At 73.0% G+C, this 57,223-nt stretch carries 52 protein-coding genes, 1 tRNA gene and 2 pseudogenes (1 of these 55 running past the window's edge); 16 read left to right on the top strand and 39 right to left on the bottom strand.

Features of this window, described 5'->3' with window-relative positions:
• From KJS59_RS07435 to KJS59_RS07370, 14 genes are all read right to left on the bottom strand, one after another.
• Window positions 1–2,418, bottom strand: the 5' portion of a protein-coding gene (locus KJS59_RS07435) for a DNA methyltransferase (protein WP_213451559.1). It extends 1,101 nt beyond the left edge of the window; only the first 2,418 of its 3,519 coding nucleotides appear in the window; it begins with the start codon at window positions 2,416–2,418; its stop codon lies off the left edge, out of view.
• Window positions 2,411–3,016 (bottom strand): dCTP deaminase, encoded by a 606-nt coding sequence (gene dcd / locus KJS59_RS07430; RefSeq protein ID WP_213451629.1) that lies wholly within the window; start codon window positions 3,014–3,016, stop codon window positions 2,411–2,413. Before dcd ends, KJS59_RS07435 begins: the two co-directional genes overlap by 8 nt.
• Before the next feature lie 156 nt (window positions 3,017–3,172).
• Window positions 3,173–4,417, bottom strand: a complete 1,245-nt coding sequence (dnaN, locus tag KJS59_RS07425; RefSeq protein WP_213451558.1) for a DNA polymerase III subunit beta — start codon at window positions 4,415–4,417, stop codon at window positions 3,173–3,175.
• Complete coding sequence (locus KJS59_RS07420) at window positions 4,414–5,208, bottom strand: pentapeptide repeat-containing protein (RefSeq protein ID WP_213451557.1); 795 nt, start codon at window positions 5,206–5,208, stop codon at window positions 4,414–4,416. Before KJS59_RS07420 ends, dnaN begins: the two co-directional genes overlap by 4 nt.
• Window positions 5,205–5,807 (bottom strand): RusA family crossover junction endodeoxyribonuclease, encoded by a 603-nt coding sequence (locus KJS59_RS07415; RefSeq protein WP_213451556.1) that lies wholly within the window; start codon window positions 5,805–5,807, stop codon window positions 5,205–5,207. Before KJS59_RS07415 ends, KJS59_RS07420 begins: the two co-directional genes overlap by 4 nt.
• Window positions 5,804–6,625, bottom strand: coding sequence for an exonuclease domain-containing protein (locus tag KJS59_RS07410; protein WP_213451555.1), 822 nt, complete (start codon window positions 6,623–6,625; stop codon window positions 5,804–5,806). The genes KJS59_RS07415 and KJS59_RS07410 overlap by 4 nt, the downstream gene beginning before the upstream one ends.
• Window positions 6,622–7,254 (bottom strand): DUF6197 family protein, encoded by a 633-nt coding sequence (locus tag KJS59_RS07405; RefSeq protein WP_213451554.1) that lies wholly within the window; start codon window positions 7,252–7,254, stop codon window positions 6,622–6,624. Before KJS59_RS07405 ends, KJS59_RS07410 begins: the two co-directional genes overlap by 4 nt.
• A gap of 1 nt (window position 7,255) precedes the next feature.
• The gene (locus tag KJS59_RS07400; protein ID WP_213451553.1) at window positions 7,256–8,422 is read right to left on the bottom strand and encodes a recombination directionality factor; all 1,167 of its coding nucleotides are present in this window, start codon (window positions 8,420–8,422) and stop codon (window positions 7,256–7,258) included.
• A gap of 12 nt (window positions 8,423–8,434) precedes the next feature.
• Window positions 8,435–9,652 (bottom strand): hypothetical protein, encoded by a 1,218-nt coding sequence (locus KJS59_RS07395; RefSeq protein WP_213451552.1) that lies wholly within the window; start codon window positions 9,650–9,652, stop codon window positions 8,435–8,437.
• Complete coding sequence (locus KJS59_RS07390; protein ID WP_213451551.1) at window positions 9,649–9,834, bottom strand: hypothetical protein; 186 nt, start codon at window positions 9,832–9,834, stop codon at window positions 9,649–9,651. Before KJS59_RS07390 ends, KJS59_RS07395 begins: the two co-directional genes overlap by 4 nt.
• Window positions 9,831–10,103, bottom strand: a complete 273-nt coding sequence (locus KJS59_RS07385) for a hypothetical protein (RefSeq protein WP_213451550.1) — start codon at window positions 10,101–10,103, stop codon at window positions 9,831–9,833. Before KJS59_RS07385 ends, KJS59_RS07390 begins: the two co-directional genes overlap by 4 nt.
• Complete coding sequence (locus KJS59_RS07380) at window positions 10,100–10,276, bottom strand: hypothetical protein (protein ID WP_213451549.1); 177 nt, start codon at window positions 10,274–10,276, stop codon at window positions 10,100–10,102. Before KJS59_RS07380 ends, KJS59_RS07385 begins: the two co-directional genes overlap by 4 nt.
• The gene (locus KJS59_RS07375; RefSeq protein ID WP_213451548.1) at window positions 10,273–10,665 is read right to left on the bottom strand and encodes a hypothetical protein; all 393 of its coding nucleotides are present in this window, start codon (window positions 10,663–10,665) and stop codon (window positions 10,273–10,275) included. The genes KJS59_RS07380 and KJS59_RS07375 overlap by 4 nt, the downstream gene beginning before the upstream one ends.
• 157 nt (window positions 10,666–10,822) lie before the next feature.
• Window positions 10,823–11,116, bottom strand: a complete 294-nt coding sequence (locus KJS59_RS07370; protein WP_213451547.1) for a helix-turn-helix domain-containing protein — start codon at window positions 11,114–11,116, stop codon at window positions 10,823–10,825.
• A gap of 219 nt (window positions 11,117–11,335) precedes the next feature.
• Here KJS59_RS07370 and KJS59_RS07365 point away from each other — a divergent pair, with 219 nt between their 5' ends.
• From KJS59_RS07365 to KJS59_RS07355, 3 genes are all read left to right on the top strand, one after another.
• Complete coding sequence (locus tag KJS59_RS07365; protein ID WP_213451546.1) at window positions 11,336–11,761, top strand: helix-turn-helix domain-containing protein; 426 nt, start codon at window positions 11,336–11,338, stop codon at window positions 11,759–11,761.
• Window positions 11,762–11,924: 163 nt separating this feature from the next.
• Window positions 11,925–12,476, top strand: coding sequence for a hypothetical protein (locus KJS59_RS07360; protein ID WP_213451545.1), 552 nt, complete (start codon window positions 11,925–11,927; stop codon window positions 12,474–12,476).
• A 3-nt stretch (window positions 12,477–12,479) separates the two neighbouring features.
• Entirely contained in the window at window positions 12,480–13,991 is a 1,512-nt protein-coding gene (locus KJS59_RS07355; RefSeq protein ID WP_213451544.1) for a tyrosine-type recombinase/integrase, read from the top strand.
• 71 nt (window positions 13,992–14,062) lie between these two features.
• On the opposite strand, the gene KJS59_RS07350 is transcribed toward KJS59_RS07355, so the two are convergent.
• Window positions 14,063–14,135: transfer RNA gene (locus tag KJS59_RS07350), tRNA-Thr, on the bottom strand.
• A 122-nt stretch (window positions 14,136–14,257) separates the two neighbouring features.
• On the opposite strand from KJS59_RS07350, the gene KJS59_RS07345 reads away from it, so the two are divergent.
• On the top strand, window positions 14,258–15,961 hold the full coding sequence (locus KJS59_RS07345; RefSeq protein ID WP_213451543.1) for a metallophosphoesterase: 1,704 nt from the start codon (window positions 14,258–14,260) through the stop codon (window positions 15,959–15,961).
• Here the strand turns inward: KJS59_RS07345 and KJS59_RS07340 are convergent.
• The 6 genes from KJS59_RS07340 to tmk form a co-directional block, all read right to left on the bottom strand.
• Window positions 15,948–16,802, bottom strand: a complete 855-nt coding sequence (locus KJS59_RS07340; protein WP_213451542.1) for a PSP1 domain-containing protein — start codon at window positions 16,800–16,802, stop codon at window positions 15,948–15,950. The genes KJS59_RS07345 and KJS59_RS07340 overlap by 14 nt on opposite strands.
• Before the next feature lie 446 nt (window positions 16,803–17,248).
• On the bottom strand, window positions 17,249–18,031 hold the full coding sequence (locus KJS59_RS07335) for a hypothetical protein (protein ID WP_213451541.1): 783 nt from the start codon (window positions 18,029–18,031) through the stop codon (window positions 17,249–17,251).
• A complete protein-coding gene (locus tag KJS59_RS07330) occupies window positions 18,032–18,337 on the bottom strand; it encodes a hypothetical protein (protein ID WP_213451540.1) in 306 nt (101 codons plus the stop codon).
• A 67-nt stretch (window positions 18,338–18,404) separates the two neighbouring features.
• Window positions 18,405–18,731, bottom strand: a complete 327-nt coding sequence (locus tag KJS59_RS07325) for a YbaB/EbfC family nucleoid-associated protein (RefSeq protein ID WP_213451539.1) — start codon at window positions 18,729–18,731, stop codon at window positions 18,405–18,407.
• A gap of 86 nt (window positions 18,732–18,817) precedes the next feature.
• Window positions 18,818–20,026, bottom strand: coding sequence for a DNA polymerase III subunit delta' (locus tag KJS59_RS07320; RefSeq protein WP_213451538.1), 1,209 nt, complete (start codon window positions 20,024–20,026; stop codon window positions 18,818–18,820).
• A complete protein-coding gene (tmk, locus tag KJS59_RS07315; RefSeq protein ID WP_283775752.1) occupies window positions 20,026–22,203 on the bottom strand; it encodes a dTMP kinase in 2,178 nt (725 codons plus the stop codon). Before tmk ends, KJS59_RS07320 begins: the two co-directional genes overlap by 1 nt.
• Window positions 22,204–22,447: 244 nt before the next feature.
• On the opposite strand from tmk, the gene KJS59_RS07310 reads away from it, so the two are divergent.
• Complete coding sequence (locus tag KJS59_RS07310) at window positions 22,448–23,653, top strand: amino acid deaminase/aldolase (RefSeq protein WP_213451536.1); 1,206 nt, start codon at window positions 22,448–22,450, stop codon at window positions 23,651–23,653.
• Here KJS59_RS07310 and KJS59_RS07305 read toward each other — a convergent pair.
• The gene (locus KJS59_RS07305) at window positions 23,623–24,282 is read right to left on the bottom strand and encodes a TetR family transcriptional regulator (protein WP_213451535.1); all 660 of its coding nucleotides are present in this window, start codon (window positions 24,280–24,282) and stop codon (window positions 23,623–23,625) included. The genes KJS59_RS07310 and KJS59_RS07305 overlap by 31 nt on opposite strands.
• 176 nt (window positions 24,283–24,458) lie before the next feature.
• Between KJS59_RS07305 and KJS59_RS07300 the strand changes: the two genes are divergently transcribed.
• Complete coding sequence (locus KJS59_RS07300; protein WP_213451534.1) at window positions 24,459–25,751, top strand: D-arabinono-1,4-lactone oxidase; 1,293 nt, start codon at window positions 24,459–24,461, stop codon at window positions 25,749–25,751.
• Here KJS59_RS07300 and KJS59_RS07295 read toward each other — a convergent pair.
• From KJS59_RS07295 to KJS59_RS07265, 7 genes are all read right to left on the bottom strand, one after another.
• Window positions 25,727–26,569, bottom strand: coding sequence for a sulfotransferase family protein (locus tag KJS59_RS07295; protein WP_213451533.1), 843 nt, complete (start codon window positions 26,567–26,569; stop codon window positions 25,727–25,729). The two genes, KJS59_RS07300 and KJS59_RS07295, sit on opposite strands and share 25 nt — an antisense overlap.
• Before the next feature lie 69 nt (window positions 26,570–26,638).
• The gene (topA, locus tag KJS59_RS07290; RefSeq protein ID WP_213451532.1) at window positions 26,639–29,416 is read right to left on the bottom strand and encodes a type I DNA topoisomerase; all 2,778 of its coding nucleotides are present in this window, start codon (window positions 29,414–29,416) and stop codon (window positions 26,639–26,641) included.
• Between the two features lie 267 nt (window positions 29,417–29,683).
• Complete coding sequence (locus KJS59_RS30970) at window positions 29,684–30,577, bottom strand: hypothetical protein (protein WP_249713946.1); 894 nt, start codon at window positions 30,575–30,577, stop codon at window positions 29,684–29,686.
• A complete protein-coding gene (locus KJS59_RS07280; RefSeq protein WP_376771140.1) occupies window positions 30,568–31,092 on the bottom strand; it encodes a hypothetical protein in 525 nt (174 codons plus the stop codon). The genes KJS59_RS30970 and KJS59_RS07280 overlap by 10 nt, the downstream gene beginning before the upstream one ends.
• Window positions 31,093–31,214: 122 nt before the next feature.
• Complete coding sequence (locus KJS59_RS07275; protein WP_213451531.1) at window positions 31,215–33,557, bottom strand: sodium-translocating pyrophosphatase; 2,343 nt, start codon at window positions 33,555–33,557, stop codon at window positions 31,215–31,217.
• Between the two features lie 272 nt (window positions 33,558–33,829).
• A complete protein-coding gene (locus KJS59_RS07270) occupies window positions 33,830–34,267 on the bottom strand; it encodes an ATP-binding protein (RefSeq protein WP_213451530.1) in 438 nt (145 codons plus the stop codon).
• A gap of 10 nt (window positions 34,268–34,277) precedes the next feature.
• Window positions 34,278–34,637, bottom strand: coding sequence for an STAS domain-containing protein (locus KJS59_RS07265; protein ID WP_213451529.1), 360 nt, complete (start codon window positions 34,635–34,637; stop codon window positions 34,278–34,280).
• A 556-nt stretch (window positions 34,638–35,193) separates the two neighbouring features.
• Between KJS59_RS07265 and KJS59_RS07260 the strand changes: the two are divergent.
• Window positions 35,194–37,527: pseudogene (locus tag KJS59_RS07260) on the top strand (DEAD/DEAH box helicase); the annotation flags it as partial.
• 339 nt (window positions 37,528–37,866) lie between these two features.
• On the opposite strand, the pseudogene KJS59_RS30965 reads toward KJS59_RS07260, so the two are convergent.
• The 7 genes and pseudogenes from KJS59_RS30965 to ssd all read right to left on the bottom strand — a co-directional run.
• A pseudogene (locus KJS59_RS30965) lies at window positions 37,867–38,091 on the bottom strand (Rv3654c family TadE-like protein); the annotation flags it as partial.
• A gap of 481 nt (window positions 38,092–38,572) precedes the next feature.
• A complete protein-coding gene (locus KJS59_RS07250) occupies window positions 38,573–38,941 on the bottom strand; it encodes a TadE family protein (protein ID WP_283775750.1) in 369 nt (122 codons plus the stop codon).
• Window positions 38,938–39,114, bottom strand: coding sequence for a DUF4244 domain-containing protein (locus KJS59_RS07245; RefSeq protein ID WP_213451528.1), 177 nt, complete (start codon window positions 39,112–39,114; stop codon window positions 38,938–38,940). Before KJS59_RS07245 ends, KJS59_RS07250 begins: the two co-directional genes overlap by 4 nt.
• Before the next feature lie 37 nt (window positions 39,115–39,151).
• Window positions 39,152–39,787, bottom strand: coding sequence for a type II secretion system F family protein (locus KJS59_RS07240; RefSeq protein ID WP_249713954.1), 636 nt, complete (start codon window positions 39,785–39,787; stop codon window positions 39,152–39,154).
• A gap of 77 nt (window positions 39,788–39,864) precedes the next feature.
• A complete protein-coding gene (locus tag KJS59_RS07235; RefSeq protein ID WP_249713945.1) occupies window positions 39,865–40,506 on the bottom strand; it encodes a hypothetical protein in 642 nt (213 codons plus the stop codon).
• Window positions 40,503–41,705 carry a TadA family conjugal transfer-associated ATPase gene (locus tag KJS59_RS07230; RefSeq protein ID WP_213451526.1) on the bottom strand — a complete coding sequence of 401 codons (1,203 nt, stop codon included), beginning with the start codon at window positions 41,703–41,705 and terminating at the stop codon, window positions 40,503–40,505. Before KJS59_RS07230 ends, KJS59_RS07235 begins: the two co-directional genes overlap by 4 nt.
• Window positions 41,702–42,817, bottom strand: a complete 1,116-nt coding sequence (gene ssd / locus KJS59_RS07225) for a septum site-determining protein Ssd (RefSeq protein ID WP_213451525.1) — start codon at window positions 42,815–42,817, stop codon at window positions 41,702–41,704. The genes KJS59_RS07230 and ssd overlap by 4 nt, the downstream gene beginning before the upstream one ends.
• A gap of 255 nt (window positions 42,818–43,072) precedes the next feature.
• Between ssd and KJS59_RS07220 the strand changes: the two genes are divergently transcribed.
• The 6 genes from KJS59_RS07220 to acs all read left to right on the top strand — a co-directional run bounded on the left by KJS59_RS07220 (window position 43,073) and on the right by acs (window position 49,287).
• Entirely contained in the window at window positions 43,073–43,618 is a 546-nt protein-coding gene (locus tag KJS59_RS07220; RefSeq protein WP_213451524.1) for a dihydrofolate reductase family protein, read from the top strand.
• A 77-nt stretch (window positions 43,619–43,695) separates the two neighbouring features.
• The gene (locus KJS59_RS07215; protein ID WP_213451523.1) at window positions 43,696–44,046 is read left to right on the top strand and encodes a VOC family protein; all 351 of its coding nucleotides are present in this window, start codon (window positions 43,696–43,698) and stop codon (window positions 44,044–44,046) included.
• 78 nt (window positions 44,047–44,124) lie between these two features.
• On the top strand, window positions 44,125–44,526 hold the full coding sequence (locus tag KJS59_RS07210) for a hypothetical protein (protein WP_213451522.1): 402 nt from the start codon (window positions 44,125–44,127) through the stop codon (window positions 44,524–44,526).
• 517 nt (window positions 44,527–45,043) lie between these two features.
• Entirely contained in the window at window positions 45,044–45,853 is an 810-nt protein-coding gene (locus KJS59_RS07205) for an HAD family hydrolase (protein ID WP_213451521.1), read from the top strand.
• Between the two features lie 339 nt (window positions 45,854–46,192).
• A complete protein-coding gene (locus KJS59_RS30960) occupies window positions 46,193–47,062 on the top strand; it encodes a Fic family protein (protein ID WP_249713944.1) in 870 nt (289 codons plus the stop codon).
• Between the two features lie 260 nt (window positions 47,063–47,322).
• Window positions 47,323–49,287, top strand: a complete 1,965-nt coding sequence (gene acs / locus KJS59_RS07190; protein WP_213451520.1) for an acetate--CoA ligase — start codon at window positions 47,323–47,325, stop codon at window positions 49,285–49,287.
• Window positions 49,288–49,366: 79 nt separating this feature from the next.
• Here the strand turns inward: acs and KJS59_RS07185 are convergent, their stop codons facing one another.
• Window positions 49,367–50,530: a C45 family autoproteolytic acyltransferase/hydolase gene (locus KJS59_RS07185; RefSeq protein ID WP_213451519.1), complete on the bottom strand. Its 1,164-nt coding sequence runs from the start codon at window positions 50,528–50,530 to the stop codon at window positions 49,367–49,369.
• A gap of 91 nt (window positions 50,531–50,621) precedes the next feature.
• On the opposite strand from KJS59_RS07185, the gene KJS59_RS07180 reads away from it, so the two are divergent.
• Complete coding sequence (locus tag KJS59_RS07180; protein ID WP_213451518.1) at window positions 50,622–51,539, top strand: alpha/beta fold hydrolase; 918 nt, start codon at window positions 50,622–50,624, stop codon at window positions 51,537–51,539.
• Between the two features lie 4 nt (window positions 51,540–51,543).
• Here the strand turns inward: KJS59_RS07180 and KJS59_RS07175 are convergent, their stop codons facing one another.
• Both KJS59_RS07175 and KJS59_RS07170 read right to left on the bottom strand, forming a co-directional pair.
• Complete coding sequence (locus KJS59_RS07175) at window positions 51,544–51,909, bottom strand: hypothetical protein (protein WP_213451624.1); 366 nt, start codon at window positions 51,907–51,909, stop codon at window positions 51,544–51,546.
• Window positions 51,906–53,639 (bottom strand): SseB family protein, encoded by a 1,734-nt coding sequence (locus tag KJS59_RS07170; protein WP_213451517.1) that lies wholly within the window; start codon window positions 53,637–53,639, stop codon window positions 51,906–51,908. The genes KJS59_RS07175 and KJS59_RS07170 overlap by 4 nt, the downstream gene beginning before the upstream one ends.
• Before the next feature lie 314 nt (window positions 53,640–53,953).
• Between KJS59_RS07170 and mycP the strand changes: the two genes are divergently transcribed.
• On the top strand, window positions 53,954–55,291 hold the full coding sequence (mycP, locus tag KJS59_RS07165) for a type VII secretion-associated serine protease mycosin (protein ID WP_213451516.1): 1,338 nt from the start codon (window positions 53,954–53,956) through the stop codon (window positions 55,289–55,291).
• 146 nt (window positions 55,292–55,437) lie between these two features.
• On the top strand, window positions 55,438–56,718 hold the full coding sequence (locus tag KJS59_RS07160) for a helix-turn-helix domain-containing protein (RefSeq protein WP_213451515.1): 1,281 nt from the start codon (window positions 55,438–55,440) through the stop codon (window positions 56,716–56,718).
• Window positions 56,719–57,223: the final 505 nt, after the last annotated feature.

Here is a 57,223-nt window from a genome sequence, read left to right as displayed (position 1 = left end):
CTGGGCGTGGAGCTGGATGACCGGACGGACACCGGTGTTCTGCACAGCCAGAACCGGCCGCCATCGGCCCTTGTGCGTCAGGACCAGTTCCCCGACCTGGACCTGCTGGATCGGCTTGTACCCGCCGCGGGTGAGCACCAGCGAATCCCGCGCGAGGCACACATGCTGCATGAGCGACTTGCGGGCCTGCTCCCCATTGAGGGTGCGCATCCGGTTGACGTCGTGCCACACATCGGGGTGGTGGGAGCCGGGCGCCAGGGACATGAACGTGGCCGGCAGGGAGCCCTGCCGCTCCAACTCCTCGCCGAGCGCGATGTGCGCCTCGTGGTCGTAGATCTGGCGGAGGCTGTTGTCGGTGAACAGTCGCGACATCTGGTCGAGCGGTAGCTGCGCCAGCTCTTCGGGAGTGAGGGGCCGGTCGCCGGACGACCGCCAGAACGCGTGCGCGTCGGTCTGCCATCGGGCCCGCGTGTACGACGCCTTGTCCTTGACGACGGGCGTGTCGGCGTAGCCCTTGCTGCGGTCGGTCTGCGGCTTGTGGAACAGCAGGATGTACTCGGGGGAGCCGACCCCCATCTTGGTGCCGTCCCTGCACTGCTCCGTCCAGCCGAGCCGGTAGGTCTGGTTGTTCTCCCGGACCACGTCGGTGACGACGGTGATCATGCCCATGTAGTCGAACCCCCGCTTGATCCCGTGCGCGATCGCCTCGGCGTGGAACGGCGACACCGTGGGCACGCCGGCGCCGGTGACCGCGCCGAACAGGATGCGGTCCTTGACGTGGCAGGCGTAGATGCGGCCTGGCGCCAGCACCCGGAGCAGTTGCGGCGTCAGGTAGTCCATCTGCGCCCAGAAGTGGGCGTTGTCGTCGGTGTGGCCGAAGTCGTTGTACGACGGCGTGTACTCGTAGTGGTTGCTGAACGGGATGCTGGTGATGATCAGGTCGACGCTGTTGTCCGCCATCGAGGCGGTTTCGTCGACGCAGTCGTTGTTGATCGCCAACCAGCCGGGCCCGGATGCCTCCCGCCGCTGGACGCCGATGCTGCGGGTCATCTCCGCGGCGATGGTCGAGTGGGAGAGGCCGTGTTCGCGGATGATGTCGCTCATGCGGCTGGTCAGATCCTCGTGCCTGGCCCACTTCTGCTGGAGGGTGCGCACGATCTCCCGCTCGGACTCGGCGTGGATGATGTCGATGCGCACCGGCTTGCCCTGCAAGAAGCGGTGGATGCGGTGGACGGCCTGGATGAAGTCGTGGAAGCCGAACCCGACGCCGACGAAGATGGCGCGGTGGCAGTGGCGCTGGAAGTTGCACCCGCTGCCGGACAGTTCCGGCTTGGTGGCGAGCAGGCGCACCTTACCGTCGGAGAAGTCGATGATGCGCTGTTCGCGGACCTCGAGGTCGAGGTTGCCGAACACCTCGACGGCTTCCGGGATGGCGGCTTTGATGGCACGGCGCTCGTCCTCGAGGTCGTGCCAGAGGATGAAGTGGTCGTCCGGGGACGCGGCGACGATCTCGACGGCCTTGGCGACCCGGGCGGCGAGGGTGTCCCGCTTCTCGCGGGCGGCATCGCTCACGCCGAGCGGTCCACCGCGGAACAGCCGGCCCTGCCCGTCCCGGTCGACGGTCGCCAGCGAGTGATCGACGCTGATCTCGTGATACACGACCTCGATCGGCGGCAGGTCGTAGCCGGCGTCGTCGTAGCCGAGGTCGCTGGGCCGCTGGATAAACAGGGCCCACGACGCCACCCACAGCCAGAACTCCCGCTCCTTATGCGAGTACAGCGTGAGGTTGTTCGCCTTGGTGCTGTCCCGCTGGAAGAAGCGCGTCAGGGCCTGGCCGGTGTCCATGACGCCGAGGAACCCGGCGTAGTGGATCAGCTCCTTGAACCGGTTGGGGGACGGGGTGGCGGTGGCGAGGAACCGGTACGGCGTCTGCCGGAAGAGGTTGAGGAATACCTGGTAGGTCTTGGACCCGTACGAGCGCAGCACCGCGGCCTCGTCCAGCGACGCGACCTGGAACGCGGCCGGGTCGAGCCGGCTGTCCCGCACCGACTCGTAATTGGTCAGGTAGATCCCGTCGTCGGCCGCCTCGTTGGTGTGGCGGATGAACGTGACCTCGAGGTCGAGCTTGCCGGCGTCGCGCACGAACTCCTGCCGGACGCCGAGGGGGATGACAATGAGCGCCTTGCCGTCGCCGAGCTTGGCGAGGGCGAGGCGGGCGACCTCGAGCTGGATGATGCTCTTGCCGAGCCCGAACGCGGCGAAGATGGCTCGCCGCCCGCCACGGATCGCCCACACCACGGCGTCGCGCTGGTGCGGCTTGAGGATGGGGTGAACCTCGGCGGGGTCGACATCGAGCCCCGCGCCGGCCGCCAGTTGCGCTTTCGCGGCCAGGAAGTCGGTGTAGGGGAGGTCAGTCACGGCCGGTCACCTTCGCCGCCGGCGCCGGCGCCGGCGCGGTGGGCCACGTCCGCCATCCGATGTGCGACCGGGACGGGGTGGGTCCGCGCTGCCCCTGGTAGTGGCCGACGCCATCGGCGCCGTATGGCCGCTCCGCCTTGCCGGACAGTTCGAAGACACACAGCTGCCCGATACGCATGCCCGGGCGCAGCACGATGGCCCGGGGCGCGTGGTTGACGATCTCTAAGGTGACGTGTCCGTCGAAGCCGGGGTCGATGAACCCCGCGGTGACGTGCACCGCCAGGCCCAGCCGGCCGAGGCTCGACTTGCCCTCAACGCGGCAGGCGAGGTCGTCGGCCACGGTGATGCGCTCCATGGTGGAGCCCAGCACCATCCGCCCGGGCCGCAGGAGGTAGTGGTCCTCCTCGCGCATGGTGACGCTCAGCATCTTCTGGGGGCGGCTCGGGTCGATGGCCGTGTCCCCGGGCGGCCAGGCGAGCAGCTGCTCGTCGAGCCGCACGTCGATGGACGACGGCTGCACCAGCTCCGGCTCGTACGGGTGGACGCCCAGCCACCCGCCGTCGACGGCCAGCTTGAGGTCGCGGTCGCAGAGCAGCATCAGCGCGCCACCACCCCGGCCCCGTAGGGGAAGGTGATGGTGGTGGCGTTGGTGGGCGTTCTTGGGCAGGATGCCGACCAGCCATTCCCGGTTGTCATCGGTGGGGGTGGCGGTGACGGAGGTCGTCTCAGCAGTCGTCATGGTTGCACCCTCGGGTCAGCGGACGGTCTGGATGGGGACGACGACGTGGCGGTACGCCGGCTCCGCGCCGGTGTCGTCGGGGATGGTGAGCAGGACGGGCCGGCGGGCGTCGGTGAACGAGATCTCGGCGGTATCCGCGCGCAACCCGGCCAGCGCGTCGCCCAGGTACTGCGGGTTGATGCCGAGCGTCAGCTCCGGCCCGTCGTACTGGCAGTCGATGGCGTCGCCGGTGTCCGCGACCTCACCCTTGGCGGCGATCGCGAGCTGGCCGGCGGCGAAGGTGAGCATCACCGGCGACTTGGGGGCGCGCACGAGGTCGGCTCGCTTCATTGCGACCAGCAGGTCAGGCACCGGCACCACTGCGGGCGCGGCCACCCGGGCAGGGAAGATGGCCTCCACCTGCGCCGGGTAGGTCTCGCTGAGCTGCCGCGCGATCATCGTCCGGCCGGCGATGGCGAAGGACACGAGGTGCTCGTCCGCGCCGATGGTCACAGTGTCGGCGCCGTCGAGCGCGCGGGCGATGTCCAGCAGCATGGGCGCGGGTACCAGCGTGCTGATCGGCTTGGTCAGGTCGGCGTTCCATCCGATGTGGCCGGTGGCCGCGCGGAACCGGTCGGTGCCGTGCGCCGTGATGCGCTGGGAGTCGAACCGGAGATGGATGCCGTGGAACGCCTTGATGCCGCCGGTGCCCGACCGGTCGACGGCGAGGCTGACCCGTTCGATGAGTGCGGCGATGTCGGCGGCGGTCGCGGTCCCGATGGTGGTGGGCGCGCCGGGCGGCGTCGGGTAGTCCTCGACGTTCATCAGTGGCAGGCCCAGCCGGACGGCGCCGCAGGTGATGGTCGCCCGGGTGTCGTCGACGCGGACGTCGACGGGCTTGTCGGGGAACGTCTTGCCTACTTCGGCGAGCAGCCGCCCGGAGACGAGGACGTGCCCGGCGCACTCGCCGACGACGTCGACCTCGGCGTGGGTGGCGATGTTGTAGTCGAAGCCGGCGACGGTGAGTTGCCCGTCTGCGACGTCGAGCAGCAGTCCGGCGAGTACGGGCACCTCGGGTCGGGTGGGCAGGTGCTTGGCGACGAACGAGACAGCGGAGGCGAACGGCCGTGGTTCGACACGGAACGTGAGGCCGGTGGGCGTGGTCATGCCGCCGTCGGTGGGCTCGGTGGTGATGTCGCGGGTCAGGGTGCCGCTCATGCCGCCACCGTGATCCGCTGCGGCGCGGGCGCGGATGGCGTCGATGTCGTCGGCGGCGGTCATCGGGCGGCACCGCCGACCAGGACAGCGCCACGCGCCTGCGGGTCGAGCCCGCCCGGCCACACCGTCCGCCGGTCGTACTCCGCGCCGCGCAGGTCCGCGCCGGCCAGGTCCGCGTCGGCCAGGTCCGCGCCGGCCAGGTCCGCGCCGGCCAGGTCCGCGCCGGCCAGGTCCGCGCGGGCCAGGTCCGCGCCGGCCAGGTCCGCGCGGGCCAGGTACGCGCCGGCCAGGTACGCGCGGGCCAGGTACGCGCCGGCCAGGTACGCGCGGGCCAGGTACGCGCCGGCCAGGTACGCGCCGGCCAGGTCCGCGCCGGCCAGGTACGCGCGGGCCAGGTACGCGCCGGCCAGGTACGCGCCGGCCAGGTCCGCGCCGGCCAGGTCCGCGCGGGTGCCGTGCTCACGGATCAGCCGGGCCCCGTCGACCACGTCGACCACGTGCGCGCGGCGGACGCGGATCTTCTGCTCGCTCGTGGTTTCGCCGAGCACATCAGCCGAGGTGTAGGCGCACAGAAGCAGGGTGATGGCGGGGACGCCACCGGAGCGCATGCCCCGCCACGTGTGCGCGAGGCAGATCCCGTCACCCACCCCGTCCGGGCAGCCGTCGGTATTGTTGGTGCGGAGCGGGCCGGGCGCTTCCGCCCACTGGCCGGGGAAAGGCCAGCGGTAGCCGTGCTTGGACCGCATGTCTGGGTACACGGTGCGGATGGCCCACCGGTCGCAGCCGTCGGGCAGAGTCAGATCCTTGGTGATCAGGTCGAGCAGGTTGACGTGGCCGTGCGTGGGGCTGGTCATGGGTCAGTGCTCCTTGTCGGCCGTGCGGTAGGCGACTTCGAGGCCGGCGATGACGGCGTCGCGGGCGTGGTCGGACATGTGCGGCTGGGGTCGCGGTAGCCGTGGTGGCGGCCGATGCCCATGTCGTCGCCGCCCGGCGCCGTCTCGCCGATCGCGTGGATGCGGATGACGACGCCGGGGCTGCTCAGGGCGTCGACGTCCTCGCCCGGGTAGACCTTGGCCAGCCGGCGGTATTCGACGACGCGGGCGTCGTCCCGCCAGATGCCGGCGTCGGTGAGCGCGTCCTCGGTGGAGCGGGCCAGCTTCGACAGGTCGGGCATGCGGCTGGGCCAGGTGCGCCGCCGCTTGGGCGCGCTGGCCGGCTTCGGCATGGTGAAGACCATCTCCACAGCCAGCGGGCAGTCGAGCGGCGTCCAGCTGTCGCCGGTCCGCTGCGCGAGGGCGAAGATGGCGTCGGCGCGCACCGCGTCGCGCCACGGCTTCACCGCCTTGGACGACTCGGTGAGGATGGCTTTGCCGCCCCAGATGCCCCTGAAGCTCTTGGACCCCTGCGGCGCCGGCTGGCCGTACACCTTGATCTCGATGGCGGGCGCGATCACGGCCGCACCTCCCCCGCCACGGCCGGCTCCCGCCAGGGCCGCATCGGCCACGACCCGTCGACGTCGGAGGCGTCTTTGCCCTGGCCGCGCAGGTAGTCGGCGAGCGACTCCTGCTGTTCGCGGCGCCACACCTTCTGCCGGTCGTGCAGTTCGGCGAGGGTGAGGCGGCGTAGCGCGGCGAATGCCCGCACGATCTCCTGCGGCTTGCGCCGGTCGGCGTACAGTCGGGCCAGGGCGTCGGGCTCCATGTGCGCGCGCTGTGCGATGCGGAACGCGATCCGCGCGGAGGCCAGCGCGTCGAAGGTGCTGTCGTGGGCGCCGTCGATGCGAACGCCGTAGTGCTCGCAGAGGTTGACAAGCTTGCGGCTGCCCCGCCGGAACGGGTCGATGGCCTTGTCGATGACGTACACGTCGATGACGGGCCCGATGGCGCGGCCCAGCCGCTCCGGCAGGGCGGCCAGCCCGTAGCGGCGCAACTCCCGGTCGAGCAGCGTGAAGTCGTAGGCCAGGTTCATGCCGACGACCGGCATGCCGCTGCGCATAGCCAGGGCGAGGTCGCCGGCCACCACGTCGAGGGTTTCGGCGGGCGGCTGCCCGTGTTCCTTGGCGTAGGCGGTGGTGATGCCGTGCACCGCGGTGGCGCCTTCGGGGATGTCGATGCCGGGGTCGATGAGGTGCGACCGGATGTCGATGTCCCACGGCGGGACCGGGGTGGGCTTGATGACGGCGACGCAGGCGGTGACCACCCGCTCCGTTTCCACGTCGATGCCGGTCGACTCGAGGTCGAAGGCGCACTGAGGCTTGGTGTGCCAGCTCATGCCGACACCCGCTCTCCGCCGCGTGCCCGCACCAGCTCACCCTCGAACTGCTCGCCGAGGGTGCGCAGCAGCAGCGCGTCCGCCTGCGCGGCGTTCAGTCGCTCCGACGTGTCATAGACGCGGCCGGGCGCCCGGGAGGGTCGCTGCTCGCCGAGGGTGCGGGCGATCGCCTGGATGGCCTCCACGGCGGCGTTCCAGCGGGCGTGGTCCTCGGGTGTGTCGGCGTCCCGCAGGTTGAGGTCGTCGATGCGGAAGGCCGCGATCTCGTAGATGGCGCCCTCGAGCGAGAAGCCGATGTTGTAGGCGCCAAAGCCGCCCCGCCAGAACCCGTACCGCCTGATGAGGTCGCGGGCGCCGTGGAGGATGGCGGCGGGCGACAGGGAGGCGTAGTGGCGGGAAACGCGGCGGACGCCGGCCATGGCGGCGCCGGCGTCCCACACCCAGCCGCCGATCAGCTGGTAGCCGAGGCTGAACAGCAGGTGTCCGGCTTCGGCGGCGGCGCGGGTGTGGCGGTGGGCGTTGAGCTGCCGGCGCTCGCCGTCGGGGAGAGTGAGCACCCAGTTGCCGTGCTCGTCAGTGTCCAGCGCGGCGAGGGGCGTGGTGGTCGCGGCCAAGTTGAGCGTCGTCATGTCAGGCCACCTCGCCGTTGCGCAGCGCGGTCAGGAACCGCTGCAGCTCCCAGCCGTTCGCCTCCGCGCTGTCCTTGTTGAGCAGGGCGATGACCCGCTTCTCCAGCTCCTCGGCCGACCACTTCTGGTTCTTGCCGACGTGGGCGTTGATCTGCGCCCACACGGTGTCCGCGTCCGGCTCCGCCTCGCCCTCCACCACCTCGACGGGCGCGGCGGCGGGCTGCTGCGGGACGTCGGCGGCCGGGGGCGCGGGCGGCTCCAGGTCGGCAATGCGGCCCTTCAGGAAGTCAGCGAGCTTCTGGTCGAGTGCGCCGGCCTGGTTGGCCTGTGTCCACAGCTGGCGGATGGTCTTGCCGTCCCGCGCCTCGCGGGCCAGATGGTAGAAGTCCGGGCCCGGCCGCGTGCCGTTCGCCGCGGCGGGCGCCGCCTCGAGCGCGCGGCGCTGCGCGGTCCCCTCCAGCTCCACGGTGGCCGGCTGGCCGGCGAGGATCTGGCCGGCGGTCGAGCCACGGATCTCCAAGGCCAACACCAGGAACTGCTTCGTCTTGCCCTGTGCGACCCGGGTGCGCGGCTCGATCCGCAAGCGCACCGGTACGGCGACCGTGCCGCCGGTGGCGTGACGAATCAAATCGACGGCGGCGGCGATCTCGTTGGCGGCATAGAACCCGTGCGTTTCAACACGCCAGACGCCGAGGTCCGGCATGTCCGGCAGCACGACGTTCAGCCGCGTGTGCGGCCTGCACACGACCTCGGGCTTCTGCAGGTGGAACTCGTCACCGAACTCGGCGCGGCACAGGCACGGCTTGTTGGACAGCTGCTCGGTCTCGCCATCGCAGCGCCGCTGGCAGCCGCCCCTGCTCCACATCTCGTACGCCTGGCTCAACGGGTCGCCGGGCGGCAGGATCGCGTCGATGGCGTCGGTGTCGGTGACGATCCGCCACACCTTCGCGCCGTTGCCCTGCGGCTGCCACTCCTCCACCTGGCCGCCCCACGCCTCCACGGCGGGCTCGAGGTAGGCGCGCTGCGGAGTGGTGAGCACCCAGGTGGTGGACTTGACCGGCTTGCGCTTCTCCTTGCCGTACTTGTCGGTGTAGGGCTCGCTCCAGCCCATGCGCAGCCGGCCCAGTTCGCGGGCCTGGCGCTGCAAGGTGAGGATTCGTCCGGACACGGGTCGGGCTCCTTAGAACGGGATCTCGTCGTCGCGCAGCCCGGCGCCGGAGGTGGCCAGCGTTCCGGGCGGCGTGCCGAGCACCCGCTCGGCGACGGTTCGGGCGGGGGCGGTGGTCCTGCGCGCGGCCGCCGTCTTCTTGGCCGGCGCCGACTTGGCGGGCGCGGTCGCCTTCGTGGCAGCCGGCTTCGCGGCGGCCTTGCCAGGCGTCGCCTTCTTCTCCGGCTTGGGCAGCGGGAAGCTGCGCACCGACACGGCGGCGGTGCCGAAGTCGACGAACCAGCGGTAGAGGTTCAGCGCGGCTAGGAACGCCGCGTAGGACAGGTCGTCGGTGACCACCAGCCGTGGGGTCGCGCCGTCCGGGCGGAGCTGGACGAGCATGCCGCCGTCGGTGGCCGGCATCGGCACCTCGACGTCGGTGCCTTTGATCTGCACCGTCTCCACCCGCCGGTAGGCGGTCACCTGCAGGGCCTGCTCAGCCCAGAACTCGGGGCCGCGGTCGCCCAGCTCTTTCTCGCGGGTCTTGAAGTCGACGATCAGATCGACGGTTCGCCCTTCGGCGACCGCCTGCTCGACGGTGATGGCGAGCACCCGGGCCACCAGGTCGGCGGCGGCGTCGGACGCGCGGGCGTCGAAGCGGATGACGCAGTCGAGCGTCCCGGCGTAGCCTTCGGCCCGGTTGACGCCGACGGCCTCGCTCATCAGGAACGAGTCGGGCGTCAGGCCGTACTCCTTGACGAACGCCAGGAACGACCGGATGTACGGCCGGATCTGCTCGTCGACGGCTGGCAGCTGTCCGTGCAGCGCCCACCATTCGATGGCGTCGTGGACGGCCTTGCCCTCGTCGGCGCGGCGCGATTTCTCGGCGTAGTGCCGGTTGGCGATGAACTTGCGGACGCACTCCTTGCAGTCGCCGCAGGCGCACCGCTCGCACCGGGTCTGGCGCCCGTGCTTCTCGTAGCACCGGTTGTAGGTGTTGCCGCACGCCTTGCGCCGGCTGGCGGCGACGACGGTGGGCAGTTCGGCGAACGCCGCGTCGGCGGCGAGGCTGGCGGCCCAGCGGACGAGGCCCTCCTTGAACACCACGCCGATGGCGGTGGTGACCGACCACAGCCGCAGCGCGTCGTCGCCGCTGCCGATGAGGTAGAACCGCTGCCCGTCGTCCTGGGTGATCTGCCCGATGACGCTGGGCGCCCGGCGGGTGGCGATATCGGTGACGGCGGCGGTCACAGCATGCCCTCCAGCCGCGAGGCGGCCTTGTCGGCGTCGATGAGGACGTGCACGCACCGCGGACACTCGGGGGAGGTGGGACTGTACAGCCGGTCACCGCGGTTCCAGTGGTCGCGCGGGCGGCCGCAGGTGTCGCAGTGCGTGGCCGCGGCGTTGGCGGCGAGCGCCGTGAACGCCTTCATCGGTCACCTCGCACGGCGTCCATGAGGCGCGTCTGGTCGGACAGGTAGACCTGGCCGGTGTACTGCTGGGCGGTGGTGGGCACCTGCGGTCCGGGCATGGTGGTGCGGCGCCCGGCGTGCCGGCCGGCGGTGGCGCCGCAGTTGGGGCACCGGCGGGTCCGGCGGGCCAGAATGACGGCGGCGGCGAGGATGCCGGTGCCGGCGGCGACCGCAACCTGCGCGATGGCGGTGACCCACGGCGAGCCGGTGAGGATGGCGTCCTGGATCATTGGTGGTCACCGCCCCCGCGCCTCAGTTCGCGGATGACCAGCGGACTGGCGACCAGTAGGTCGAGGACGAGCAGGGTGAGCACCTCGCGCCAGACCAGGCGGATGTTCGCGGCGACCACGACGACCAGGCCGATGACGGTGACGAAGATGACGAGGTTGACCGTGCGCCTCACCACGTCGGCCCTGCCGGGGTGATGGCGCCGAGCGAGCGCAGGCGCAGCGTCTGTGTGGCGATGAGCTGCCGCTGCTCGTCCGCGATGCGGGCCTGGCCTTCGGCGAAGCGGATGTACCGCTGCTCCCATCCCTCGACGGCGTTGAGGGTGGTGGTCAGCACGTGGCGGAAGAGGGCGACGGCGAGGCCGAAGCCGGCGCCGGCGGCGACCATGGCGCCGATCCCGTAGAGGGCGGGGGCATCCAGTCCGGCGAGGATGGCAGTGGTGGTGCCGGCGGCGGCCATGGCGGCGTGGATGCCGGCGATGGCGGCGAACATGGTGCGGCGTAGGTGCTGCGCGCTGGCGGTCTGCGGCTGTCGGGCCGGTTCGCTAGCCTGAGAATCGAGCATGCGGGACCAACTCCCTTCGATGTGTGGTCCACGTGGTGCTGTTCAGGGGCGTCGACTCGTTGCCGCGAGCGGCGCCTCTTTTTTGTTGGGGCCGGGCGGCACCGGTGCGACGGGGGCGCGAACCGGTGGCCATGGCGGGCGCCCCGCCCGGCCCGGCCTATGCCGCCCGCGCGGGGGCGGTCTCGTTGGCGGGGTCGTCCTCGACGGGCACGTTGTAGTTCGCGAGGAACTCCTTGAGGGCGTCGTGCGGCACGAGCCTGCGGCGGCCGAGTTTGACGGAGCGGAGCTGGCCGCTCTCGATGAACTTGCGGACGTACCGCTCCGTGATGTCGCCGAGCAGGGCTGCCACCGACTCGACCGAGTAGAGGTAGCGCTTGCGGGGTTGGCCGTCGATGACGACTTCGCCCGTCCCGATCTCGGGAAGATCTGAGGTGGTTGCGTTCCCGTTCACGGGACTGACGGTACGCGCCGAGGCGTCTTCCCGAAAGCGGGAATACCTCAGCCGTTCGTATGATTCTTGGTAGTACTGATCAGCTTCTATGGTTGACTCATGCAGCCCAGTTCAGCCGTGTTCGTGGTCAACCGCACACACTCGCCGCCAGCTGCCCGAGTGCGGGAAGATGCCCGCCAGCGGGAAGAGGCTCCCGAGTTCGGGACTTACGGTGCATTGGTGCCGGTGCCGCTGCATGTCCGTCGCACGCGCTTCGCCAGACTGGTGAAGCGCGTACTTGAGGACGCCGGCGCCGCTGGTCTGACCATCCCCCAGGTCGTCGAGCGCACGGGCGTCAGCAAGTCGGCCTTCTATCGGTGGCGTGCGGGCGAGTGGACGAAGGATCCACGGGCATCCGAGGTGCGCGCCTTCTTCGACGGCCTAGGCGTGCCGGCCAGGCTGGCGTATCAGGCACTGGACTGGAGCGACCCGGCGGCGCAGGAGCAGGCCCCCGAGGTCCCGTTGGAGCCAGAGATCCAGGAGATCCTGCGCAAGCTGCGCGACCCGAACACGCCGGAGAGCGAGAAGCGCTTCCTGCGGGAGAGCATCCGCATGCTGGCTGCCCGGAATGTCTCGAAGCCGTCCGGTCGGCGGAGTGCCGGGTAGTCGACCGTTCGACCGTCGTCGGTGAATGCAGTCCGATCATCCCATGCCGGGGTGTGATCTGGGTCGCTACCGTTCGTTGTCTTGATCCATTCCACCCTGGCGGGGCAGTCGTCGGGGGGTCGCGAAAGGCACGCACCTCACGGGAGGCCGACCCACCATGCCCTTGAGCAAACTCATCCCCGGCCCACCTCGAGCGGGGCACATCTGGCTCGACGCCCTCGTCGCCGCGGCGGTGTTTTTCTGGCTCGCCGCACTCGTCCTGCTGGCGATGACGTGGATGCTGCACAGCCGGGATCTCGCCGTTGGCGCCGTGTCCGCAGTGGTCGCGGCCGGCGCGCTGTCGGTGGTGTCCTGCATGCTCGGCGCGATCACCGCCATGCACCGCCGTGTCGCGACAGGTCAGCGCGCGACGTTGGCGCGGCTGGAGGGACAGGTGGCCGAGCATCGCGAGGCATTGGAGGCGCATGTCGACGAGCAGCTGGCCGCGGTGCTGGCCGAGTTGCAGAAGCTGCACAACCGGAACACCGACGAGCTGCGGCGACTCAGCCGGGTGGTCGCCCGGATCGCTGATCAGATGCCGCAGGCGCTGAAGGCCGCGCACTGGGAGGGCTACGCCGACGGCGTGGAGGACACGGGCGGCGACAGCAACGTGCGTCGATTGACTCGCCGGCGCGAAGAGGGTGCCGTGCCGGGCTCTGGCAGGTACGGTTCCTGAGTCATGGAGTTGCCGGACCTGGCTGATATTCCGATCTTCGCGGCGGAGGGCGGCTACCGCGCGGCGGTGACCGTTGGGCACAAGGCGAACGGGAAGTTGGACCGCCGATACCGACGGGGCGCGACACCCGAGGATGTGCGTCGGAAACTGCGTGTGCTACTGCGCGAGGTGGGTGCCGGCCGGAAGCCACAGCCGGGCCGGGTGCCCACCGTCGAGCAGTGGTTCACGACGTGGCTGACGGACATCGCGCCGTACGGCAAGCGGGCGCTGGCGCCACGGTCGCTGGACGACTACTGGTCGCGCTGTCGCTGCTGGATTTTCCCCCAGATGGGCAGCATCCGACTGGACGCATTGGAGCCGGACCACCTGGATCGGCTGTACCGCGCGATGTACAGCCGGAAAGTTGACGGCAAGCCGGCGCCGTGCAGTGAAGGCCATGTGCTGAAAACCCACGCCGTGATCCGCCGGGGGCTGGAGATCGCGCTGCGGCGAGGCAAGGTCGGCCGCAACGTCGCGAAGCTGCTCGACCCGCCGGGCTCGCCGACGGTGGCGCAGGAGTCGCTGAGCAAGGCGGAGAGCCGCCGGGTGCTCGAGGTGGCCCGGGGCCGGCGCAACGCTGCCCGGTGGTTCGTCGGGCTGGCCATCGGCCCGCGGCAGGGTGAGACGCTGGGGCTGCGGTGGGACGACCTGGATCTGGATGAGGGCGTCATCAGCATCCAGTGGCAGATCCAGCGGCTGAAGTGGCGACATGGCTGCAAGGATCCGCACGCGTGCGGCGGCCGGCCACGCAAACACAACCCGAAGGGCCTGCATCGCTTCAAGTCGTGCCCGAAAAACTGCGCGAGACATCGACCGGGCTGCCCGCCGCCGTGCCCGCCGGATTGCCCGGGCAAGCACAAGGGCCGGCCGGGCGGTCTGTGTCCGCAGCCGTGTCTGCCGGACTGCACGAGGCACCGGGCGCACAGGCGGGGCTGCCCACCGCCGTGCGCCCAGGACTGTGTGGGGCATGCGGCATCATGTCCGGATCGAATAGAGGGCGGGCTGGTGTTCACTCGACCGAAGGGCTGGCGTCGGCGGCCGCGCGCCAGGACGGTAGCACTGCCGCCGAACGTGGTGAAGTTGCTGGAGGAGCACCGCGCCGCGCAGGCGCAGGAGAGGTTGCTGGCCGGCAACCGGTGGCTGGATCTCGACCTTGTGTTCGCTCAGGTGGACGGTGCGCCGATCGACCCGCGGGTGGACTGGGCGGAGTGGAAGAGCATCCTGGCCGAGGCGGGCGTGGGGGACGCGAGGGTGCACGTCATGCGCCACACGACGGCGACGACGTTGTTGGACATGGGCGAGGATCTGTCGGTCATTCAGGAGGTGCTCGGCCATGCCGATTCACGGACGACGCGCGGGTATCAGGATGTCGGCGTGGAGATGACGCGTAGGGCGGCGAAGCGGATGAACAAGGCGCTGTTCGGCACTCCTGTTGCCGATCTTGTTGCCAAGAGGCGCCGTCGTCGATCTTCCTGATAGACGCCCCTCGTTGGGGGGAGCGACAAAGGCCCTGGTCATGTGGGTTGACCAGGGCCTTTGTGTTGCCGAGCCGCCTGACGGAATCGAACCGTCGACCTACGCATTACGAGTGCGTCGCTCTGCCGACTGAGCTAAGGCGGCAACGTTGGGCAAGTGTACGCGACGAGCCGCCTGCGCGTCTCGCGGGCACCCTCGGCGATGGCGCCGAGCCGAGTCGGGTAGCCGCTCGCCGGATAGCCATCGACGACCTAGGCTGCGGGATCGTGACGGACGAGCACGAAGCGCCCGAGTTGCGCCGCCCCCGCAGCCTGGACCCGATGGAGTTGGGCTTCACCCCCCGCCGGCCGGTGCCGTGGTTGGCGCCGTTTCTGCTGCTCAGCACCGGGCTGCGGACGCTGCTCGCGGCGCTGTTCGGCGCGTACCTGGACAAGCGGGAGTTACAGAACGCGCTCGGCGCTCAGGTGCACTCCCAGCCGGGCACGGGCGGGGAGCTGTGGCTGGATTACGTGGCGGACCTGGGCGACGGGTTCCACAGCACGTACAGCATCGCCTACCTGCTCGCCCAGCCCTCGCTCGCCGTCGACGGCCGGGAGTTGCCGCGCGGCCAGGTGCTCGTCATGGGTGGCGACCAGGTGTACCCGACGGCCAGCGCGGACGCGTACGAGGACCGGTGCAAGGGCCCTTACGCGGCGGCGTTCCCGAACCCGGGGCCGGAGGCGGTGGCGCCGACGCTCTACGCGGTACCGGGGAATCATGACTGGTACGACGGGTTGACCGCGTTCCTGCGGCTGTTCGTGAAGGTGCGCAGCGACAACGTCGGCGCGTGGCGGATCGAACAGTCCCGGTCGTACTTCGTGGTGGAGTTGCCGCAGCGGTGGTGGCTGTTCGCGATCGACGAGCAGTCGGGCGCGTACCTGGACGACCCGCAGTTGATCTACTTCCAGGAGGCGGCGAAGCAGCTTCGGCCGGGCGACCGGGTGATCCTGTGCTCGCCGGAGCCGACCTGGGTGAAGTCGGCGACGAAGCCGCAGGCGTACGACACGATCGACTACTTCGTCCGCACGATCATCGCGCCGACTGGTGCGCGCGTGCCGCTGATGCTCTCCGGGGACCTGCACCACTACGCGCGCTACACGGGCCGGCACCGGCAGTTGATCACCTGCGGCGGGGGCGGGGCGTACCTGTACCCGACGCACAAGCTTCCGGAGCGGATCACGGTGCCGCCGAAGGACGCGATCAACCGCAAGAAGAGCCCGAGCCAGGCGTACGACCTGGCCGCGCGGTACCCGACGGCGCCGACGTCGCGGCGGCTCGCCTGGGGGGTGTTCGCGCGGCTGCCGTTCCGGAACCCGGGCTTCGCCACCATGCTCGGGGTGCTGCACACACTGCTGATGCTGGCGATGGTCGGCGCGGCGACCCGCACCGACGAGGTGGTGCGCCGGCTGTTCAGTGTGCCATTGGGGATCATGGTGCTGCTCGTCATGGGGGGCGCGGTGCTGTTCGCACGGCCGCCGAACGCGAGCGCGAAACGGCACCCGCAGCATTGGCTGCTCGGCATCGGGCACGGGCTGGCGCACCTGACGCTGGGCGCGCTCGGCGCCTGGGCGTGGCTGCACCTGCCGTTCGTGGACTGGCCGTGGCCGCTGCCGCTGGTCGCTGCGGCCGTGCTCTACGGCCCGGTCTCCGGCCTGGTCGCGGCCCAGCTCACCAGCCTGTACCTGCTGGTCGCCAGCCAGTTCGGGGTGAACGTGAACGAACTGTTCGCCGGCCAGGGAATCGATGACTACAAGATTTTCCTGCGCCTGCACATCGCCGCCGACGGCGCCCTGACGATCTACCCGATCGCCATGGACCGGGTCGGGCGGCAGTGGCAGGCGCAGCCGGACGCGCCGCCGTGGGTGTCATGGCTGGCCCCGAAGAAGCGCCTCCAGCCCTACCTCGCGGAGCCGCCGATCACGATTCGCTAGCCGGGCCGTGCCGCTCCTCGTACGCCTGGCGCGAACCACACACGGAGGCGCGGCCACACGAGAGGCGGGAGCCGTCCGCGTCCAGCCGGACGATGACGGAGTCCCGCGGCACGCTGTGCCCGACCACCCTGCCCTCGCCCTCCGGGATGCTCACCCGCTCGCCCAGCGCCGGCGCGCTCGCCTGGAACTTCTGGTACAGCGGGTGTTCGTACTTCAGGCAGCACATGAGGCGGCCGCAGGCGCCGGAGATGCGCAGCGGGTTGAGCGGGAGATCCTGGTCCTTCGCCATCCGGATGGTGACCGGCTCGAAGTCGGTGAGGAACGTGGCGCAGCACAGGTCCCGCCCGCAGGAGCCGATGCCGCCCTGCACCCGCGCCGAGTCCCGTGCCGAGAGCTGGCGTAGCTCGACCCGGCAGTGCAGCGTCGCCCCGAGGTCGCGGACCAGCGAGCGGAAGTCCACCCGGTGCGGCGCCGTGAAGTAGATCGTGGTGCGGGCGCCGGTGCCGGTGTCGGCGCTTTCCGGGACGTGGTCCACGGCGACGACCTTCATCGGCAGGTCATGGTCGCGGATCAGCCGCTTCGCGGCCACCTTCGCCTCCGCCTTGCGCCGCCGCTGAAGCTCGTCACGCTCCAGGTCGCGCTCGGTGGCCATGCCGGCCAGCTTCGGGAACCCCGCGGTCTCCTCCGACACCCACTGCGCCGCCCACACGCACTCGGCCACCTCGGGGCCGTCATCCGTGGGTACCAGCACCCGGTCGCCGACCTGGGGGCGCAGGTCGCCGGGGTCCAGGTAGTAGAGCCGCCCGTACCGGTTGAAGCTGACCGCACAGAGCATGCCCATATCGACACCCTACGTCCGCGAGCCCGTGTGAAGCACCCGCCCGCCACCGGCCCACCCTCGGCCGATCTTGGACTTGTGGTACCCCTCGACTTTCGGGCTTTGCCGGCAGCCCCGGGCGAGATCGTGGTGCGACACGCCGCATTTCTGGCCAGATCGGTACCAAGATCTCCCGCCCGGCGGCCACCACGGGCACGACACAGCGCCGACCGAACGGTCACGAACCGCGCCCCCCGGATCGGCGGCGCGGCCCTCGACTCGTCCGAAACCCGATCGGCCGGACGGGTGAAAGGCGCCGCTCCCCCGCGACAACCGGGGGAATCCGACGTTGAGTGGGGAGTCTGAGCCTGCGGGGGGTGCAGGAAAGGGCCACGGCGTCGCATGCGATCCGCACGCGACGCCGTTGGCATTCTCCGGCCGATTCCCGTGCCGCGCAGGACGGGACCGGGTCAGAGCGGGACGCGTAGGGCGTTGGGCGGTGGTGGACCGTCCGACGCGGGCGCCCGGTAACGCAGTTCGACCAGGTGTGTGGACCAGGCGCCGCGCAGCCGCTCGCCCCCGTCGTACGCGGCGTCGATCGCGGCCAGCGCCCGGGCGCCGAGCGTGGCGGCGGCCCGGACCGCCGCCCCGGGCGGGGGCGGCTGGCCGCCGGGCCAGCCACCCTCCACACTCGCCTCGACGCCGGCGCCCGCGCGCCCGGCCGTCACCAGGGCGACCGCCTCGGCCGAACCGAGGGCCTCCGCGAGCGCGGCCGCGAGCGCGGCCCGGGTGTCGGCCATCCAGTCCGCGACGGCCTCGGCGTAGCCGGCGGTGGCGCGCAGCCGGGCGGCGAGGCTCTCCTCCGGGCCGGCGAGGTGGCCGGCGAGCGACGACCAGTGCCCGGCGAAGGCGTCCGCCCCGGCGCCGGACCAGCCGTCGCCAATCGCCCCGCCCCCGCCGGCACCGTGCCCGGCAGCGCCCCGGCCGGGAGCGCCCTGGCCGGCGGCGCGGGCGCCGGTGGTCGCCGCCCGCTCGTACTCCTCGGCGAGACCGCGCAGCGGGGCGGCGGCCCGGGTCAGCCCACCGGGGCGCAGGGCGACCACGGCGGCGACCGCCTCGCCCGGCAGGGCGCCCACCCGGCGCAGCAGCGGCCAGATCGGGTGCTCCTCGGGCGCGCCGGCCCGGATCAGCGCGGCATCCACCCGGGCGAACAGGTCGCCGGCCGGGGCGGCGAGCCGGCCGAGGGCGTCCACTCAGGACTCCGTCGCGTGGCGGCGGCGGGCCGCCGCCTCCACATCCTCGTAGCCGCTCCCGATCAGGCGCAGCGCCTGGGCGGCGTCGGCGAGGCGGGCCCCCGCCGCGGCGGCCTCGCGGGAGCGGGCGGCCAGCGCGGCCTCCCACGTGCCGTGGAGTTCCCGGCCCAGCTCACCGAGGCGGCCGGGCGCGTCGGCGCCGAAGCCCGACGGGCCGCCACCCAGGCCGCCCAGCCCGCCGCTGGCGCCGGTGACCGCGGTGGCGATGGCCTCCACCGCCCGAGCGACCTCGCGGGGCCCGGACATCACGCCACGCTCCACGGCGGGGGCGCGACCGCGCCCGTACCCACGATGCGCCGCCGGACGACAGCCATCACACCTCCCCGAGCGGCCGGTATTCGCCGAAGGTCTCGGCGTGCAGTTTGCGGCGGGCCCAGGCGGCCGCGTCGGCCGCGCCGGCGACGGCGGCGCCGATCGAGCGGGAGACCTCCGCCTCGGAGCGGCCGTGCAGGCGCCCCACGACGGTGACCTCGCGAATCGTGCCGGCGGCGGTGACCACCACCTCGATCAGGCCGTCGGGCGAGCGCACGGTCACCTCGACGGCGCCGACCGTCTTCTCAAACTCGGCCTGGAGCGACTCGATGCGGCGGTAGCGCTCGACCGCCTCCTCGATCCAGCCCTCGTCGATCTCGCGCGCCATCCCACCCTCACCGCGTCACCCTGCGTACGCCCGCTGGCACCGAAGGTACCGTCATCCCCCGGGGCCCAAAAGCCCCTGTGGATAACTCAGCCGCGCCAGAGAGCGAGCATCATCGCTTCGACGGCGATGCGTGGCTTCACGTTCGCCTCGACGGCCTGCCGGCAGGCCAGCACCGCCTCCAACCGGCGCAGGGTGCCCTCGGCGGTCCACCGGGCGGCGGCGGTCTCGGCCATCGGCGCGGTGTCGGCGTGCACCGGCAGTACCGGGGCGGAGAACTTGACGGCGAGCACGTCCCGGTAGAAGCCGGCGAGGTCGACCAGGGCCCGGTCGAGGGCGTCGCGCTGGGCGCGGGTGGCCCGGGACCGCTGCCGGCGCTCCAGATCCTTGAGCTGGCCGGCGGCCCCGCGGATCGCCCCGGCGGCGCCGCGCCCGGTGCCGCCCGCCCCGAGGGCGGTCTCCAGGTCGGCGCGCTCCCGGGCGTCCATCTCGACGACCGCGGCGACGGCCTCCGCCTCGGCGGCCTCGATCAGCGCCGAGGCGGCGTCGAAGCAGGCGCCGACGCCGGTCAGCCGGCGCGGCACGGCGAGCACGGCGGCGCGCCGCTCCCGCGCCTGCGGGTCGCGGGCCAGCCGGCGGGCCCGGCCGACGTGACCCTGCGCGGCGGCCGCCGCCCAGTGCGCGGTCTCCTCCGCTATGCCGTCGCGCGTGGCCAGCACCGAGGCGACCGCCTCCGGCGGCGGTTGGCGGAGCGGGACCGTGCGGCAGCGGGACCGGATCGTCACCGAGATGTCGTCCGGGTGGGTGGACGGCGTGCAGAGCAGGAACACGGTGCGCGGCGGCGGCTCCTCGATGGCCTTGAGCAGGGCGTTGCCGGCCGCCTCGGTGAGCCGGTCGGCGTCCTCGACGAGCAGCACCTGCCACCGGCCGCCGGTCGGGGCGCCGGCCGCGCGCAGCACCAGCGCCCGCATCTCGCCCACGCTGATCGACAGCCCTTCCGGGACCACGAAGCGCACGTCCGCGTGGGTGCCGGCCAGGGTGGTGTGGCAGCCGGAGCAGGCGCCGCAGCCGGTGCCGTTCTCGCACTGGAGCGCCGCCGCCAGCGCCCGCGCCGCCACCGACCGCCCAGAACCGGGCGGCCCGGTGAACAGCCAGGCGTGGGTCATCCCGGCGCCGGACGGTTCAGTGCCGTCGGCCGGGCCCGCCGGGCCCACGATCGCGGCGGCCGCGGCGGCGGCGCGACGCAGGGTCGCCACGGCCTCGGGCTGGCCGACCAGGTTGGCGAAGACGTCCGCCATCAGGACCGCCGCTGCAACTCGCGATCGGTGGCCGGGTCGTCGCCCCCGGCCTCAGGGGTGTCGCCGGACGGACCCTCCGGCGGCACCCCGGGGGTGTCGCCGGACGAGTGCGGGCCGGCGTCGCTCGCGTGCGAGTGCGGCTCGATGCCGGCGGGGGTCACCGCCGCCACGTCCTCCAGCGTCGGCCGGTGCGCCGGCAGCAGCGGCTGGATCCGGTCGGCGACCGCGCGGGCCAGTTCCTGCGGCGGCCGGGTGGCGTCCAGCACCAGGTACCGGCGGGGATCGCTGGCGGCCAGGTCGAGGAAGGCCCAGCGGACCCGCTCGTGGAACTCGGCGGACTCGCCCTCCAGCCGGTCCTCGCCCATGCCGCGGGCCGCCACCCGGCTGCGGCCGACCAGCGGGTCCACGTCCAGCAGGACCACCAGGTCCGGCTTGAGGCCACCGGTGGCCCACTGGGACAGCCAGGAGACCTCCTCCACCGGCAGCGTCCGGCCGGCGCCCTGGTACGCCAGGGAGGAGTCGACGTAGCGGTCGCTGATCACGACGGCGCCCCGGGTCAGCGCCGGGCGGACCACGGATGCCACGTGCTGCGCCCGGTCGGCGGCGTAGAGCAGGGCCTCGGCGCGCGGGGAGATCGACGCGGCGGGCGAGTCGGCGTCCAGGACGAGCCGGCGGATGCGCACGCCGAGGTCGGTGGCGCCCGGCTCGCGGGTGACCACCACATCCCGGCCGCGCTCGCGCAGCAGTTGGGCCAGCCGCTGCACCTGGGTCGACTTGCCGGCGCCCTCGCCGCCCTCGAAGACCACGAACAGCCCGCTCCAGGAGACCGGCTCGGGGACCGACAGCGGGCGCCCGCGCATGGAGCCCCACAGGTCGGGCAGCACCGGTACGCCCGGCTTGTCGTCCATCTGGCGGAAGGCGCTGATGCCGGTGAGGATGCCGAACACGCCCGCGGCGATCAGCAGCAGCCGGGTGGACGAGATGGAGATCCCGAGGTCGGCGATGCGCAGTTGGCGGGAGCCGCCGAGGCCGACCAGCGCGCTGGACAGCGAGATCGACAGCATCAGCACGACCCGCGTGCCGGTCTGCATGAACGCGAAGACCCGGCCGCGCATGTCGTCGCCGACCTCGCCGCCGAGCAGCGTGGTGCCGGACAGGAACGCCATGCCGGCGCCCGCGCCGACCAGCAGGGTGCCGAAGACCGCCAGGGACAGGTGGAACGCCAGGCCGAGCACGATCACGGAGGCGCTGGCCAGCACGATGCTCATGCCGAACCAGCGGCGCCGGGACAGCTGGTTGACGGCGAGCGGGCCGAGCCCGATGCCGACCCCGAGGCCGATGAAGATCAGGCCGAACAGCAGGTAGAAGGTGGAGTCGCCGCCGCCGAGGGACTGCGCGTAGAACTGCGCGGTGCCGATGACGATGCCGCCGCCGGCGAACGCGCCGAGGATGCCCAGTACCAGGCCGCGCACCAGCGGGGTCCGCCCGACGTACTTCCAGCCGTCGAAGAACTGCCGCAGCACGCTCTCCTCGGGGCGCCGCCGCCGGCCGTCCCGCCCGCTGATCTCCTTGATCCCGAACAGGACGACGATCGCGGTCGCCAGCCGGGACAGCGCGTTGAAGTACAGCGCGAGGTTCGTCGGGTTGCTCCACGCGGCCGGGTCGCGCCCGGAGGTGGGCAGCACCGCGTTCAGCCCGGACAGCCCGACCGCGGCGAGCACCGGGGTCAGCCCGTACGTGGTGATGAGCGTGAGCTGGTTGGAGACCTCCAGCCGGGCCCGCGGGATGAGGTTGGGTACCGCGGCCTCCTTGGCCGGGATCCAGATCATCGTGACCGTCTCGATCAGGAAGGTGGCGATCGCCGCCCACCCGATCGTGATCGCCGGGTTGCCGGCGACGATGCCCACCACCGGGATCGAGCCGAACAGCACGAACCGCAGGAGGTCGCAGACCACCATGGTGTAGCGGCGGTCGAAGCGGTCGGCCAGCACGCCGGCGGCCGGCCCGAGCACCAGCGCCGGCAGCAGCCGGACCGCGATCAGCGACCCGAATGCCAGGCCCTTCGCGGCCGAGCCGCTGACCTGGGAGGCGGCGAAGACCGCCGTGGCGAGCAGGCCCAGCCAGTCGCCGAACGAGGCGACCCCGAGCACCATCCAGAGCCGCCGGAACGGCCGGATCCGCAGTACCGAGCGCAGCGCCTGGATGCCGGACAGCTCGACCGGCCCGGTGCCGGCCCCGCCGCCGGGTACCCGTGCCGCGCCCCCGTCACCGCCGTTCCCGCTGATCGTTCACCCCCGGAGCCTGTCATTCCGCGCGTTCACTGTAGTCCGCGCGGGGCCGATCGACGGCCCTGGCGCTCCCTGAAGGTGTGTCGGCGGGGTGGATGATGTGAAAATTACTCGCTTCAACTAGGGTGCGACGATGAGCGTCGATACTGTGCCGGGCCCGCGGCGCCGCCTGGACGCCGCCACCGCGCACCTCGATCCCCCGTTTGCCGCCGTCGATCTCGGCGCGTTCGACGCCAACGCGGCCGACCTGGCGGGGCGAGCGAGCGGCAAACCGGTGCGGATCGCCACGAAATCGCTGCGCTGCCGGGAGCTGATCCGGCGCGCCCTCGCCCACCCCGGCTGGCGCGGCGCCATGGCGTACACCCTGCCGGAGGCGATCTGGCTGGCCCGCACCGGCGTCGCCGGGGACGTCCTGGTGGCGTACCCCACGGCACACCGGTCCGCCCTGCGCGAGCTGGCCACCGACCCCGCCCTCGCCGCCACCGTCACGATCATGGTGGACTCGGCGGCCCAGCTCGACCTGGTCGACGCGGTGCTCCCGCCGGGGCGTCGCGAGCCGGTCCGGGTCTGCCTGGACCTGGACGCGTCGTGGCGGGTGCTCGGCCTGCACGTCGGCGTCCGGCGCTCGCCCGTACACTCCGCCGCCCAGGCGGGCGCCCTGGCCGCGCGGATCGCGTCGCGCCCCGGGTACCGGCTGGTGGGGCTGATGGCGTACGAGGCGCAGGTGGCCGGGGTGGGCGACGCGCCACCGGGCCGGCGGACGCGGGCGGCCGGCGTGCGCGCGATGCAGCGCGCCGCGCTGCGCGAGCTGACCGACCGGCGCGGCGCGGCGGTGGCGGCGGTCCGCGGGGCGGTCGACCTGGAGTTCGTCAACGGCGGCGGCACCGGCAGCGTGGCCACCACCGCCGCGGACCCCGCGGTGACCGAGATCACGGCCGGCTCCGGCCTGTACGGGCCGACCCTGTTCGACGGCTACCGCGCCTGGCGCCCGCGCCCCGCGGCGGCGTTCGCGCTGAGCGTGGTGCGGCGGCCGGCGCCACGGATCGCGACCGTGCTCGGCGGCGGCTGGATCGCCTCCGGCGCGCCCGGCGCCGACCGGCTGCCCACCCCGTGGCTGCCGGCGGGCCTGCGGCTGCTCGGCACCGAGGGCGCCGGCGAGGTGCAGACCCCGCTGCGCGGGGCGGCGGCGGCCGGACTCGCGGTCGGCGACCGGGTCTGGTTCCGGCACGCCAAGGCCGGCGAGCTGGCCGAGCACGCGAACGAACTGCACCTGATCGACGGCGACGCGGTGGTCGGCACGGCGCTGACCTACCGGGGCGAGGGGCACGCCTTCCTGTGATCAGGCTCGACATGCCGGTGCAGATACTCCCGGGCCAGCGCCTTGGCCTCGGTGAGCACGGCCTCGTCGCCGTCCGGCTCCCGCCGGAACGCCAGCTTGATGAGCGCGTCGCTGGCCTCCACCGCGATGGACAGGGCGAACCGCAGGCGCCCCGTGTCCGCCACCCCGAAGCTCTTGACCAGCAACCCGGCGAGCTGGTCGGCGATGACCGCGTTGTTGTCCCGCTCGGCGTCGAGCAGGTGCACGTCCACCACGTCGCCGAAGTGCAGCGTGCGGAAGCCGGGCACGGTGCGGTGCATGGCGATGTACTCGTCGATGGCCGCGTCCACGCCGTCCCACCAGTGGCCGAAGCCGCCCTCGGCGAACCGGGCGCCGAGCCGGCCCAGGTATGCCTCCAGGTTGCGCAGGGTCAGCGCCTGCACGATGGCGCGCTTGTCGGGGAAGAACTGGTACACCGAGCCGATCGCCACGGTGGCCCGCTCGGCCAGCATGGTCGTGGTGAACGACTCGTAGCCGACCTCGTCGACCAGCTCCGCACAGGCGTCGAGCATCCGCTGCACGCGGGCGACGCTGCGGCCCTGCACCGGTACCCGGCGCAGGGGCTTGGCGGTGACGGTTGGTGTGGACACTCGCCACTCCTCTGTACCCCTGGGCGATCGCCCCCGTCGGCCGCGGGCGGCCCGGCGGCGAACGAAGACCGAACTGTACTCGGATTAACGACACGAAGCACCGGACGGATCGGTTCGTTCTTTACCGGTATCCACCGGGCCTGCTATGAACGGTACTCACTTTCGGGAGGTGCCCCGTGCCGGGATCGTGGACCAACTGGGCGGGCAATCAGCGCGCCGCGGCCGAGCCGCTCCGCCCGGCCACCGTGGACGAGGTCGTAGCGGCGGTCCGCGCCGCGGCCGGCGCCGGGCGCCCGGTCAAGGCCGTCGGCAGTGGGCACTCCTTCACCCCGGCCGCGGTCACCGAGGGCGTCCTGCTGGACCTGTCCCGGCTCGCCACACCGGTCCGCGTGCAGCGGGCGAGCCGGCTGGTGACCGTCCCGGCAGGAATGTCCCTGCGCGACCTGAACGACCTGCTGCACCGGCACGGCCTGGCCCTGCCCAACCTCGGCGACATCGACGCGCAGACCATCGCCGGAGCGATCTCCACCGGCACGCACGGTACCGGCGCCCGGTACGGCTGCCTGGCCACCTCCGTCGCCGGGCTGACCCTGGTCACCGCGGCCGGCGAGGTGCTGACCTGCGACGCGGCCGAGCGGCCGGACGTGTTCGCCGCCGCCCGGGTCGGGCTCGGCGCGCTCGGCGTGCTCACCTCGGTCACGCTGCGCTGCGTGGACGCGTTCACGCTGCGCGCCGACGAGCGCCCGCTGCCCCTGGCCGACGTGCTTGCCGGCCTGGACGAGCACGTCGCCGGCAACGACCACGCCGAGTTCTACTGGTTCCCGTACACCGAACGGGTCCAGCTCAAGCGCAACAACCGGGTGCCCGCCGACGACCGTCCCCTGTCGCCGGCGCGCCGCTGGCTGGACGACGAGTTGCTGTCCAACACGGTGTTCGGGGGCGCCTGCCGGCTGGGCCGGGCCGTCCCCGCCCTGGCGCCGGCGATCCACGCCGTCTCCGCCCGGGCGCTCTCGGCGCGCACCTACACCGGCCGGTCCGACCGGGTGTTCTGCACCAGCCGCCGGGTGCGGTTCGTCGAGATGGAGTACGGGCTGCCGCGCGCCGCCCTGCGGCAGGCGTTCGCCGGCCTGCGCCGGGTGGTCGAGGCGCTGCCGTTCAAGGTGCTGTTCCCGGTCGAGGTGCGGTTCACCGCCGCCGACGACATCTGGCTGTCGCACGGCTACGGGCGGGACAGCGCGTACATCGCCATCCACCAGTACGTGGGGGCGCCGTACGAGCCGTACTTCCGGGCGTTCGAGCGGGTGGCGCAGGATCTCGACGGCCGCCCGCACTGGGGCAAACTGCACTACCGGGACGCGGCGAGCCTCGCGCCCGCATACCCCCGGTTCGCCGACTTCCTCGCGGTCCGGGACAAACTGGACCCCGACCGCCGGTTCGCCAACGCCTACACCGGGCGCGTGCTCGGCTGAAGCACCTGGTATCCCCACCGCTGCGCGATCTCGGCCAGCTCCGCGGGCAGGTCGGCGGTGTCCGGCAGCGGGCGGGGCTGCTGGATGCGCCCGCTGCGGATCCGCTCGGTCCAGTCGCCCAGGCCGGAGCGGATCGGGCCGTGGTCCCGCCGGCCGTACTCGAGCATGCCGGGCTCCCACGGCACACCGATGAACTCGCACAGCCGCTGGGTCTCGGGCTCCGGCTGGGCGATCAGGTCCTCGTACCGGAGTGTGTGCCCGGGCAGGTTGCGCCGCGCCTCATCCAGCGCCGTGGCGTACCGGGTGATGTGCGCGGCGGCCTGGTCCGCGGTCTGCCAGCTCCGGGCCCGACGCCACGAGTCGAGCACCGCGGCGGGGTGCCGCAGCAGGAACACGAACCGGGCCTCCGGCCAGGTGCGGGCGATCCGCGACCACATGAACACGTGGTGCGGGGTCTTCTCGACCAGCACCGACTTGCCGCTGCGGGCCAGCGCGGTGGCCATCACCGAGTCCCACAGCAGCACGTCCAGCTCCGGTTCGGTCAACCCGAGCTGGGTCATGCTGTCGGTGACGTACTTGTCTTTGAGCTGGACTTGCAGCCCGGTCAGGTGCAGCTCGTGCGGGGCGTACAGCCGGGAGTGGCTGTTCAGGATCATCCGCAGGAGCGTCGAGCCCGACCGGACCGACGTGAAGATGAACACCGGCGCCCGCAGACGGGTAGCCGGCGGCCGGGAGAGCCGCCGCCACCGCGCCCCGCGGGTCAGCTGGAGTCCGGTAGCGGCGGTGAGCCAGTAGTGTGCGACGTGCTGCCAAGCCATGGCGCCGGATAGTAGCTTGATTAGGTCAAATTAATCTCAAAGCCGGATGGGCGCCCGCTTGGTTCACCCTTACGACGTAGCCGCCTTCTTCGGCGCGGCCGCCTTCCCCGGCGCCTTCTTCGCCGCCGTGGCCTTCTTCACCGCCGCCTTCTTCGCGGCCTTCTTCGCCGGCTCCGCACCCTGCTCCGCCGCCTTCTTCGGCGCGGCCTTCTTCGCCGCCTTCTTCCGCGGCGACGGCCCGGCGGCCCGCTTGTCGGCGAGCATCCGCGCCGCCTCCTCCGCGGTCAACTGCTCCACCGACTGACCCCGGCGCAGGGACGCGTTCGTCTCGCCGTCCGTAACGTACGGCCCGAACCGGCCCTCCTTGATCACCATCGGCTTCTCGGTCTCCGGGTCGGGGCCCAGCTCGCGCAGCGGCGGGGCGGCGGCCCGCCGGCCCCGGGTCTTCGGCGCCGCCAGCAGGGCCAGCGCCTCCTCCAGGCTGACCGTGAACAGCTTCTCCTCGCTGTCCAGCGACCGGTAGTCGTCGCCGCGCTTCACGTACGGCCCGTACCGGCCGTTCGCGGCGACGATCTCGTTGCCCTCCGGGTCGGCGCCGACGGTACGGGGCAGCGACAGCAGCCGCAGCGCGTCCGCCAGCGTGAGCTGCTCCGGCGACTGGCTGCGCAACAGCGAGGCGTTCTTGTCGCCGGTGGACACGTAGGGACCGTACCGGCCGGAGCGCAGCACCACCGGCTCGCCGGTCTCCGGGTGCTCGCCGAGCTTGCGCTCGCCGCTGCCGCCCAGGAACAGCTCGTCCACCTTCTCCGGGGTCAGCTCGTCCGGGACGATGCCCTCCGGCAGCGACACCCGGTTGTCCGGCGAGTCGCCCTCCTCGCCCGGGCGGGTCCGCTGCACGTACGGGCCGTACCGCCCGACGCGGACCACCACGTCGCGCCCCTCGGCGTCGGTGAACAGCGGGATCGAGTTGACGCTGCGGGCGTCGATCTCCCCCAGGTTCTCGGTGACCATCTTCTTCAGGCCGCCACCCCGGGCGATCGACTCATCCCCGCCCGTCGCGCTGCCGAAGTAGAAGGAGGTCAGGAAGTCCACCGCGGCGGCCGCGCCGCCCGCGATCTCGTCCAGTTCGTTCTCCATCGCGGCGGTGAAGCTGTAGTCCACCAGCCGGGGATAGTGCCGCTCCAGCAACCCCACCACGGCGAACGCCAGGAACGACGGGATCAGCGCCTGACCGCGCTTGAACACGTACCCCCGGTCCTGGATCGTCTTGATGATCGAGGTGTAGGTGGACGGGCGGCCGATGCCCAGCTCCTCCAGCACCTTCACCAGCGAGGCGTCGGTGTACCGGGCCGGCGGCTGGGTGGTGTGCCCGGTCGGGGCCAGCTCCTCGGCGGTCAGCGGCTGGTCCTTCACCAGCGTGGGCAACCGGCGCTCGGCGTCCTCCGCCTCGGCGTTCTCGTCGTCCGAGGACTCCACGTACGCGCGCAGGAAACCCGGGTCGGTGATCGTCTTGCCGGTGGCGCCGAAGTCGCACTCCTCGCCGGCCGTGGAGACCGCCCGGATCCGCACCGACACCGACGAGCCGACCGCGTCCGTCATCTGCGACGCGATCGTGCGCCGCCAGACCAGCTCGTAGAGCTTGAACTCCTCGGTCGACAGCTCCTGCGCCACCTCGCCCGGGGTGCGGAACACGTCGCCCGCCGGGCGGATCGCCTCGTGCGCCTCCTGCGCGTTCTTCACCTTGCCGGTGTACCGGCGCGGCTGCGGCGGCACGAACCGGTCGCCGTACAGCTCCGCCACCTGGGTCCGGGCGGCCGAGATCGCCGTCTCGGAGAGGTTCACCGAGTCGGTACGCATGTAGGTGATGTAGCCGTTCTCGTACAGCCGCTGCGCGATCCGCATCGTCTGCTCCGAGGAGTACCGCAGCTTGCGCGACGCCTCCTGCTGGAGCGTGGACGTGATGAACGGCGCGTACGGGCGGCGCCGGTACGGCTTCTCCTCGACCCGGGTGACCGCGAACGGCCGGTCCGCCAGCCGGGCGGCCAGGCCCCGGGCGCCGTCGCCGTCCAGGCGCACCGCGCCCGCATTCGGCTTGAGCTGGCCGGTGGTCGGCTCGAAGTCCTTGCCGGTGGCGATCCGGTCGCCGTCCAGCGCGACCAGGGTCGCGTGGAACGTGCGCGGCCCCTCCTTGGCCTGCGCCACCGCAAGGGTGGCCACGATGTCCCAGTACTCGGCGGACCTGAACGCCATCCGCTGGCGCTCCCGCTCCACCACGATCCGGGTCGCCACGGACTGCACGCGCCCCGCCGACAGGCCGGTACGCACCTTCTTCCACAGCACCGGGGAGACCTCGTACCCGTACAGCCGGTCCAGGATCCGCCGGGCCTCCTGCGCCTCGACCAGGTCCCGGTCGATCTCCCGCGGGTTGGCCACCGCGGCCCGGATCGCCGACTCGGTGATCTCGTGGAAGACCATCCGCTTGACCGGCACCTTCGGGCGCAGCGTCTCGACCAGGTGCCAGGCGATCGCCTCGCCCTCCCGGTCCTCGTCCGTGGCCAGGAACAGCTCGTCGGCCTCCTTGGCCAGCGAACGCAGCTTCGTGATCTGCTTCCGACGGTCGGCGGAGATCACATAGAGGGCCTCGAAGCCGTTGTCCACGTCGACCCCGAGCCGGGCCCACGGCTTGTCCTCATACCCCGCCGGCACCTCGGCCGCGTTGCGCGGCAGGTCCCGGATGTGACCCATGCTCGCCTCGACGACGTACCCCGGGCCGAGGAAGCCCGCGATGCGCCTGGCCTTCGCCGGCGATTCGACGATGACCAGCCGGCTGCTCTTGGTGCTCGGCACGTCTCTCCCTGACTCTTCCCGCTGTGCCCCGACCACGACCGGGATATGAGCTCTCCCGGACGTGTAAAGTACCCGCGCCCACCCTCATGTCACGGATGTCCACCGTAACGCGCGATGCGGACGCCGGGTTTCGACCCGGTTGGGCCGCTTTTGGTGACCGTACGTGCAGCCATCGCCCCCCGCCGTTACGACAGACGGCGAAACGGTACACCCGTGACCGGCACAATCATCTATCCACCGCCCAAGCAGTCCCCCCTGGCACGACGATCATGCAGGTGTGGCGGGCCAGGCGTGCGCCGGAGCGGCGGCCGGTCGCTCCCCGACGAGTTCCGCGAGACGGGTCAGCCGGCGCCGCCCGGTGATCCGGTACGCCGGCCCGAGCGGGGGCCCGCTGACCTCTTCCGGCTGGTCCTCGCCGTCTACCGGCGGCTCGCTCTCAGCCCGGGACTCGCTCTCCTCGGGGCCCGCCTTGCTCCCGCTGCGGGACCCGCTCCCGGACCGGACGCTGCTCTCGGGCCGGCCGTTACTCTCCGCCATCGGCCTGCCCCCGGCCCGAGGCTTGCCCGCAGACCGGCTCCTGTTCTCTGACCGGGGGTCGTCGTCGGGCCGGGGCTCGTTCTCCCGGGCCGGCTCGCCGCCGGCCGGGGACGCGGCCACGGCCGGGACGGCGCGGGCGACCACCCTCGGCGTTACCAGCACCGCCGGCAGGCCGATCGCCGCCAGGGCCGCCCCCACCGGCTCCCAGCACAACTCGTCGCCGGCGCCCAGCCGCAGCAGGAACCCCAGCGGCTCGACGTTTCCGGCCGCCGCCACCCAGAGCCGCAGCCGGTGCCCGTTGAGGTGGAACCGCGGCGGCGGCCGCTTCCCGCCCTCCCGCAGCCAGGCGGCGGCGAGCGGGGCGAGCAGCCCGGTGTAGGCGGTCCGCACGCGGTAGCCGGCACCCTGGGCGGGCAGCCACGACGCCGCCAGCCCGCGCGCGGCGAACTCGGCCGCCAGCACGTGCACCCGCCAGGCGGCGTCCACGGTCATCGAGACCCTGGCGGTCCCGCCCATCCGGACCACCTCGCCCGGCCCGGCAAGCAGCCCCGCCAGGTCGGCCGGCGCCGGCTCGCCGGCCTCCACGCCGAACAGCGACAACTGCCGCGCCGGCTCTACTGGCACTCGGGCACCTCGTCGAACGCCGCCCGCAGCCCCGGTGAGCTGAGCTTGCTGGTGTCCAGTGCGCTGCGCCCGTACTCGTCGTTCAGGGTCGACATGACGCCCGCCACCCCGGTGTAGAACGCGTCCGCGGGGTCGGCAGCCAGCTGCTCCACCCCGGTCCGGGCCTTGCCGTAGGCGTCCCGGATCGCCGACAGGCTGGCCACGAAGCCGACGGCCACCTGCTCGCCGCCGTCCACATCGGGCACGCCCGCCCGCGCCACCTTCGCGCGGGCCGTCTCGCTCGCCGTCTCCGCCCCGCCCAGCAGCCGGACCAGGTTCTCCTTGGCCTGCGCCGGGGTGGTCTTCGCGGTCATCTGCTGCTGCGCCCGGCCGGTCAGCGTGCCGATCTCCGCCCGCCACGGCGCCAGCGCCTCGCACACCGACGCCGCCCAGGCCGACGCCGACGGGTTGCGGGCGCAGGCACCGAGGGTGGCCGCGAGCACGAGCATCACCACGAGCGTCACCGGCCTGCGCATGGCTTGCAGCGTACGGCGATCCCGACCCGCGCCGCACCGCCGTATCCGCCGCCCCACACCCGGCACGGGGCCCGTTCCGGAACGGAACGGGCCCCGTGGACCGGTCATGGTGCCACCGGCGGTCAGGCGTTGACGGTGGTCGTGCCGGCCGTCTCCGGGACGGACTCGGCCATGGCGACCGGCTTGCGCTTGCTGAACAGCACCGCGCCGACCACGATCGCCGCGGCCACCACCGCGACGGTGACCCGCAGCGGCGTGTTCTTGTCGGTACCGACGCTCCACGCCACCACGGCGGGGGCGATCAGCAGCGACACCAGGTTCATCACCTTGAGCAGCGGGTTGATCGCCGGGCCGGCGGTGTCCTTGAACGGGTCACCGACCGTGTCGCCGATGACGGTCGCGGCGTGCTGCTCCGAGCCCTTGCCGCCGTGCGCGCCGTCCTCGACCAGCTTCTTCGCGTTGTCCCAGGCGCCACCGGAGTTGGCCAGGAACACCGCCATCAGCGTGCCCGCGCCGATCGCACCCGCCAGGTACGCGGCGAGGGCGCCGGCACCGAGGCCGAAGCCGACCGCGATCGGCGCCATGATGGCCAGCAGGCCCGGGGTGAGCAGCTCGCGCTGCGCGTCCCGGGTGCAGATGTCGACCACCTTGCCGTACTCCGGCCGCTGCGTACGGTCCATGATCCCGGGCAGCTCCCGGAACTGGCGGCGCACCTCCAGCACCACGGCGCCGGCGGAGCGCGACACCGCGCTGATCGCCAGGCCGGAGAACAGGAACACCACCGCCGCGCCGACCAGCAGGCCGACCAGGCTGCGCGGGTTGGCCAGGTTCAGCAGGTTCAGGACCTCGGTGCCGACCTGCCCCGCGCTGACCCCGGCGGTCCGCAGCGAGCTGTCCAGCGTGTTGGTGTACGAGCCGAACAGGGCGGTCGCGGCCAGCACCGCCGTCGCGATCGCGATGCCCTTGGTGATCGCCTTGGTGGTGTTGCCGACCGCGTCCAACTCGGTCAGCGTCCGCGCGCCCTGCTCGTCGATGTCGCCGGACATCTCCGCGATGCCCTGCGCGTTGTCCGAGATCGGGCCGAACGTGTCCATGGCGACGATCACGCCGACCGTGGTGAGCAGGCCCGTGCCGGCCAGGGCCACCGCGAACAGCGACAGGACGAGGTTCCCGCCGCCCAGCAGGAACGCGCCGTACACGCCCGCGCCGATCAGCAGCGCCGAGTACACGGCGGACTCCAGGCCCACGCTGATGCCGGCCAGGATGACCGTGGCCGGACCCGTCTCCGACGTGTTGCCGATGTCCCGCACCGGCCGCCGGTTCGTCTCGGTGAAGTACCCGGTCAGCGCCTGGATCGCCGCCGCCAACACGACGCCGATGATCACCGCGCCGATGGCGATCGTGCGCGGGTTGCCCGGGAACGCGGCGAACTGGTCGCCGAACTTCGCGAAGTCGCTGGGCAGGTACGCCCAGGCGGCCACCGCCACCAGCACGGCGGAGATCGCCGCGGAGATGAAGAACGCCCGGTTGATCGCGGTCAGGCCGTTGCGGTCCGAGGTCCGCAGCCGGGTGATGAACACGCCGATGATCGCCACGATCGCGCCGATGCCCGACACGATCAGCGGGAACACCAGGCCGTCCTGGCCGAACGCCGCCCGGCCCAGGATCAGCGCCGCCACCAGCGTCACCGCGTACGACTCGAACAGGTCGGCCGCCATGCCGGCGCAGTCACCGACGTTGTCGCCGACGTTGTCCGCGATCGTCGCCGCGTTGCGCGGGTCATCCTCGGGGATGCCCTGCTCGACCTTGCCGACCAGGTCCGCGCCCACGTCGGCGGCCTTGGTGAAGATGCCGCCGCCGACCCGCATGAACATCGCCAGCAGCGCCGCGCCGAAGCCGAAGCCCTCCAGCACCGTCGGGGCGTCCCCGCGGAACAGCAACACGACCAGCGCCGACCCGAACAGGCCGAGCCCCACGGTGAGGAAGCCGACCACGCCGCCGGTGCGGAACGCGATCTGCATCGCCCGCTCCCGCCCGCCGGACGCCTCGCGGGCCGCCGCGGCCACCCGCACGTTCGCCCGGGTGGCCATGGCCATGCCGGCGGCGCCGATGAACGCCGAGAACACCGCGCCGATCACGAAGAACGCGGATCGGCCGATCTTCACAAGGGTCTCGTTGTCGCCGGCGTCGTGCACCGGCAACAGGAACAACAGAATCACCGCGAGCACGACGAAAATGCCCAGGGTCTTGAACTGGCGGAACAGGTACGCCGAGGCGCCCTCCTGCACGGCGCCCGCGATCTCCTGCATCGTGGTGGTGCCCTTGTCGGTCGCCAGCACCGCTCGCACGAGCGCGGCGGCGAACGCCAGTGCCACCAGCGCGATCACCGCCGCGACGATGACAAACGAGACGTTCGCGCTGGTAAGGGTCACCCCGCCGCCCTCGGCGGCCAAGGTCCGGGACATCTATGTCCTCCTGTACCCAACAACTTCGCAACCGCCGGCGGACGAACCGGCGATGGCGTCTCCACGCGGGGAGCTACGAAAGGGAGCCCTCGCACCCGCGAACGGGGCCAGGGCAATATTTAACAACCCGCGTACCTTACCGATCCGGCGTGTCCACAGTCACACCGACCGGCGCATCTCACCCGCCGTAACGGACGAAGATCGCCCCCGGGCGCCCGTCTCGCCCGCCCCTGCCGCCTCGATCGTCCCGCCCGGCGCTTGCGGCCGCCCGCTCAGCGGCGGGTGGGCCAGATCATCCGGACCTCGGTACCGGCGCCCTCCTCCACGGGCCTGACCTGCAGGTCCTCCACGAAGCCCGCGAGCAGGGCGAACCCCACGCCGGTGGTCAACGCCTCGTCGGTCAGGGACTCGTTCGCCAGTTCGTCCGGCGGCAGCGCCGCCAGCCCGATACTCGCCTCGATCGGCGCCCGGTCGATCACCCGGACCGTGTACGGATCGTCGTCACGCATCTCGACCTCGACCGGGTCGCGCAGCCCGTACTGGTTGTGCAGCGCGACGGCCCGCGTGCACGCCTCGCCGATGGCCAGCCGCACCTCGTCCAGCAGTTCGTCGGCCACCCCGGCACGCCGGGCCACCGCCACGCCGACCAGGCGCGCGGTGCGGACGTGGACCGGGGCGGGCGAGAACGACAGACGAACGGTGGCCATCAACGCGCCGCGCTCACTGCGCCGAAGCGGCGTCCGGGTCCGCCGCGATGGCGGACTCGACGGAGTCGTACAACGGGAAGACCTGGTCCAACGCGGTGATCCGGAAGATCTTGAGCAGCGGCTCGCGCGAGCACACCAGCCTGAACGTGCCGCCCGCGGCCCGCAGCCGCTTGAGCGCGCCGACCAGCACACCGAGCCCGGTCGAGTCGAGAAAGTCGACCCGTCCAAGATCCACGACCACGTGCCGGGCCCCGCTCTCGTGGACCTCGAGCAGCAGTTGCCGCAGCCGGGGGGCGGTGTAGACGTCGACCTCCCCGCCGACCTCCAGGACCGTGTGCCCGGCGACCGCGCGGGTCGCCAGCGACAGTTCCATCGGTTTACCTCCCTTGCCCCGCCCTGGGCATCTAACCATCGCGCCGGCCCGAACGGCAGTTCGCCACCCTTCGCGTCCTTGGCGCCGGTCCGCGCGCAGGCGTACCGAACCCGACCATTGACGGCGGCACGGACCCCTGGGCGGGCAGGCGTGACATGGGTGTGGCTCGATGCGTGAGGTGACCGTACAACCCTGGCGTCGACTTCTCCCCCATGCAACTCGCCGCACCCCCCAAAACACCGCGCCCCTCCTCGCGCGCGCCCGCCTGCCCCGCCGCCTCATAGGAACGTTGCCCCTTACGCCATGCCGAATCTTGGTGTGGATCTGGCCGGAAATCGGCCAGAAGTCGGCGCGTATGTACCAAGGCTGCCGGAGCGCCGCGATTCACCTCTAACCGGACATCGCATCCTGAAGATCGGCGGGGTGGGGGCGGTGTCCTCACTGTCAGGCTTGACGCTTTGCGGCGCCCGCGGCCCGGGGATGTTGACGGCACCGAGGGCGTTCGGGGTGGTCGCCCAGTCGTACAGGTGGACGAGCACGCCGGGATGATGCCAGAGTGCTCCGCGTGACCATCGCCCCAGCTTCCGCGGACCCGGCCGCTCTGCTGGCACGGCTCTCCTCGCGTTACGACGGGGAGGCGTCGCCGGTCACGCACGTGGAGCGGGTGCCGGCGCGGGCGGGGGTCACCGAGCCCTGGCCCGGCTGGGTACCGGCTGAGCTGCGGGTCGCTTTCGGCCGGCGGGGCATCTCGGCGCCTTGGCGGCACCAGGTGCGGGCGGCGGAGCTGGCGTGGAGTAAACGGCACGTGGTGGTCGCGACCGGTACCGCCTCCGGCAAGTCGCTCGCGTATCAGTTGCCGGCGCTGTCCGGGCTGCTCACCGACCCGCGCGCCACGGTCCTGTATCTGGCGCCGACCAAGGCGCTCGCCGCCGACCAGTTCCGGGCCGTGCGCGAGTTGGAGCTGCCGGAGGCGCGGCCGGCCTGCTACGACGGCGACACTCCGCGCCAGGAGCGGGAGTGGATCCGCCAGTACGCCCGGTTTGTCCTGGCCAACCCGGACATGCTGCACCATGGCATCCTGCCCGGCCACGCACGGTGGACGACGTTCCTGAGGCGCCTGCGCTATGTGGTGGTTGACGAGTGCCACAGCTACCGGGGAGTTTTCGGTTCGCATGTGGCGCACGTGCTGCGCCGGCTGCGGCGGCTGGCCGACCGGGCCGGCGGCAGGCCGACGTTTGTGCTGGCCTCGGCGACCGCGGGCGACCCCGGTGCCGCGGCCAGCCGGCTCACGGGGTTGCCGGTGGAGGCGGTGACCGAGGATGCCTCGCCCCGCGCCGGCACCACGTTTGTGCTGTGGGAGCCGCCGCTGCTTCCCCCTGACCGCGACTCGGACCGCGTGGTCCGGGAGGATGCCGCGCCGGTCCGCCGGTCGGCCCTGCGGGAGAGCGCGGACCTGCTCGCGGACGCCGTGGTGGCCGGGGTGCGGACCCTGGCGTTCGTCCGGTCGAGACGGGGCGCGGAGGTGGTCGCCGCGATGGCCCGCCGGGCGCTGGACGAGGCGGTACGGGGGCTCGGCAACCGGGTCGCCGCGTACCGATCGGGCTACCTGCGCGAGGAGCGCCGGGCCCTGGAGCGGGGGCTGCTGGATGGCTCCCTGCTCGGGTTGGCCTCGACGAATGCGCTCGAACTGGGTGTGGATCTGGTCGGCCTGGACGCTGTGCTGCTCTGTGGCTATCCCGGTACCCGGTCGTCGCTGTGGCAGCAGGCGGGCCGCGCCGGGCGGGCGGGTCGCGAGGCGCTGTGCGTGCTGGTGGCGCGCGACGACCCGCTGGACACGTACCTGGTGCACCATCCGGAGGCGCTGTTCGGGCGGCCCGTCGAGTCGACGGTGCTGGACCCGACCAACCCGTACGTGCTGGGCCCGCAACTGTGTTGCGCGGCCGCCGAGGCCCCGCTGACCCCGGCCGACCTGGCGCTCTTCGACGGCGCCCGGCCGGCCGTGGACGCGCTGGTGGCCTCGGGCGCCCTGCGCGGGCGCCCGTCGGGCTGGTACTGGACGCACCGCGGGCGCCCGGAGGTGGACCTGCGCGGTGGGGACGGCACCCCGGTGACGCTGGTCGAGGCCGCCACGGGGCGGCTGCTCGGTACGGTGGAGGCCGGCGCGGCGCACTTCCAGGTCCACCCGGGCGCCGTCTACCTGCATCAGGGCGTCTCCTATGTGGTGGACGACCTGGACCTGGCCGACGCCGTCGCCCTGGTGCACCCCGAGGAGCCGGAGTGGACCACCCACGCCCGCGACGTGACCTCCCTGTCCGTCGTGAACGTGCGCTCCTACGTGGACGCCGGGCCGGTCGGGTTGTTCCTCGGCGATGTGGACGTGACCGGCCAGGTGGTCTCGTACCAGCGGCGGCGCCTGGGCTCGGGCGAGGTGATCGACACCCGTCCGCTGGACCTGCCCGCTCGCGACCTGCGGACCGTCGCCGTGTGGTTCACGATCTCGCCGCGGGCTCTGGAGCGGGGCGGGGTCGAGGCGCCGGACGTACCGGGCGCGCTGCACGCCGCCGAGCACGCCGCGATCGGGCTGCTGCCCCTGGTCGCCACGTGCGACCGGTGGGACATTGGCGGACTGTCCACCGCCAACCACCCGGATACCGAGGCGCCCACCGTCTTCGTCTACGACGGGCACCCGGGCGGCGCCGGATTCGCCGAGCGGGCGTATGCCGCTGCGGCCGACTGGCTCGGCGCGACCCGCGCGGCGGTCGCCGAGTGCGGCTGCGAGGCCGGCTGCCCGTCGTGCGTCCAGTCCCCGAAGTGCGGCAACGGCAACAACCCCCTCGCCAAGGCGGCAGCGGTCGACGTCCTGGACGCGGTCCTCTCCGCCCTCGCCGCCGCCCCGCCCACCTCGCCAGAAGTGCCCGACCCGGCGGGCGTGCCCGACTCGACGGGCGTGCCCGGCCTGGGCGAGGTGCCCGGTGCCGATCGTGCGGCCGGCGCGGCAGAGGGGCCCGGCGCGGCAGAGGGGCCCGGCGGCGATCGTGCGTCCGGGCCGGCAGAGGTGTCCGGCGTGGCGGAGGTGCCGGGTGCCGATCGTGGGTCCGCCCCGGCTTCCGGGGCGGCGGTGGTGGCGCGACCGGCCGATCCGGTTGTCGCCTCCGGCTGAGGCGCGCATCGGGCCCGCGCGGGCGGTGGCCGAGGCCGTTCCCGCCGCGTACGGCGCGGGCGCGACCGTGATCTCGGCGGTGACCGTGATGTCCAGGCCGTCGAGGGCGCACCTGGTCATCCGGGCACCGTTCGCCGCCACGATCTCGCCGGCCCGCGCACAGGCGGCGGCCGTTCCCTGGTAGGCGTGCGCCGCTCCGGCGAGCGCCCCCAGGTCGGCGGCGACCTGCGCCCTGTGCCGACCGACCACCGCTGCGCCGAGCCCGGCGCCCACCAGGCCGGCCGCGACGAGCACCAGCCCGAACGCGAGCACCCATAGGGTCGCCGACCCACGGTCGCCGCCCGGCTGTCTGGGTTGCTCGGTGGCCGCCGCCGGCACACGCGGCGCCGCCGATGTCGGCACCCCGTGATGTCGGCCCGGAGCGTTGAGATGCGCGCCCGACGCGTCCTGATGCCGGGCCGATGCGTTCGGAACTGTGCCTGGCGTTGTCAACGCCGGCGCCGCGGATGGTTGCGCCGCAGGCGACGGCGGGCCGAGGGCCGCCCTCGAATGCTGTGGCGGGCCGGGCGCGTCTGGGAGCGGAGGTGGGCCGGCGCTCGCCGCTCCCGGAGGCGCTCCCGGAGGCGCTCCCGGAGGCGCTCCCGGAGGCGCTCCCGGAGGCGCTCCCGGAGGCGCTCCCGGAGGCGCTCCCGGAGGCGCTCCCGGAGGCGCTCCCGGAGGCGGCCGGCGGGGGTGCCGCCGGCCGCCTCCTCCCAGGGTGTGGCCGGTTTCCCGGTCATGGTGCCGGCTCCGGTACGCCGGGCTCGACCGCCGCCACCGCGGTCACGGCCACCGTCAACTCGGGCAGGCGCGCCCCGAGCGGGCGGATGGGTGCCCGCACGATCGCCACCGCTTGGCCGCCCGACACCGTCACCGACACGTGGGCGCCCTCCGGTGCGGAGTCCCCGCCGACCGCCTCCTGCGCGGTTTCGCCCCGGGACACGGCCAAGGCCGCCTCCCGGGCCGCGTCGACGCAGCGCAGCTGGGTGGTGACCGCGCTCACGGCGGTCAGGCCCGCGAACAGCAGGAGAACGAGCGCGGGAAGCCCCATGGCCAGTTCCACGGTCGCCGAGCCGCGGTCGTCCCGGAGCCGGCGCCTGCTCACTTCAATGCCCGCTGGACGATCGCGGTGAGTGCCGCCTGCACGGTGCTGGAGGACAGGACTTTGAAGAGCAGCCCGGCGAACGCGGCCGCCGCAAGCAGGCAGACGGCGTACTCTACCGTCGTCATCCCGGCATCGTCCCCGAGGCGGGCGAGCCGTGTGCGCAGTCGACGCATGTGGAACCTCCCCTTGTCGTTGTCACGGTGGTACCTGTCAGAGCACGTCGCCGAGGATCGCGACGATCACCGGCAGCAGGCCGGCGAGGACGAAGGCGGGCAGGAAGCACAGCCCGAGCGGCAGCACGATGAGCACGGCGGCGCGGCGGGCGCGCGCCTCGGCGGCGGCGCCCCGACCGGCGCGCAGGTCGTCGGCGAGCCGGGACAGGGCACCGGCCAGGGCCGCGCCGCTGTCGCTGCTGCGCACGGCGGCCCGGATGATCCGCTCCGCGCCCGCCACCGGGGCCAGGTACGCCCACGCCTCGTCGGCGGTGGCGCCCAGCCGGAGGGCGCGACCGACCCGGGCGAGCCGCACGCCGAGCGGTCCATCGAGGGCGACCGCCACCGCCTCGACGGCGCGACCGGTCGGCGCACCGGAGCGCAGGGCCGCGGCCAGCAGGTCGGCGGCGAGTGGCAGGTCGCCCTCGGCGCGAAGGCGCTCCGCCCGCGCGACGGCCGGCTCCAGCCGCTGGAGTTGCCGGTTCGCGAGGCCCGCCACGATCACGCCGCCCGCGGCGCCGATCCACCCTCCGATGAGGAGTGCGGCGGCGATGCCGGCGAGCCCCGCCACGACCCGGATGAGCCAGACCCGTCGCCATTCCGGGCTCCCGGATCGGCGCGCTGGGCGTTTCATCGGCCGGGGACGAACCACTGACCGCAGGCGCGCCCGCGCGTCGGGCCGGCGCAGGATCGCCGGCGGCGTCGCGGGCTTCATGCCGGCTCCCGGGCCAGCCGCTCCGCCCAGGCCAGCCCGGTGACCTGGAGGGCCATGGCGCCGCCCGCACACGCCGCCCCGATGGGCGTGTGCAGCAGGACGTGCAGCGGATCCGCTCCCATCGCGTACCCGAGTGCCATGCCGGCCGCGGGCAGGCCCGCGAGCAGCCAGCCGGTGGCCCGCGCGCCGGCGGCCTCGGCGGCGGCGGCCGCCCGCGACCGGTCACCGGCCCGCCAGTCCGCCTCCAGCCGTTCCATCAGGTCGGCGAGCGGCGCACCGGTCTCCTCCGCCAGGCGGCGGAGCGCGCTGACCAGGCGGTGCAGCCGCGGCACGGCCACCAGCGGGGCGAGTGCGCGTGGCCGGTCGAACGCGAGCGGCGCGGGCAGCCCGGCGCGCAGGTCCGCGGCGAGGGCGCCGAGGGCGTCCAGGGCTTCGGTGCGCGCGATCGCCGCCGCCCGGTCCGCGCGCCAGCGCCGGATGGTTCGCGCCGCCACCGTCGCGTACACCCCGGTCGCCACGCCGGCCACCGGCCCGGCAAGCAGGCCCGCGCATGCGGCGGCGCCCAGGTGCAGCAGGGGCATTCGCGTGACGACCACCCGCATGGGCAGCGACCGCACCCAGCTGATCGCCGGTGTCATCGCGATCCCTGGCCCAGCGCGTCGGCGAGCAGCGGCGGGACGCAGACCTCGCGTTCGTTCAGCAGCCGAGCCAACCGCCCGGCCGCCGGGCCGATGCCCCGGGCCCGGCTCCACGCCGGTACCGCCGTGACCAGGCGTTCCGGGCCCTCCGGCGCCAGCAGGCAGATGCTGTCCAGGGTGCGCTCGCCTCGGCGGCTGCGGCGCAGGTGCAGCACCACCTGGATGGCCGCCGCGATCTGGGCGTGCAGCGCGTGCCGGGGCAGGCCGCCGGTCAGTCCGAGCGCCTCCAGCCGGGTCGGCACGTCGGCCGGGGTGTTGGCGTGCAGGGTGCCGGCGCCGCCCTCGTGGCCCGTGTTCAGCGCGGCCAGCAGCTCCACCACCTCGGCGCCCCGGCACTCGCCGAGGATCAGCCGGTCCGGGCGCATGCGCAGCGCCTGCCGGACCAGGTCGTGCAGGCCGACCGTACCGACGCCCTCCACGTTGGACGTACGGGTCTGCAACCCCACCACGTGCGGGTGCGCCGGGCGGAGCTCCGCCGAGTCCTCGACGAGCACGATCCGCTCGGTGTGCGGCACCAGCCCCAGCAGCGTGCCGAGCAGGGTGGTCTTGCCCGAGCCGGTGCCACCCGTGACCAGGTAGGCCAGGCGCGCGGCCACGATCGCGGCGAGCACGTCGGCGACCGGCGGCGGGAAGGCCGCCCAGCGCACCAGGTCCGCCAGGGTGACCGGCTCGCCGCGGAAGACCCGCAGCGACAGGTACGGCCCGGTGGTTCCGATCGGCGGCAGGATAGCGTTGAGCCGGGTCCCGTCGGGCAGCCTGGCGTCGGCGCACGGTGCCCCGTCGTCCAGGCGGCGGCCGGCCGCCGCGACCATGCGCTGCGCCAACCGGCGTACGTCCTCGGCGGTGCCCACGGCCAGCGGCACGCGCTCCAGGCCACGGCCCCGGTCGACCCAGACCTGCGCCCCGTTCACCAGCACGTCCGTGACAGCCGGGTCCGCCAGCAGGGGTGCGAGCGGACCGGCGCCGATCAGGTCGTGCCGGACCCGGTCCGCGAGCCGCAGGACGGCGGTGTCGGCCAGCGCTGCGCTGGACGGCTCGGCCCGGACCGCCGACACCACGGCGGCACCCGTCGCTGCCGTGCCCTCCACCGTGAACCGGCGCCGTACCCGCCCGACCAACTGCTCCGTCGTGGCGCTCATGGCAGCACCGTCGCTTCGCGCCCCTCGCACAGGTCGGCGACGAGCCGCTTGCACAGCATGGCCAGCGGCCCGCGACCGGACGCCGTGGGCGCCTCCCCGCGCTCCAGCGCCCGCGGCAGGCCCGCCTCCGGGCGCAGCACGCCAACCAGCGGCAGCCCCAGCGACCGGGCGACATCCCGGGCGGTGAGCCGCCCCGGCGACGGCCCCCGGACCACCACCGCCAACTGCTCGCAGTGCCGTACGGCGATCGCGGCGATGCGGGTGGCCGCCGCCGTGGCGCGCAACTCCGCCGGTACCAGGATGAGGGCCCGATCGGCGGCCTGAAGCGCCAGCGCGGCGGCGTCGTCGAGACGGCGCGGCAGATCGATGACCACGAGGTCGCGCCCGCGCCGGCCGGCGTCCATCGCCGCGGCCATCGCCTCTGGCGGGGTGTCCAACGAGACGTGGGCGTCCCGGTCCTCCCGGTCCCACGAGAGCACCACCAGGTCGCCACGCTTCGGCAGGGCCTCGACCAGCGCTGGTGCCTCCACCGGGCAGCCGGGCTCGGTCAGCGCCGGCCAGCGCAGCCCGTCCATGAGTTCCCAGCCGAGCACCAGGTCGATCCCGCCGCCGTAGGGGTCCGCATCGACCAGCAGCGTGCGCAGCCCCGCCTGCACCCCGGTGACAGCCAGCCCGGCGGCCAGCACCGTGGCCCCGGCGCCGCCCCGACCCCCGATCACGGCGATGGTGCGGGCGTCCTCGGCCGTCTGCGTCGGTGGCTGACCGAGGCGCTCCACCAGCCACGGCTCGGCCGTCGGCAGCAGCGCCACGTGCCCCGCGCCGACCAGTTCCGCCAGCTCCCACAGCTCGCGGTCCTGGGTGCCGCTGCCGACCAGCACCACATGCGACCGGCGGGGCAGCCGCGCCCGCAGGCATGCCCGCCCCTGGTCCGCCCCGACCAGGACCAGCGGCGCGGTCGCGTACCGGGCCCGCGCCGCCACTGGATCGGCGGCCACGTCGACCTCGGCGCCGCCGGCTGCGGCCAACCGCAGCAGGTCGTCGAGCAGATCGGGGTCGCTCGTGACGACGAGCGGCAGCCGGGGTCGGACGGGCAGCGCGGTACGGGCCGGCATCGCAGCCTCCTGAGGGTCGGCGCGGGAACGGGCACCACCGTGTCGTGACCGCGAAATCGCGGCAACCACGTCCCTCAAGATCTGTGGATAACTCGCGGGCTGTGGATAGCCGGTGGCGCCCCTGGCGGCGGTGGTAGGCAGGAGGTCCACGCGAGTGAGCCACCGGGGCACACGAAGCCGGCCGTAAGGCGTCCAATAGGCCGGGGCCGCCACGGAAGCGGCAGCGAACGACGGCATCCATAGACGGAGGTAACAGTGGGCGAGATCCACGTGCACGAGTTCATGAGCCTCGACGGCGTCATCGACGCGCCGACCTGGACGTTCGAGTTCGGCTTCCACCGCCGGATGGGCGAGGCCATCGGCGCCGTCACGCAGCGCAGCACGGCCATCCTGCTGGGCCGCACCACCTACCAGATGTTCGAGCCGGCCTGGTCCACCCGCACCGTCGAGGAGGACCCGGGCGCCCCCTTCTTCAACGAAACCCCCAAGTACGTCGTCTCCGGCACCCTCACCGAGGCGACCTGGCGCAGCTCCGAGATCATCGGCGGCTACGACCCCCAGACCATCCGCCGCCTCAAGGAGGAGACCGAGGGCGACATCTACGTCAGCGGCAGCGGCACCCTGGTCCGCGCGCTGCTGGCCGACGGCCTGGTCGACCAGCTTCACCTGTTCGTCTACCCGGTCACCCGCGGCGCCGGCCCCCGCCTGTTCACCCCGGAGGCCGCGCCCGGCAAGCTCGCCCTCGCCGCCTCGGACACCTACGACAACGGCGTCGCGTACCTCTCGTACCGGCCCCAGTAGCCTTCAAGGCATCGACGCCCGAGGTACGACCGACGATCGGGCCAGGCCAGCCCGTGGCGCCTTCCTAGCATGGGGGCATGGCCGTTGATCTGTTCGCAGGGATACCAGTCACGGACTACGGCGCGGCGCTGACCTGGTACGAAAGATTCCTCGGCTGCCCGCCGTCGTTTCTACCGAACGACACGGAGGCCGTATGGGAACTGGCCGAACACCGATGGCTGTACATCGAACAGCGCCCGGACCACGCCGGCCACGCCATGCACACCATCTTCGTCGACGACCTCGACGCCCGGATAGCCGCGATCACCGGGCGCGGACTGGAGCCGGCGAAGCGCGAGACGTACTCGAACGGCGTCCGGAAGATCACCTATGTCGATCCGGACGGCAACGAGATCGGGTTCGGCGGGGCGCCGACTGCGGGCCTCTGAACGGCGCGGGTCGACCTCGGCCGGGACGGCTCCGACGCTGGTCAACCTCAGGCGGGTGCGGGCACCCACGACGAGCCGGTGGGCGTTCTCGTCACGTGCGACGGCTCCTTCTCGCGGGTCAGCGTGTTCGAGCACGACAACCGGAACGACGTGGACAACCGGTCGCTGGTCACCTGGGCTGTCCACGGCAACCCGACCAGCGAGGTGGTAAGGGTCCTCCTATTCGGTCAGCCGCCCGATGGTTGGCAGGTCGAGGGCGCCCACGACATCCTGAAGATCGAACCGCTCACGAAACTGAAGCCCAGGGTTAAGTACAGCCTCTCCGGGTCAAGTCACCGTAAGGCCATCTCCGTGGACTTCACGGTCTCGGACTTTGCCCGGATCGGCCCAGACGACGTGCTCACGCCCACCGATTGCGACACGATGAAGATCATGCCGCGAGAGGTATTTGTGCGCAGAGCCCGGAAGAGCTGCGGCTGAACCACGATTGACCGTCGTGGCCACCGCACCGGCGGCCGCGTCAGTTCCGCGCTCGCTATGAGCAGCATGGCCCTGATGCCTTTTCTGCCGCCTCAGCCGGATAAAACGGACACCGGTAGCGACGTGGGGACCAGCGACTGCCCTGTGACCTGCGTGAAGATCGCGTGTCGGAGATACGACGACCCCCGTCGGGGGGAGACGGGGGTCGTCTAGGGTTGCGGCTCCGGGGGGGTCGAGCCGAACCCACTCAGCGGTTACGGGGGGTGCAACCGCCGAGGGTCTCACTGTCCGAGATGGCACCACTCCGCGTACGGAGTTGAAACCATGTCGTGAACAAGCATGCCCTGCGGACACCCGCGCCGTCGAGTGGCGTACACCCCAGATCATCGCGACACGCCGAAGCGGGGGGCATCTTCGCAGGCCATCGACTGTCCGACTGATCTGAAAGTTCCGCACCGATCCGGCGCCGGGCGGGGCGGGGCAGGGGACCCCGCGGCGGGGTGGGATACGGCTAGACTTGCCCGTCGTGGGCCGAAGCGCCGCCTTCTTCGATCTTGATAAGACCGTCATCGCCAAGTCCAGCGCGCTGGCCTTCGGACGGCCGCTCTACCGGGATGGGTTGATCACCCGGCGGGACGTGGTGAAGACCGCCTTCGCCCAGCTGACGTTCCGGATGACCGGCGCGGATGATCGCACGATCGCGCGGATCCGGGACTACGTGGCGCAGTTGTGCAAGGGCTGGCAGGTCGAGCAGGTGCGGCAGATCGTCGCCGAGGCGCTCGAGGAGCTGATCAATCCGTACGTGTACGCCGAGGCCGCCGCCCTGATCGAGCAGCACCAGGCGGCGGGGCGGGACGTGGTGCTGGTGTCCGCGTCGGGGGACGAGATGGTCCGGCCGATCGGGGCGCTGCTGGGCGTGACCGACGTGATCGCCACCCGGATGGCGGTGGAGAACGGCCGGTACACGGGCGAGGTGGAGTTCTATGCGGCCGGGCCGGGCAAGGTCGAGGCGGTGCAGAAGCTGGCCGGGGAGCGCGGGTACGACCTGGCCGAGTCGTACGCGTACTCGGATTCGATCAGCGACGCCCCGCTGCTGGAGGCGGTCGGGCACCCGTCGGCGGTGAACCCGGACCGCGCCCTGCGCCGACTGGCGGCCGAACGGGGCTGGCCGGTGCTGGAGTTCCGGCACCCGATTCCGCTGGGCCGGCGGTTGCGGGAGCAGCGGGCGGTGCCGGTCGCGGCGGCGGCGCTGGGCGTTGGCGTGGGCGTGGCGATCGGGGTGGCCTGGTACGGCCGCTATCGGCGGGCGCGCACCACGGCCGGGTGACGCTAAGTAACCGCACCGGGGGTCTGGCGCCCGCGCCGGTTCAGGCGTAGAAAGAGGGAAGCGGACCGCGCCGCTGACCAAGAAAGACCAGGTCAGAGGCGTTCTCCGCGCACGGCCGCCGGGCACCCACGTGCGATCAGCCACGGTAGGCACGTTGCGGCGGCACCCGTGAGGGACCGCCGACAACGACTTGAGGGTGCACGCCTGGTAACCCGGCCGGACGTGACTGACGGCGCCTCCCCGCGAGGCGCCGTCCACGTGCGCGCCTTCGGCGTTGGCTCAGCCGGCGCACCGGCCCGGAGGTCGGGCCCCTGCCAACCGCCGGATAGCGTTGCGCGGGTGGCGTCCACGCAGCATGAACCGCTCGCGCACCTGCTTGACCTCGCCGGCGTGCGGGCGGCGATCGAGGCCGCTCGGGAGCGGGTCGACCGGGCGATGAGGGATCGGGCGCTGCGGCGCCAGGGCGGGCGGGTCGCCGCCGAGGTGAGCCTGCGGGCGGCGGTAGCCAGCGCGGCCCTGTCTGGCTCGCGGTACGAGGTGGACGAGGTCCGCGCCGGTACCGTGACCGACCCGGTGGTGCAGGGGGCGCTGCGGGTCGCGGAGGCGCTTCCGGGCCTGGTGGACACGTGGTCGCGGGCGCCGGGGCAGGTGCTGGCGCGGTTGCATGTGCTGGCGGCACGCGATGTGGTGCCCGCCGACGCCCTGGGGCGCCCGGAGCCCGGGGTGGGCGAGCGGATCATGGCGATGACCGCGCTGGTCGGCCGAAACGCCACCACACCAGCCACCACACCGCCCGGCCCGAGCGCCACCACACCAGCCACGCCGCCCGGCCCGCACGCCACCACACCAGCCGCCCGAAACGCCACCACACCAGCCCGCCACCACGCCACCACACCAGCCAGCACGCCGCCGCTGCTCACCGCCGCCGTGGTGCACGGCGAACTGCTGGCTTCGCGGGCGTTCCCCGGGCCGTACGGGGTGGTGGCCCGGGCCGCCGCCCGGCTGACGCTGATGGCCGGCGGCTTCGATCCCCGCGGCCTGATCGGGATGGAGATCGGGCACCTGGCGCGGGAGCCGGAGTACATCGGGGCGTCCGGCGCGTATGCCACGGGGACGCCGGATGGGGTGCGCTCCTGGCTCAAGCACTGCTGCGCGGCGGCCGAGGTGGCCGCGGAGGCCCTCACGGACGCCGCCGCCGCCGTGGGCTGACCGCGGCTTTTCGCACTGCCGCCACGCCTCGTCGGAGCCCCGGCCACGGACGCCGCCGCGCCCGTGAGCTGACCGCGGACTGTTCCAAACTGCGCGGAAACGGCAGGATACGAGCAACGCGCGGTCGTTCGCCGTACCGTTCGGCGCTGCGGGCGACCGCCCAGCGAACCCCGGGGGCGGTCCGTCGCCGCAGGCGCACGGGCGAACTAACCTCCCAACAGGTAACCGGGACCACAGCGCAGCGACAAGGAGCCCAACCGATGAGCGAGACCTTGGCGAATCTCCTGCAGGAGAACCGGCAGTTCCCCCCACCGGAGGAGCTCGCCCGGCAGGCCAACGTGACGGCGGAGGCGTACGACGAGGCGGCCGGCGACCACCTGGCGTTCTGGGCGAAGCAGGCGGAGCGGCTGGAGTGGACGCGCAAGTGGGACCGGGTGCTCGACTGGTCCAACCCGCCGTTCGCGAAGTGGTTCGTGGGCGGGCAACTGAACGTCGCCTACAACTGTCTGGACCGGCACGTCGCGGCCGGCAACGGCGACCGGGTGGCGATCCACTGGGAGGGCGAGCCGGGCGACGCGCGCACCATCACGTACGCCGAACTGTTGAAGGCCACCAGCCAGGCGGCGAACACGCTGACCGAGCTGGGCGTGGTCGCGGGTGACCGGGTGGCGATCTACCTGCCGATGATCCCCGAGGCGGCGGTGGCGATGCTGGCGTGCGCCCGGATCGGCGCGACGCACAGCGTGGTGTTCGGCGGCTTCTCGGTGGACGCGCTGTCCGGCCGGATCCAGGACGCCACCGCCAAGGTGGTCATCACGGCCGACGGCGGGTACCGGCGCGGTAAGCCGTCCGCCCTGAAGCCGACCGTTGACGAGGCGGTCGCCCGCTGCCCCAGTGTCGAGAAGGTACTCGTGGTCCGGCGCACCGGGCAGGAGGTGGCCTGGGGCGAGAAGGATCTGTGGTGGCACGAGACGGTGGAGAAGGCCAACCCGGAGCACGAGGCCCGGTCGTTCGACGCGGAGCACCCGCTGTTCATCCTCTACACCTCGGGGACGACCGCGACGCCGAAGGGCATCCTGCACACGACGGGCGGGTTTCTCACCCAGACGTCCTACACCCACGACGCGGTCTTCGACCTCAAGCCGGAGTCCGACGTGTACTGGTGTACCGCGGACATCGGCTGGGTGACGGGGCACTCGTACATCGTGTACGGTCCGCTGTCCAACGGCGCGACGCAGGTGATGTACGAGGGCACGCCGGACACCCCGCACCGGGGGCGGCTGTGGGAGATCGTCGACCGGTACCGGGTGAGCATCCTCTACACCGCGCCGACGCTGATCCGCACGATGATGAAGTGGGGCGAGCAGATCCCCGCCGAGCACGACCTGTCCAGCCTGCGGGTGCTCGGCAGCGTCGGCGAGCCGATCAACCCGGAGGCGTGGATCTGGTACCGGGAGAACATCGGCCGGGGGCGTTGCCCGGTCGTGGACACCTGGTGGCAGACGGAGACCGGGGCGATCATGATCTCGCCGCTGCCGGGCGTGACGGCGGCCAAGCCCGGCTCGGCGATGCGCCCGCTGCCCGGCATCAGCGCGGACGTGGTGGACGACCAGGGCCGGTCGGTGCCCAACGGCGGCGGCGGGTACCTGGTGCTGCGTGAGCCGTGGCCGTCCATGCTGCGCACGGTCTGGGGCAACGACCAGCGGTTCATCGAGACGTACTGGTCCCGCTTCGAGGGCATGTACTTCGCGGGGGACGGCGCCAAGCGGGACGACGACGGCGACCTGTGGCTGCTCGGCCGGGTGGACGACGTGATGCTCGTGTCCGGGCACAACATCTCCACCACGGAGGTGGAGTCGGCGCTGGTGTCGCACCCGTCGGTGGCCGAGGCGGCGGTGGTGGGGGCCACCGACCCGACCACCGGCCAGGCGATCGTGGCGTTCGCGATCCCGCGGGGCAGCGTGCGGACCGAGGGCACGGCGGGCGAGGAGCTGATCCAGGAGCTGCGCAACCACGTGGCCCGCACGCTCGGCCCGATCGCCAAGCCGCGCCAGATCATGCTCGTACCAGAGCTGCCGAAGACCCGGTCCGGCAAGATCATGCGGCGGTTGCTGCGGGACGTGGCGGAGAACCGGTCGCTCGGTGACGTGACCACGTTGCAGGACTCGACCGTCATGGACCTGATCTCGTCGGGGATGAAGGCGGGCAAGTCCGACGAGGACTGATCGTCTGAGGAGCAGTGGGGGCGGGGTCAATGGGCCCCACCCCCGCTTCTGCCCCGGGCGCCGCTTCCGATCGAGAAACTCAGCCGAGGGTCAGGTACTCGAAGTCGTGGCCGCACGGCGGCCCGGCGGCGATGCCGAACCGCCGCTCGTCCAGGTCCAGCAGCACCGCGTAGACCGTCTGGGACCGGTCCGCCTCGGCGTCCAGCGGGTCCACGTGCCGGCAGATCGCGTGCGGGTAGCTGGCGTGGTCGCGCAGCACGCCGGCCAGGTCGTCCTCGGTCACTTTCGTGGCCGCGGCGGCCGACGCCAGCAGCCGGCGCGCCCGGACCGAACGGAACAGCGACGAACCGCCCCAGTCCTTGATCGTGTCGTACGCCGGTAGCGCCGCCTCCAGGTGGTTGGCGTGGGTGACGACGCCGTCCACCGGGTGCAGCCAACCGACATCGCCCGGGATCAACTCCACGTCGATCAGTTCCCCCTCGGCCGGGCCGGAGCCCGCCTGCCCGAGAACCAGGTTGAGGGACGCGTTGCGCGGGCTGCGGCACACCGTCCGCAGCGCCCCGGCCAGGTGCCGCGCCTCCAGGGCCGCCCGGACCAGCACGTGGTACGGCACGCCGGCGGGGCCCTCGGCGGGCATCCCGTCCCGGTCGGTGCCGAGCATGTTCAGGCACACACCCACGCCGGCGGAGTTGAGCCCGGTCTTGGCGAGCATCCCCGCCTCGGCGAGGGTCAGCACCTCGTGGCCCGACTCGTCGCGGGTGTGCAGCAGCAGGGTGGCGTCGGTCTGGTCCGGATGCCAGTCCCAGTTCTGGGCGAGCAGCAGGTGCCCGGTGGCGGTGTGCGTACCGAGGACGCCGAGCGCGGTGCAGCCGTCCGGCTCCGGGCTGGCCTTCTCCGGGCTGGCCTCCTCCAGGCGGGCTCTGACCCGTGCCGCATCCACCCGCGCGTCGTAGAGCAACTCGGTGCGGGCGTTCAACGCGTACGCGTGCTCGACCCCGATGCCGGCCGATTCCGCCATGGCGTCCAGCAGCTGCGCGACGCGCGGGTGCAGCGCCCGGGTGGTGGCCCGGTACCGGGCGCCACGCCCGGCCACCGCGGCCTCGTCCAGTCCGGCCTGATCCGCGAAGCGTCGCAGGTAGAGGGCCATGTTCGCGCGGATGGGCGCGGCGGCGGCCGCACCGTAGGCGGCGCCGCACTCGGCCGGCGTTCCGCCGACCCGGATCACGGGAACGGGCAGCGTCATGCCTAGAACCTATCCGGCTGACCCGGAGTTCACCCTGATCAGTCCCGCCGGCCGAGATGCGCTTGCGGTGCGGGGCCGTAGGCTACCCGGCATGAGCGCCCCCGTGGACGAGTCCTGTGTACTGGTCGACGGACCGTGGATCCACCGCTGGGTGCACGCCAACGGCAGCCGGTTCCACGTCGTCGAGGCCGGCTCCGGGCCGCTGGTCCTGCTGCTGCACGGCTTCCCCGAGTTCTGGTACGCCTGGCACCACACCCTGCCGCTGCTCGCCGACGCGGGCTTCCGCGCGGTGGCCGTCGACCTGCGCGGCTACGGCGCCAGCGACAAGCCGCCCCGCGGCTACGACGGGTACACTCTCGCCGCCGACGTCACCGGCCTGATCCGCGCCCTCGGCGAGCGCAGCGCCATCCTCGTCGGCGCCGGCTCCGGCGGCATGATCGCCTGGACCGCCGCCGCCTTCCACCCGAAGATGGTCGACCGCCTGGTGGTCGTCGCGGCGGCGCACCCGCTGCGCCTGCGCGCCGCCCTGTTCGCGGACCCCCGCGGCCAGTTCGCCGCCGCCGCGCCCACGCTGAGGTTCCAGCTGCCCCGGTACGAGCACGTCCTCACCCGCGACGACGCCGCGCCGATCGGCGCCTTCCTGCGCCGCTGGGCCGGGCCCGCCTGGGCGGCGACCGCCGACTTCGAGGACTACTCCCGCCGCTGCCGGGAGGCGATGCGCATCCCGCAGGCGTCCTTCTGCGCCCTGGAGGCGTATCGGTGGGCGTTCCGCTCGATCCTGCGACTGCACGGGTACCGCTTCGTGCGCCTGGTCCAGCAGCCGATCGTCACCCCGACGCTGCACCTGCACGGCGCCCTGGACACCTCGATCCTCCCCCGCACGGCGCAGGGCTCGGGGCGCTACGTGATCGCGCCGTACGAGTGGCGGCTGCTGGACGGCGTGGGGCACTTCCCGCACCTCGAACTGCCGGACACCATCGCCGGGGAAATCATCCGCTGGTCGAAGTAGCCGGTCAGGCCCGGACCTCGCGGGTGTCGGTCACCTCGTGCCGCGGGGCCCACCCCTGGTACACGCCGAAGTCGAACTCCTCGAGCCCGAGCGCCTGCGCCACCGGCCGCCGCCCGCCGGTGTACTCCACCCGCAGCCAGCCGTCGTGCTCGGCGAGGACGATGAACGGGGCGCCCTTCCAGGAGCAGGTGGTGCGCACATACCCCAGGTCGGACGTTTCGGACGCGGGCACGGAACGGACGTGGCGCCCCGGCCGTACCTCCGTGAAACCGTCGCCCGGTTCGGCCTGGTAGATGCGGATCTCGTCGCCGACCGGTGAGGCCTCGTACTCGCGACCCGACCAGCGGACCACGTAGCCGTCGCGCATCAGGACTCACCCACCCGCTGCCAGTTGGGGATGTCCGCGTCGAGGAGGGCGATCAGTTCCTCCTTGCCGTCCGCGGTGAGCCGCCACAGTTCCGAGTGGTGCGGCAGCCGGGCACTGTCCACCTTGAACTCGGCGACGACGGCGCTGGAGTCGCCCGGCGCGAAGCCGTTGCCGCGGAACGGCGGGCGTTCGATCACCCACCCCTCCATGGCGCGCATGCCGGCCTCGTGCTGCCCGCCGTACGGGATGCGGTACAGGCTCGGCCGGTACGCCGGCCAGCGCAGCACGTACATCTCGGTGGCGTCGGCGGCGAACGGCGACCCCTCGTACGCCAGGCCGAGCGCCGCCCGCAGGCGGGTGGGCGTGCGCAGGTGCGCCACCTCGTGCGCCCGGTGGACGAAGCCGGAGACCCGGTCGTACCCGCGCTCCAGGTAGTAGTCCACCTGCGCCGGCGCGATCGCCTTCTGCATGACCGTCGGCCCGTCGCCCTGCTCCCGCGCGGCCTGCGCGGGCGCCTCGGGCGCCGGTTCCTCCTCGGCCGGGGGCGCGTCCTCCACCTCGTCGTCCGCTCCGAGCCCCGCCTCGGCCGCCCAGGATGCCAGGGCCACGATCTGGCTGCCCGGCAGCGTCGCGCCGATGGCGGTGCCCGGGTTCACCGCGAACGACCACGCCTGGTCCGGCCACTGGAGGATCAGGTGCATGAACTTGACGGTCAGCGCCGCCGGCGCCGCGGGCAAGTGCGCGGCGAGGCGCTCGCGGGAGGTGAACACCACCACGTAACGCTCACCGTCGATCTCCTCGGTGCGCCAGGCAAAGCCCTCCGCGCCCGGCCGCGCCGCCGGGTCCGCGTCCTCCTCGGCCGGCAGCAGCACCTTGGCCAGCAGCAGCGTCGACAGGAACGCGTCCGTGTTGCCGTCGGTCGCCGCCGTCAGCAGCTCCGACTCCACGTCGTTCGCCGGCACGAAATCAGGATCTATCGGCGCCCGCGGTGCTTCCGCCCGGTCGGCCGTCGCCGCGCCGTTGCGCGACGCCGGCTCCTTTTCCGGTACCCACGCCCCATTGCCCTGATCGGTCGGAGTGGCCTCCATCGGGCCCCCGTACGGGGCGGTCTGGAACGCCGCCTCGGCCGGCGCGGCCTGGTACGGCGGGATCGTGACGGGCCCGGGCGCCGCACCGGCCGGCACCACGGACGGTGACGAGAGCGCCGCCGCGCTGACCGACCGGGACGCCCGCGCGGCCTCCGACAGCGGCGCGATGGGCGTCAGCCGCGGCGGCACGGCCGCCCGCGCCCGCGCCACGCTCTCGGCCCGCTCCACCCGCGCCCGGGCGGCCAGCGTCCGGCCCGGCAGCCGCACGTCCCCGCGGGCGAGCTGCGCCACGAACCACGCTGGCAGGTACCCCTCGATGGGCAGCCCCGGGTTGACCGCCAGCCACCACTCCAGGTTCGGCCAGCCGGCCGCCAACTCCGGGTACGGCACCCGCCGCGCCGCCCCGCCATGCTCGGTCAGGCAGGCATCCAGCGCCTCGTTCGAGGTGAAGGCCAACACGTGCGTGCGCCCGCCGGTGCTCCACGTCCCCCAGCCGGCCGGGGCCCGCCCGGCCAGCGCGTCCGCCGAAACCGGCAGGAACAGCTCGGTGCGGGCCAGGATCTGGAAATAGCGCTCCTGGTCGCCCTCGCGCAGCGCGATCTGCATGGCCACCTCGGCCTCGGTGGCCGGCGCCCAGTCGCTCACGGCCACCTCCCTTCGCCAGCGAAGCACCCTGTGCGGGCCAAGAGTCCCACGGCACCTGGGCCTTGGGATAGACGCATCGCGTACAACCTACAAGGTTCGCCCAACCTCCCGCGCCGGCCCACATCCCGCAACCCCGCCGCGGGGGCGTCCTCGCGCGACTTACCGACGGAAGGCGCTTGCCGCAAGCTCCCGCCGCCGCTTCCACAAACTCGCACCCCGGCCCGCTTCCCGCAACCTCGCGAGGGGACGCCGCCGCGGATTGGGTGAGCGATAACATGCGGTGCCGACTTCGTGACGAACCGGAAGGCTGCCTGATGGCTGGCCGTACCGCACCGCTCACCCGCTCCGTTCGGGTCGTCGCCCGGGCCCTGGGCGCGCTCGTGGTGCTGGCCGTGGTTCCCGGCCCTCCGGCTCTGGTCGTGCCCACGGTGCCCGCTGCCGCTCCCGTCGCGCAAGCGGTGACCGTGTCGCTCGCTCAGGCAAACGCCGCGACCATCGCCCCGGTAGCGTGGCCGGGCTTCCGTGCCCGGCCCGCCCCGGAGTGCGTCCCGGGCGGCGAGGCACGCCGGCCGCCCGCGGACAACTGGGTCCGCCTCCGCTACCCGGCGACAGGAATCGCCCGGCTGTCCAGTGGCGACGGTGTCACCATCGCCGTCGTCGACTCGGGTGTGGACCGGGGCCACCCCTTGCTCCCGAGCCGGGTCGCGCCCGGACGCGACTATCTGGACCCGGGCGGCGACGGCGGCCGGGACTGCGTCGGGCACGGCACCGCGGTGGCGAGCATCATCGCCGGCACCCGCTCGGGCGACGGGGCCTTCCGGGGACTGGCGCCGGCCTCCCGCATCCTGCCGGTACGGGTCAGCGAACAGCAGTGGACCGCCGGCGAGCGGACCGGCCGCACCGTCCCGCCCGCCACGTTCGGCGCCGCCATCCGTTGGGCGGTCGACCGCGGCGCGCGGGTCCTGAACCTGTCGGTGGTGCTGACGGAGGACCACCCCGAGGTCCGCGACGCCGTGGCCTACGCCGGGTCCCGGGACGTGGTGGTCGTCGCGGCCGTGGGCAACCAGGCCCAGCGGGGCAACCCGCGCCCGTACCCGGCGGCCTACCCGGGCGTGATCGGCGTGGGTGCCGTCGGGCCGGACGGCACCCGGCTCCCGTTCTCACAGGTCGGCCCCTACGTGGATCTGGTCGCCCCGGGCACCGACGTCCCCGCGGCGGGCCCGGGCGGCGCACCGGGCCTGTTCGCCGGCACCAGCTACGCGGCCCCGTTCGTCTCCGCGACCGCCGCCCTGCTCCGCTCGGCCCACCCCGGGTACACGGCGGCGGAGGTCACCCGCCACCTGCTCGCCACCGCCGACCCGGCGGCGGGCGCCCGGGAGGCCGGATACGGCGCCGGCATCGTGAACCCGTACCGCGCCCTGACGGAGACCGTCACCACCGCCCGACCGCGCACCGCCGCCCCACTCGCACCCGCCACAGTGGACTCCGTCACGGCGGCGACGCTCGCGGCGGAGCAGCGGGTACGGCAACGGGCGCTCCGGTTCGCCGGCTGGGCCACGGGCGCCGCGTTCCTGGTCCTGCTCCTCGGCGCGGCCGCCGCCCGCGGAAGCCGCCGCCGCTGGCGCTCCCCCTCACCCGGCGCCGCCCCGTAGACGCCGAGTTAGGCGGCATCACCGCTCGGGTACACCACGGGTCGCGCGGCACGTGGTGGCTGCGATCTGGAGCTACCCTGACCGCAGGTTGGAGCCGCAGTAGAGGCCGGCACCGCACCGCCCCAGTCCTCTCCCTGGGAGCCCACATGCCACGCCGATTCGTCGACCCGGACTTCCCCGCCCGGCTGCGCCACCACCGGCAGCGTCGCGGCCTGTCGCTGCGGGACCTCGCCGCTCTCACCTACTACGGCAAGAGCTACCTGGGTGAGCTGGAAGCAGGCCGCAAGGACCCAACGGTCAAGTCCGCGCAGCGGCTAGACGACGCCCTCGACGCCGGAGGCGAACTCGCCGCGATGGTCACCCCGGGCGCCCCGGGCCCCGAACTCGCCGCCCGCCTGGACGACGAGCTTGGCGCTGACGGCCGGCTCGCCGCGATGGTGCGCCCCGCGCCCGATGAGCCATCCGCCGACGAGGATGAACTGGCCGCCCTCGAACTCGCCCGACGCGTGGAGGCCAGCGACGTGGGCGCAGAGACCCTGGCCCGGATCGAGGCGGCCGTGGACGAGCTGGCCATGGCGTACGCCGGAACACCACCCAAACTGCTGCTGCCCCGCGTCCGCCACCACCTCGCCTACGTCGGCCGTCTGGTCGATGCCCACAAGACCCTCGCCCAGCAACGCCGCCTACTCACCAGTGGTGGTTGGCTGTCCCTGCTCGCCGCTACCCTCCACATCGACCTGCGGCAGCGCGCCGCCGCCAACGCCAACCTGACGACGGCATGGCAGCTCGCCGAGCATTCCGCGCACGGTGAGGTGGCAGCGTGGGTGCTGGAGACACAGGCTTGGGACGCCCTGACCGACGGCGCCTACCAGTGTGCCGTTGAGCTGTCCCAGCGGGCACAGGCGATCGCGCCGCGGGGCAGCTCAGCGTTGATCCAAGCGACAGCGCAGGAGGGGCGGGCGTGGGCGCGGATGGGTGACGCCGCGAACACCGGGGCTGCCCTGCGCCGCGTGGCACGGATGGTCTCGCCGCTGCCCGTACCGGACCAGCCGGAGCACCACTACCGGTACGACCCGGCCAAGGAGGTCAGCTACACCGCGACCACTCTGTCCTGGGTAGGTGATCCGGCGGCCGAGCGGTACGCGCGGGGCGCGGTGACGGAACTCGAAGCGGCGAGGGACGGTGTGCGCCGGCCGCGCCGGATCGCCTCGGCTCGCCTGGATCTGGGTCTTGCGCTGCTGGCGGCCGGCCGACCGGATGAGGCGGGTGCGGAGGCGCAGACGGCGATCACGTCCGGTCGGGTGGTGCCATCGAACTGGTGGCGGGCGACCGAGGTGGTACGGGGCGTCGAGCGGGCCGGTATCCGGGAGGCCACCGAGTTGCGGGACGCGTACGAGACGTACCGGCCAGAGCCGACCGCCGGCTGACTGGCCGCCACGTCCGCTGATGCAGCGGACGGCGATACGTTTCGGCGGACGCCGGACCCCTTCACCGTGACACCGAGTCCCCGGGAGGCTACTGGTAGCGCGGCCGTTGATACCGCTCCATCGGGGCGGCGACCGCGCTGCTCAGTGCCGGGAGGGATAGATGCCACTGCACCGACTCAGGCGCCCGTGGTGGGCGCCCTGGCTGCGGCACTGCACCTGCGGCGTGCCGGAGTATCCCTGCCGCAGGGTTCTCGCCCTTCAGCGACCGCCGTGGGGGCAGACGAAACGGCCCTTATGGGAGCGGCAGCCAACGCAACGGTTTCCCGTCCTCCAGCCCCGCCACCCGCCACTGAACGACCCACCACTGATGACCCGGGGCGCGTGGTGGCGGGCGACCGGGCAGTGACGGCCCACCCCACGGCCATGTCAAGCCGGCAACGACCAAATACCTGCGGCGACGAAAGCGGCGGCGGATGTGCTGGCCGACCGGCGTGGGTTGCGCGGC

This window comes from Rhizomonospora bruguierae (assembly GCF_018397995.1).
In the GTDB taxonomy this organism is placed as follows: domain Bacteria; phylum Actinomycetota; class Actinomycetes; order Mycobacteriales; family Micromonosporaceae; genus Rhizomonospora; species Rhizomonospora bruguierae.
Note: the sequence above shows the minus strand (reverse complement) of the source record. Positions and strands in the feature narration are given on the sequence as shown.

Bases quoted from the DNA above. Each gene is read 5' to 3' on its own strand.
- dcd (WP_213451629.1), bottom strand. From the start codon at position 3,016: ATGCTGCTCTGCGACCGCGACCTCAAGCTGGCCGTCGACGGCGGGTGG.
- dnaN (WP_213451558.1), bottom strand. From the start codon at position 4,417: ATGACCGCCGCCGACGACATCGACGCCATCCGCGCCCGCGCCGCAGCG.
- KJS59_RS07420 (WP_213451557.1), bottom strand. From the start codon at position 5,208: ATGACCAGCCCCACGCACGGCCACGTCAACCTGCTCGACCTGATCACC.
- KJS59_RS07410 (WP_213451555.1), bottom strand. From the start codon at position 6,625: ATGAGCTGGCACACCAAGCCTCAGTGCGCCTTCGACCTCGAGTCGACC.
- KJS59_RS07405 (WP_213451554.1), bottom strand. From the start codon at position 7,254: ATGACGACGCTCAACTTGGCCGCGACCACCACGCCCCTCGCCGCGCTG.
- KJS59_RS07390 (WP_213451551.1), bottom strand. From the start codon at position 9,834: ATGAAGGCGTTCACGGCGCTCGCCGCCAACGCCGCGGCCACGCACTGC.
- KJS59_RS07385 (WP_213451550.1), bottom strand. From the start codon at position 10,103: ATGATCCAGGACGCCATCCTCACCGGCTCGCCGTGGGTCACCGCCATC.
- KJS59_RS07375 (WP_213451548.1), bottom strand. From the start codon at position 10,665: ATGCTCGATTCTCAGGCTAGCGAACCGGCCCGACAGCCGCAGACCGCC.
- KJS59_RS07355 (WP_213451544.1), top strand. From the start codon at position 12,480: ATGGAGTTGCCGGACCTGGCTGATATTCCGATCTTCGCGGCGGAGGGC.
- KJS59_RS07340 (WP_213451542.1), bottom strand. From the start codon at position 16,802: ATGGGCATGCTCTGTGCGGTCAGCTTCAACCGGTACGGGCGGCTCTAC.
- KJS59_RS07330 (WP_213451540.1), bottom strand. From the start codon at position 18,337: ATGTCCGGGCCCCGCGAGGTCGCTCGGGCGGTGGAGGCCATCGCCACC.
- KJS59_RS07325 (WP_213451539.1), bottom strand. From the start codon at position 18,731: ATGGCGCGCGAGATCGACGAGGGCTGGATCGAGGAGGCGGTCGAGCGC.
- KJS59_RS07320 (WP_213451538.1), bottom strand. From the start codon at position 20,026: ATGGCGGACGTCTTCGCCAACCTGGTCGGCCAGCCCGAGGCCGTGGCG.
- KJS59_RS07310 (WP_213451536.1), top strand. From the start codon at position 22,448: ATGAGCGTCGATACTGTGCCGGGCCCGCGGCGCCGCCTGGACGCCGCC.
- KJS59_RS07295 (WP_213451533.1), bottom strand. From the start codon at position 26,569: ATGGCTTGGCAGCACGTCGCACACTACTGGCTCACCGCCGCTACCGGA.
- KJS59_RS07280 (WP_376771140.1), bottom strand. From the start codon at position 31,092: ATGCGCAGGCCGGTGACGCTCGTGGTGATGCTCGTGCTCGCGGCCACC.
- KJS59_RS07275 (WP_213451531.1), bottom strand. From the start codon at position 33,557: ATGTCCCGGACCTTGGCCGCCGAGGGCGGCGGGGTGACCCTTACCAGC.
- KJS59_RS07265 (WP_213451529.1), bottom strand. From the start codon at position 34,637: ATGGAACTGTCGCTGGCGACCCGCGCGGTCGCCGGGCACACGGTCCTG.
- KJS59_RS07245 (WP_213451528.1), bottom strand. From the start codon at position 39,114: ATGCGTCGACTGCGCACACGGCTCGCCCGCCTCGGGGACGATGCCGGG.
- KJS59_RS07240 (WP_249713954.1), bottom strand. From the start codon at position 39,787: ATGAAACGCCCAGCGCGCCGATCCGGGAGCCCGGAATGGCGACGGGTC.
- KJS59_RS07235 (WP_249713945.1), bottom strand. From the start codon at position 40,506: ATGACACCGGCGATCAGCTGGGTGCGGTCGCTGCCCATGCGGGTGGTC.
- KJS59_RS07230 (WP_213451526.1), bottom strand. From the start codon at position 41,705: ATGAGCGCCACGACGGAGCAGTTGGTCGGGCGGGTACGGCGCCGGTTC.
- ssd (WP_213451525.1), bottom strand. From the start codon at position 42,817: ATGCCGGCCCGTACCGCGCTGCCCGTCCGACCCCGGCTGCCGCTCGTC.
- KJS59_RS07215 (WP_213451523.1), top strand. From the start codon at position 43,696: ATGGCCGTTGATCTGTTCGCAGGGATACCAGTCACGGACTACGGCGCG.
- acs (WP_213451520.1), top strand. From the start codon at position 47,323: ATGAGCGAGACCTTGGCGAATCTCCTGCAGGAGAACCGGCAGTTCCCC.
- KJS59_RS07185 (WP_213451519.1), bottom strand. From the start codon at position 50,530: ATGACGCTGCCCGTTCCCGTGATCCGGGTCGGCGGAACGCCGGCCGAG.
- KJS59_RS07180 (WP_213451518.1), top strand. From the start codon at position 50,622: ATGAGCGCCCCCGTGGACGAGTCCTGTGTACTGGTCGACGGACCGTGG.
- mycP (WP_213451516.1), top strand. From the start codon at position 53,954: ATGGCTGGCCGTACCGCACCGCTCACCCGCTCCGTTCGGGTCGTCGCC.
- KJS59_RS07160 (WP_213451515.1), top strand. From the start codon at position 55,438: ATGCCACGCCGATTCGTCGACCCGGACTTCCCCGCCCGGCTGCGCCAC.